This is a genomic window from Rathayibacter sp. AY1A7 (assembly GCF_002930845.1).
Classification (GTDB): Bacteria; Actinomycetota; Actinomycetes; order Actinomycetales; family Microbacteriaceae; genus Rathayibacter.
In genome coordinates, this window is the sequence record NZ_PSTL01000003.1 from 1 (window position 1) to 55,787 (window position 55,787).

The following is a 55,787-nucleotide window of genomic DNA, read 5'->3' on the forward strand; positions in this document are numbered from 1 at the left end:
CCCCCGCCACCGCCCGCCCGCGGATCCGCGTCGGCGCCGTCCTCTACGGACTCGTCCTCGCCGCCGCCTCGATCGGCCTGCTCGTCGTCTCGGCCGACCCGGTGCTGCGCGCGCAGGTCGTCGAGCGCGGGATCACGCTCGAGCCCGGCGCCGCGCTCGCCCTGGCCGTCGCGGCGCTCGGCGCCATGGCGCTCCTCCTCGGACTCGCCCGCCTGCTCGACCGGCGCGCCGCTCGCGACGACGGCTGACCCCGGCGCGGGACGCCGGGTGCTCGCAACCCCCTGCCCCGCATCCGCCGAGAGGCGCAGACTCGTCCCGGGCGATCGCCCGCCACCCCCTGGAGACGAGACCATGCCCTTCTGCGCCCTCGAGAGCCTCCGCTGATGGAGCTGGGCATCGCCGCGATCGTCGGCGTCTCGGTCCTCGTCGCGGTCGCCGTCTTCTCACGGCGCCTCGGCGTCGCCGCCCCGATCGTCCTCGTGCTCGCCGGCGTCGGCCTCTCGTACATCCCCGGGGTGCCGGAGGTGGTCGTCCCGCACGAGTGGGTGCTCGACGGCGTGCTGCCGCCACTGCTGTACGCGGCGGCGCTCAGCGTCCCGTTCATCGACTTCCGCCGGAATCTGACCACCATCACCGGCCTGTCGGTCGTGCTGGTGCTGATCTCGGCGGCCGGCGTCGGCGCGCTCCTCTTCCTCCTCCTCCCCGAGCTCGGGCTGGGCCTGGCGATCGCCGTGGGCGCGATCATCAGCCCGCCCGACGCCGTCGCCGCGACCTCGGTCGGCCGGCGGCTCGGCCTCCCGCCGCGGCTGCTCACCCTGCTCGAGGGCGAGGGGCTGATCAACGACGCGACCGCGCTGGTCCTCCTCCGCTCGGCCCTCGCCGCCGCCGCGGGGACGCTCGCGACGCCGTGGGCCGCGATCGGCGACTTCCTCTACGCGGTCGTCGTGGCCGTCGTGGTCGGGTTCGTGGCCAGCGTCGTCACCGTCTTCGTCCGCTCGCGGCTCGAGGACCCGGTGCTCAACACCGTCCTCTCCTTCATCGTCCCCTTCGTCGCGTTCATCCCCGCCGAGGGCCTGGGCGCCTCGGGCGTGCTCGCCGTGGTCGTCGCCGGCCTGCACACCGGGCACGCCTCCTCCCGCGCCTTCACCGCCCAGTCGCGGGTGAACGACCGGGTCAACTGGCGCACCGTGCAGTTCCTGCTCGAGAACGGCGTGTTCCTGCTGATCGGTCTCGAGATCCGCTCGCTGATCCACGACGCCGACAGCGCGCGCCTCTCGGTGCCCGGAGCGGTCGGGATCGGGCTGATCGCGGTGGTCGGGCTGATCGTCGTGCGCTTCCTCTGGGTCGGGCCGGTCCTCCTCGGCGAGCGCTGGCAGACCCGCCGGGCCGAGCGCCGGGCCCGCGAGCAGAAGGAGCTGCTCGAGTCGCCCGAGGCGCAGGCGCTGCCGAAGGAGGAGCGCGGCCGGGCGAAGCGGCGCTACCTTTTGCGGCGCAGCGACTACCGGCACTTCAGCCGCAACGGCATCGGCTGGCGCGGCGGTCTGGTGCTCGGCTGGTCCGGGATGCGCGGAGTGGTGACCCTCGCGGCCGCGCAGTCGCTGCCCGAGGACATCCCCTACCGCCCGCAGCTCGTGCTGATCGCCTTCACCGTGGCCGTCGCGACCCTGCTGATCCAGGGCAGCACGCTGCCGCTGCTGATCCGGACGCTGGGCATCCGCGGGATCGACGTGCCCGAGGACCAGCGCGCGCTCGCGGGTCTGCTCGACGAGATCACCGAGAAGGGCCTCTCGGTGCTGGAGCACCCGGGCGACGCCGTCGAGGGCGCCGACGGCGTCGCTCCGGACGTCCTGGAGCGGGTGCGCCAGACGTCGTTCCTCCGCTCCGAGGCCGCCTGGGAGCGCTCGCGCGGCACGGAGCGGTCGGTCGCGGACACTCCGCACCGCCTCTACCGGGCGCTGCGCCTCGCCGTGGTCGCGGCCGAGCGGGAGGCGCTGCTGGACGCGCGCTCGCGCCGCGCCTACCCGCAGCGCATCCTCCGCGACGCCCAGTCGCTGCTCGACCTCGAGGAGACGCGGCTGCGGGTCCGGCGGGGCTCCGAGTCCTGAGGGCTCGGGATCGTGACGATCGCTCCCGGGGATGCCCGCGCTGATCCGCGCCCTGTGGAGGAGCGCCGAGCTCCTCGAGTGCGCCATCCGGATCGACCCCTCGGACCACGGCCGTCCGGCCTCCCCGGCATAGCCCGCCGATGCGTCACCCCCCGTTAAGCCCGCGCTCCCCGCTTCCTCTGGCACTGCCGTCACCCCGCCCGTAACCTGCGGATCGCCTGAGAATCGGAAGCTCGATTCGCCCGCACTCGAAGAGGGGTGGCGGGCCGGGGCGGATCCCCTCGGGCGATATCACGAGGGCCGATCCGCGCGCCAGCCCTCGCAGAGAGGGCAGACGGGGCGCTGAGAGGAACGCTATCCCGTGCGGCGCCGGAGCGCACGCCTCACTTCGTTCGAGTGCTCTCAGGTCCAGTCGAGAGCGGAGCGCTCGGCCCAGTAGCGGGCCGGATCCACGGCGAGCGCCGGGAGCTCCGCGAGCTCCCGGGGCTGCGCGCGCAGGTTGGCCCGCAGCTGCTCCGGAGTCGCCGCGCCGCTCAGCACGACGTCGGCCCAGGGCTGCGCGAGGACGGCCCCCAGGGCGACGGCGTCCGGCGCGGCGCCGGCGTGCTCGATCGGGTGCGCCACGAGCCTCCCGTTGGCGAGGGCCTCCTTGACCACCACCAGCCAGCCGTCGTCGTGCGCGGCGGCGAGCGCCCGGCCCGCGGACTGCTCGAGCGGGTTCCAGGTGCTCTGGACCGCGCTGAACGGCGACTCCGGGATCGCGCGGGCGAGCTCGATCACGCGCGCCTGCTCGGGTCCGCTGGTGGAGAGGCCGACGCGCACTCCGGAGCCGGCGAGGCCGCGCAGTCGGTCCAGCAGCGGGCGGTCGGTGAGGGCCGGGCTCTCGGGAGTGATCGAGTGGACGAGGTAGGAGTCGGGCGCCGAGCCGAGCGCGTCGAGCGTGAGCGGCCACTGGCGGTCGAGCATCGCGACCGAGTGCTCCTTGCGCTCGTGCACCGGCGCATCCATCGCCCACCCGCCGACGTACTCGTAGCCCCACTTCGACTCGATCGTGAGCGCCGCCCGCCGCTCGGGGTGCCGGGCGAGCCAGCCGCCGAGGAACTCCTCCGCCCGCCCGTAGGAGCGCGCGGCGTCGAGGAAGCGGACGCCGGCGTCCCACGCCGCGTCGAGCAGCAGGTGCGTGCGCTCGCGCAGCGCGTCGACGCTCCGCTCGGCCGCGGGGCCGAGGTCGTCGTCGCGCCCTGCCGTGATGTACGCCGGCCGGCCCACGGCCGCCAGCCCGATCCCGAAGCGCTGCATCCCGCCCACGGTACGCCCGTCCCGGAGCTCCGGCAGCCGCTAGCGTCGAGCGGTGACCTCAGCCCTCGACCGCAGCATCCTCCGGCTCGCCGTCCCGGCGCTGGGCTCGCTGGTCGCCGAGCCGCTGTTCCTGCTCACCGACTCCGCCCTGGTCGGCCACCTCGGCGCCGTCCCGCTCGCCGGGCTCGCGCTGGGCGGCACGGTGCTGCAGACGATCGTCGGCCTGATGGTCTTCCTCGCGTACAGCACGACTCCGCGGGTCGGCCGGGCCCTCGGCGAGGGCGACGAGCGGAGGGCCGTGGCGGCCGGGATCGACGGCGGCTGGCTGGCCCTGCTCCTCGGCGCCGGCATCGCCGTGGTGGGCGCGCTGACCGCTCCGGCCGTCGTGGCGCTCTTCGGCGCGGAGCCGGCTGTGGCCGAGGCGGGCGTGCGGTACCTGGCGGTGAGCATGGCCGGGATCCCCGCCATGCTCGGCGTCTTCGCGCTCACCGGGCTCCTCCGCGGCTTCCAGGACACCCGCACTCCGCTGGTGATCGCCGCCGGCGGATTCGCCCTCAACGCCGCTCTCAACGCCGTGCTGATCTACCCGGCCGGCCTGGGGATAACCGGCTCCGCACTGGGGACGGTGATCGCGCAGTGGGCCATGCTCGCGGCCTACGCGGGAGTCGCGCTGCGGCTCGCCCGGAGGGTCGGCGCGCCGCTGCGGCCGCACCTCGCGGGCCTGGCCTCCTCCGCGGGATCCGGCGGCTGGATGCTGCTGCGCACAGCGAGCCTCCGCGCGGCGATCCTGCTCGCGGTCGCGACCGCCACCTCGCTCGGGGCGGAGGAGCTGGGCGCCTTCCAGGTGGCGATGACGCTGTTCTCGACGGTCGCCTTCGCCCTCGACGCGGTGGCGATCGCCGCGCAGGCGCTGCTGGGCCGCCTCCTCGGCGCGGGCGACGCCGAGCAGGCCCGAGCCGTCACGAAACGCTGTGTGACCTGGGGAATCGGTGCAGGAGTAGTGCTCGGAGCGCTGGTCACCGGTCTGAGCGGTGTCCTGCCGTACGTCTTCTCGAGCGACCCGGAGGTGCTGCGGCTGCTGCCCGCGGCGATCGCCGTCGTGGGCCTCACCGCTCCGCTCGGCGGCTACGTCTTCGTGCTCGACGGCGTGCTGATCGGCGCCGGTGACGGCCGCTACCTGGCGCTCAGCGGCCTCGCGAACCTCGCCGTCTTCGTCCCGCTCGCCCTGCTCGCCCCCGCCGCGCCCGCCGAATGGCGCCTCCTCGCGCTCTGGCTCGCCTTCGCCGTCGGCTTCCTCGGCGCCCGCGCGGTCACCCTCGGGCTCCGGGTCCGCAGCGACGTCTGGCTCCGCTGACCGCACTCCTCCCCTGTGGAGAAGCCTGTGGACAACTCCGGTCAGCGCGGCGGTGCGCTGGTGTTCCCGCGGTGGAAGACGGCGTGGAAGCAGACCGCCTCCGCCTCCTCGTCGGCCAGGAGCGCGACCGCGGCCCGTCCCGCCGCACGGCCCTTCTCGACCGCGGGCTGGGCCATCGTCGTGAGGTCGTACTCGGCCGCGAGACCGGGCACCTGCACGCCGTCGAAGCCGACCACCGAGAGGTCCTCGGGCACGCGCAGCCCGCGCTCCTCCGCCGCGAGGATCACGCCCGCGGCCAGCAGATCGCTCTGCGCGACGACCGCGGTCGGCGGCTCCGCCCCCTCGAGCAGCGTGCGGCCCGCGGCGACGCCCTCGTCGACGGAGCTCGCCGCGGCGGCGACGACCGACGCCTCCGGGAAGACGTCCTGCACGCCGAGGAGGCGGTCGACCGGAGTGATGCTGGGGCTCGAGCGCCAGCCGGCCGGGATCGCGCCGCGGCGGCGGTCCTTCGCGAACGGGAGCGCGACCACCGCGACCCGCTCGTGGCCGAGCTCGCGCAGGTGCTCCGCGAGGGTGCGGCTGGCCTCGCGGTTGTCGAGCGAGATCACGGCGCCGCCCAGCTCCGAGAGGCCCTCGACCACGACGACCGGCACCCCCCGGCGGCGCAGCACGGCGACGGAGTCGTCGACCGACGGGCTGCAGCCGACCAGGATCATCGCGTCGACCGGGGCCGTCGCCAGCAGGCCCGCGCCGTCGCCGGTCTCGGTGAGCAGCAGGATCCCGGCGTCGACCCCGCCGAGCACGTCGGCGATCCCGTCGAGCATGGCGATCTTGATCGGGTCGCGGAACGCGTGCAGCATCCGCTCGTCCACGACGACCCCCACGATCCCCGAGCGGCCGCGGCGGAGCGAGCGCGCCCGCGGGTCGGGGCCGGCGTAGTCGAGCTCGGACGCCGCGCGCAGCACCCGCTCCTTCGTGGCCTCCGAGACGGGGCCGGAGCCGCTGAAGACCAGCGAGGCGGTGGAGGGGGACACTCCGGCCCGGCTCGCGACGCGGGCGAGCGTCGGCCGGGGGCTCTTGCGGGGTTCCACGTTCCTCCTCGTGGGGGCGGCGCACTCGTCGTCGGTTGACCGGCCCCGGGGTTCCGGATAGCTTAGACCGGCTCGCTTCGAATCGATTCGACCGTGCCTCTCGATCCGGTGTCCGGATCCCGCCCGCACCAGGAGAACCGCCATGACCTCGACGTCCGCGCTCACGCGCCCGCAGCTGGTCGCCTGGCGCAACGCCGTCTTCACGATCTTCGTCCTCAGCGGGATCTCGATCGCCACCTGGGTCTCGCGCACCCCCGCCATCCGCGACGAGCTCCAGCTCTCGACCGCCGGAGTGGGCCTGCTGATCCTCTCGATGTCGATCGGCGCGATCGTCGGACTCGCGTTCTCGACGCCGGTCATGGGCGCGATCGGCGCCCGGCGCGGCATGGCGCTCGGCCTCACCGTCTCGGCGGCGGGCCTCGCGGTGCTGGGCGTCTCGGCCGACGTCATCGGCGTCCTCCCCGCGGCCTTCGCCGGCATGGCGATGCTCGGCTTCGGCAACGGAGCGGTCGACGTGATGATGAACGTCGAGGGAGCGGCCAACGAGAAGGCCTTCGGCAAGACGCTCCTGCCGCTGTTCCACGCCTTCTTCAGCCTCGGCACCGTGGCCGGCGCGCTGATCGGCGCGGGCGCCTCCGCCCTGGCCGTGCCCGTCGCCGTCCACCTCGGCGCGATCGCCGTGGTGATCGCCGTGACCGCGGTGATCGCGATCCGCTTCGTCCCGGTCCGCGAGGAGCTCGACACCTCCGGCGCGGCGACCACGGTGAAGCCGCCGGTCCGCGAGCGCGTCGCCGCCTCCCTCGGCGTCTGGCGCGACGGCCGCCTCGTCCTCATCGGCCTGATCATGCTGGGCATGGCCTTCGCCGAGGGCTCCGCGAACGACTGGCTGACCCTGGCGATGGTCGACGGCCACGGCACCGACAAGACGACCGCCGCCGTCGTATTCGGCGTGTTCGTCGCCGCCATGACCGTCGGACGCGTGATCGGCGGGCCCGTGCTCGACCGCTTCGGCCGCGTCCCGGTGCTGCGCGCCTCCGCCGGGCTCGCGATCGTCGGCATCCTGCTGTTCATCCTCGCCCCGGTCGACGCGCTCGTCGTCGTCGGCGCGGTCGCCTGGGGTCTGGGCTGCTCGCTCGGCTTCCCGGTGGGCATGTCGGCCGCGGCGGAGGGGCCGCACTCGGCCGCCCGCGTCAGCGCGGTGGCGATGCTCGGCTACGTCGCGTTCCTGGTCGGACCGCCGGCGATCGGCTTCCTCGGCGAGCACTACGGCCTGCTGAACGCCCTCTTCCTGGTGCTGGCCCTGGTGGTCGTGGCCGGGCTCGCCTCCCCCGCCGCCCGCAGCCGGCGGAGCTGACCGCCCCGCCCTCGACGCCGCCGCAAGCCCCCGTGCGGCCCGGGCGCCCCGACGCGCCTCCCCCTAGGCTTCCCAGGACGGCGGCGGAGGGGGAGCGGATGCGGTACCGAGCGCGCGACGGCGCCCTGCTCCACGTCGACGAGCACGGAGCCGGTCAGGGGCGGCCCCTGGTGGTCGTCCCCGGCGAGCCGGAGCGCCATCCCTCCTACCTTGGCTCGTTCGCCTCGATCGCCTGCACGCGCCGCGTCCTCGTGCTGCACCCGCGCGGAGTGGGCGGCTCCGCGGAGCTGCCTCCCGCTCCCCCGGCCACGACGGCCGCCGACGTGGAGGACCTGCGCCGCCACCTCGGCGTCGACGAGCTCGATCTCGCCGCGCACGACTCCGGCTGCCGCGCCGTCCTGCTCGCCGCCGTGGACGCGCCCGAGCGCGTCGCCCACCTGCTCCTGATCGCCCCCGGCACCGCCTGGCTCGGGATCGACGACCGGGCTGCCGGTCACACGACTCCCGCCGGCTCCGACGACACCGCGGCGATCCGCGACGCTCTGCAGCGCCTCGACTGCCCCGCGGTCGTCCTCGGCGGCGAGGACGATCCGGTGACGGGCGTCGCCGCTCTGGAGGCGCTCACCGCGCTCCTGCCGCAGGCGAGCCTGGCCGTCATCGAGTCGAGCGGCCACCACCCGTGGGCGGAGGCGCCGGCCGAGTTCGCGGTCGCGCTGCGCGCCTCGCTCTCGGTGCCGCCGCCCGCTCCTCCGCTCGGCCGCCGGCCTCCCGTCGCCGCGCGCTGAGCCGGGAGCCCGCCGGAGCCGCGCCGTCTATCCTCGACGGGTGCGTCTCGTCATCGCGCGCTGCTCCGTCGACTACACCGGCCGTCTCAGCGCCCACCTCCCGCTCGCCACCCGCCTCCTGCTCGTCAAGGCCGACGGGAGCGTCCTCATCCACTCCGACGGCGGCTCCTACAAGCCGCTGAACTGGATGAGCCCTCCCTGCACGCTGATCACGGGCGAGCCCGACGAGGAGGCGCGCGCCGCGGGAGTGACGCAGCAGTGGACCGTCGCGCACCGCAAGACCGGCGACGCTCTCGTCGTCTCGATCCACGAGGTGCTGCACGATTCGGCGCACGAGCTCGGCGTCGATCCGGGACTCGTGAAGGACGGAGTGGAGTCGCATCTCCAGCGCCTTCTCGCCGAGCAGATCGGCCTCCTCGGAGAGGGGCACACTCTCGTCCGGCGCGAGTACATGACCGCGATCGGCCCGGTCGACATCCTCGCCCGCGATTCCTCGGGAGCCGCCGTCGCCGTCGAGATCAAGCGCCGCGGCGAGATCGACGGAGTGGAGCAGCTCACCCGCTATCTCGAGCTGATGAATCGCGATCCGCACCTCTTCCCGGTGACGGGAGTCTTCGCCGCTCAGGAGATCAAGCCGCAGGCGCGGACTCTCGCCGAGGACCGCGGAATCCGTTGCGTGGTGCTCGACTACGAGGCCATGCGCGGCACCGACGACTCCCACACCCGCCTGTTCTGACAGGCACGGCGAAGGCGCGGCGACAGGCACGGCGAAGGCCCCCGCGATCGGATCACGGGGGCCTTCCGCTCACCGGGCGCGAGGCCCGGGAATGCGGCGTCTCACCGGGCCGAGAGCCCGGCGGCCGCTACTTGTGGGCGGCCTGGTAGGCGGCCTGGACCTCGGAGGGGATGCGTCCGCGGTCGGAGACGGGGTGGCCGTTGGCGTTCGCCCACTCGCGGATGGCCTTGAGCTGCTTGGGGTCGCTCTTGGAGGCGGTCGCGACGCTCGTGGCGGCCGCGGGGCGCGAGCCGACACGGCGGGCGCTCGAGACGAACTTCTCGAGCGCCGAGTGGAGCTCGGCGATGTTGTCGGGGCCGAGATCGATCTCGTAGTTGGCGCCCTCGATGCTGAAGCGGACGGTACCGCCGTCACCGGAATCGATAAGGGTTCCGTCGATATCGTCGACAAGCGTGATCTTCTGGGCCACTTTTCCTCCTGGAGTTCGCGGGACCGGACTGTCTCGACCCGGACCGGTAGAGACATTACCCCCTTTCACAATCGAGTGCGCCATGAATGGCGCCATTCGTCCCTTTCTCGCGCCATGTCGAGGGGAATGTTCAGGATAAGCGGAGGCAATCACGGCTGAATCGAGCTGTTCGCCACCAGCCGTCGAATGGAGGACACGGTGTCCGCAGACAGCCGTAACGATTCCGGACACCGATCGCGCGCATTCCCGGGAACCGGTCCCGGCGATTCCGATCACGCCCCGGTCTTCGTTAGCGTGGAGCCATGGCACGACGAGGCGGACCCCCTGCACGCCCGGCGCGACCCGGTCCGTACCGCAATGCGGAGGCTCGGGAAGCCCTGGAGGCGCTCGTCGCCGCTCCCACCGCCGAGGCCGTCGACCGGCTGCTCGAGGCCTGCCTCGACGGCTCCCTCGTGGTCGACGTCACGGGCTCCCAGCCCGGAGGCGTGCCGCACGTCCGCACCGTCGCGACGACCACCGGGGAGCAGGTCCTGCCGCTGTTCACCTCCACGGACGAGGTGCGCACCGCGGTCCCCCGGCAGCAGCATCCGCGGGTGCAGATGCTGGTCCTCCCCGGACGCGAGGCCTTCGCGCTGATCCGCACCGCCGACTTCGTCGCCGTGCAGCTCGACCCCGGCTCGATCGCCCAGGTCGTCACCCGTTCGTTCGTCGAACGGGCTCTGGACGCCGAACGGCCGTAGAGTGTGGCCCCCGGCGGGGCAGCGCCGACGTCACCCCGTCCTCCGAGGTCAGGAGCCCGCCATGTCCGACACGACCCTCGCCGCCACCGGCCTCGACGCGCGAGCCGGCACCTGGTCCTGCATCCTGTTCGACCTCGACGGCACGATCACCGACTCGGCCCCCGGCATCACCGGCACCCTCGTCGAGACCTTCGTCGAGCTGGGCCGCCCCGTGCCCGCTCCGGCCGAGCTGCTGGCCTACGTCGGCCCTCCGCTGCTCGAGGCGTTCCGCGAGCTCGGCGGGATGACCGTCGAGGAGGCGCAGGCCGCGCTCGTGGTCTACCGCCGCCGCTACAACGCGGGCGGGCTGTTCGACTCCTCGGTCTACCCGGGGCTGCCCGAGGTGCTCGCGCGCATCGCCGAGGCCGGCGTGCCGCTCTCGCTCGCGACCTCCAAGCCGGAGTCGGCGGCCACGCGCATCCTCGAGCACTACGGACTGGCGCAGTACTTCACGGTGATCTGCGGCGCCTCCGAGGACGAGGTCCGCAGCGCCAAGGCCGACGTCGTGGAGGAGGCGCTGCGCCGGCTCCGCGAGCTCGGCGTCGACCTCTCGGCGCCGGTGATGGTGGGCGACCGCGAGCACGACGTGCAGGGCGCCGCCGCCCACGGCGTGCCGACGATCATGGTCGAGTGGGGCTACGGATCGCCGCTCGAGGCGGTCGGGACGATCGCGCTGGTGTCCGGCGCCGAGGAGCTCGCGGACCTCCTGCTCCCGTGACCTGCGTACGATGAGGGCATGACTGGTCTGGGCGTCGTCCTCTCGTTCGTGCTGTTCCTCGGCGGGATCCTCGTTCTCGGCAACTCGTTCCTGCTGCCCGACATCGCCGGATTCCTCTTCGTCGGCGGCATCCTGATGATCTCGGGATCGCTCGCCGTCGCGTTCCACGTCCTGCCGAAGTCGCAGTAGCCGGGTCGCTCCGGGCGGCCGCCTCCGCGGCTCGCCGCTCCGCTCAGCCCAGCGTGCTCGCGTCGAGGTTGATGACTGCATTGATGTAGACCGCCTCGCCGGCTCCGGCGATCGTCGGGTTCATCCGGAGCAGCTGCTGCACCGGGATCCCGAAGCGCTGCGCGATGTCGAAGAACGTGTCGCCCTGCACCACGGTGTAGCTCACGATGTCCCCCTCCCCGTCGCGGGTCGGCTCGCCGTTCGCCCCGGGAACCGCGCCGTTGTCGACCGCGAAGGCGGTCTCGGGGATGTCCGGTGTCGCGTTCGGCGTGAAGGTGACCGTCGCCTCGGGGACCGGCGCGAAGACCGTGGCCGTCGCTTGCGGGAGCGCCGCCGTGACGGTCGGGTCCGGTACCGGAGTCGGCGTCGCCGTGGCGAACACGGTGACCGTGACCGTGGGAGCCGGAGCGGGCGCCGAGCACCCCGCGAGCGCGAGCACACCGGCCAGTGCCGTCGCTCCGATGACCGTCCTGCGCATGTCCCCCGCCCTCCGCGCGCCCCGCGGCGCCCGCTCCACCCTAGGAGACGGGGCGGCCGGGGGCACGTGCGCTGTCGCAGGAGGCCGGTTCTGCGGATCCACCGTCGTGCAGGGAGCTCCGCGGTCGCCGGGGCCGGGTCGGCCTCACCGGGACCGGGTCAGGACGGGGGCTCGGTGAGCAGGCGCAGCCCGCCGCCGCTGTTCGCCGCGTCCATCAGGAGCTCGACCCAGGTCGGGTTGATCGTCGGCTGCCGGCTCCCCGCGAAGTGGAACTGCAGGGCGATGTTCGGGTTCATCCAGAAGGAGTGGCGGCCCCGCGCGCCCTCGGGCATCGAGTCGAGGGTGAGGCTGAAGCGCTCGTCGCGGCGGAACTTCGCGTAGATCACGATCTGGAGGTGGGCCAGGGTCCGGTCCTCGATCTCGATGACGGCGGGAGGAGTGCCGTAGAGGAATTGACCCATGCCGCCAGACTATAGGCCCCTCGGCTTATTACTAGTCAGTCTAGCTATTTCGCCGCGGAGGGTTCCGCCGGGTCGGCTTCGTCCGTATCGTGCCCGTCGCCGTGCTCCGCGTCGATCTCGTCGACGGCCGCACTCATCCGGCGGAGGAAGTTGACGACGACCTCGGCCTCGGGGGCGTCCAGGTCCTCGGCGATCTCGAGCATCCGGCGGTGCATCTCCTGGAGCGTGGCGCGCACCTCGTCGTCGCTGTCGACGGTCGCCTCCACGACGATCCCGCGCCGGTCGGTCGGGTTGGGCTTGCGCACGAGGTGGCCGCTGCGGACCAGGCGGTCGATGAGGACCGTGGTCGACGCGGACGAGATGGAGAGGTGCGAGGCCAGGTCCTTGCCGGTCACCAGCTCGCCCTTGCGCTGCTGGCGGAGCAGGTACTGGATGGCGATCAGGTCCGTCTCGCCCATCGCCATCCGCTCACGCGTGCGGCGGCGCATCGAGACCTCGGAGACGCGGTACGTGCGCATCGCGCTCAGCACCTCGACAGCGCGGCGGGTGGACGACTCGTCCGGGTACCAGTACCCGGCGCCGCTCCGCAGGCTCGTGTCGCTCATCCGCACATCCTAGACCGGCTGATCACCAGGCCGTCTAGCGAGTCGCCCGCGCCTACGCTGGACCGGTGACCGCCACCCTCGTCGCCAAGGGCCTCTCCGGAGGCTATGCGCACCGCACCCTGTTCGACGGACTCGACCTGACGGTCGCCCCCGGGGACGTGGTGGGCGTCGTCGGGGCGAACGGAGCCGGCAAGTCGACGCTCCTGCGCATCCTCGCGGGCGAGACGGCTCCGCTCGAGGGCTCCGTCGTGCTCTCGCCGGGCGACGCCTTCGTCGGCTGGCTGCCGCAGGAGCACGAGCGCCGCGAGGGCGAGACCGTCGCCGGCTACATCGCGCGCCGCACCGGCTGCGCCGAGGCCTCCGCCGAGCTCGACGCCGCCGCCGCCGCCCTGGCCGACCCCGATCCCGACGGCTCGATCGCGGACCGGTACGCCCTCGCTCTCGACCGCTGGCTCGCGAGCGGCGCGGCCGACCTCGACGAGCGCACCCCGGTCGTCCTGGCCGACCTGGGCCTGTCGCTCGGCGCCGCGGCCGCCTCCTCGACGATGACCTCCCTCTCCGGCGGGCAGGCGGCGCGGGTCGGCCTCGCGGCACTGCTGCTCTCGCGCTTCGACGTGGTGCTGCTCGACGAGCCGACCAACGACCTCGACCTCGACGGCCTGGAGCGCCTGGAGGCCTTCGTCCGCGGGCTCCGCGGCGGCGCGGTCCTCGTGAGCCACGATCGCGAGTTCCTCGCCCGCAGCGTCACCCGCGTGCTCGAGCTCGATCTCGCGCAGGGCACCAACCGGGTCTACGGAGGCGGCTACGACGCGTTCCTGGAGGAGCGCGAGACCGCGCGCCGCCAGCGCCGCGAGAAGTACGAGGACTTCGCCGAGCAGAAGGCCGACCTGGTCTCCCGCGCCCGCACCCAGCGGGAGTGGTCGAGCCAGGGCGTGCGCAACGCGATGAAGAAGGCCCCCGACAACGACAAGATCCGCCGCAAGGCCTCGGCGGAGTCGAGCGAGAAGCAGGCGCAGAAGGTGCGCCAGATGGAGAGCCGGATCGCGCGGCTCGAGGAGGTCGAGGAGCCGCGCAAGGAGTGGCAGCTCGCCTTCACGATCGGCAGCGCCCCGCGCTCGAGCTCGGTCGTCTCGACGCTGAACGGCGCGGTCGCCCGCCGCGGCGCCTTCACGCTCGGGCCGGTGTCGCTCCAGGTCGACGCGGGCGACCGGATCGGCATCACCGGGCCCAACGGCGCCGGCAAGTCGACGCTGCTGTCGCTCCTCCTCGGCCGCGCCGAGCCGGAGGAGGGCGGCGCCTCCCTCGGAGCGAGCGTGGCGATCGGCGAGATCGATCAGGCCCGCGGGATGCTCGCCGCCGAGGTGCCGCTCGCGGACGCGTTCGAGGCGCTGGTGCCCGAGTGGCCGACCGCCGAGGTCCGCACCCTGCTGGCGAAATTCGGGCTGAAGGCCGACCACGTCGGCCGCCGCGTCGGCGAGCTCTCGCCGGGCGAGCGGACGCGGGCCGCCCTGGCGCTCCTCCAGGCCCGCGGCACGAACCTCCTGGTGCTCGACGAGCCGACCAACCACCTCGACCTCGTCGCCATCGAGCAGCTGGAGGAGGCGCTCGAGGCGTACGAGGGCACGCTGCTGCTGGTCACCCACGACCGGCGGATGCTCGAGACGGTGCAGCTGACGCGGCACTGGCACGTCGAGGCGGGCGTCGTCACGGAGGCGTGACGCCCGCCGCCGCGTCAGTCCCCGGAGGCCCGCGCCGCCTCGTCCTCGCGCCAGCCGGCCTCCTTCTGCACGTACTCGTTGTCGGCGAACTCCGCGAAGTCGCTCTCGTCGGTGATCCGGCGCACCTCGAGGCGGTTGCCGGGCACCAGCGGGCAGCGCAGCGCCCACTCGCGGGCCTGCTCCTTCGAGTCGACCCCGATGATCCAGAAGCCGTTGAAGAGCGACTCGGTCGGGCCGTAGGCGCCGTCGACGACGGTCGGCGGCTCGGAGGAGAAGTCGACCACGAAGCCGGAGGAGGCGACGTCGTCGGCCAGGCCGTCGCCCGAGAGCAGCACGCCCGCCTCGATCATCGCCTCGTTGTACTGCCCCATCCGGGTGATGATCTCGTCGAACGGGATGGAGGCGTAGGCCTCCTTCGCCGCATCGGTCGCGCGCATGATCAGCATGTACTTCATCGGGTCTCCCTGGAGTCGGTGCGCGGGGGCGCAGGGCCTACTCTGGCCCATCCGGGGTGCCGGCGGAACGGTGGGTCCCGAGCGTCTGCGCCACGGGGGCGAGCGCGGAGCGACGGACCTTGCCCGCGTCGCTCCGAACGGGCTCGTGCACGATCCGGAGGGCTCGGAGGCGCCGCTCAGCGCCCAGCTCGGCGTTCGCCCGAGCGAGCAGACCGGCCGGGTCCACGCCCGCGTCGCCCACGTCGACGACCGCCTCAACCGCCTGCCCCAGCTCCGTGTCCGGCACGCCGAAGGCGACCGCCCCGCGGACTCCGGGCAGGGCCTCCAGCACCCGCTCGACCTCGGCCGGCCAGACGCTCACTCCGCCCCGGAGGATCAGATCGTCGGCGCGGTCGACCACCCAGAGCCACCCGTCCCCGTCGACGCGGCCGACGTCGCCGAGGGTGTCCCAGCCCTCCTCCGTCCGCCGCGAGCCCGCGCCGAGGTAGCGGTAGGCGGGGGCCTCGCCGCGGTGCAGCCAGATGCGGCCGAGCTCGCCGGTCGGAGCCTCCGTGCCGTCCTCCCGCTGGATGCGCAGGGTCGTCCCGCTGATCGGCCGTCCGACACTGCCCGGGTGCTCCAGCCACTCCCGGCCCGTGATCATCGTCAGTCCGTTCGACTCGCTGCCCGCATAGACCTCGACCACCCGCTCCGGGCCGAGCCAGCCGATCAGCGCCCGCTTGTCGGCGGGCGCGCAGGGCGCTCCGAGGTGCAGCACCGTCGCGAGCGAGGACACGTCCGCCCCCGACCGCTCGGGCGCAGCCAGCAGGCGGCGGATCGTGGTCGGGACGAGCAGGGTCCAGGTGACGCGGTGCTCCTCGATCGCCGCGAGGACCCGGGCGGCGTCGAACCGCGGCAGCAGCACCAGGCGCTGCCCGGTCATCAGCCCGCGGAAGGCGTAGGTGAAGGTCGCCGAGTGCATCAGCGGGCCGCTCACCAGCTGCACGCCCTCGCGCGGCAGGAACGGCGCGACCGGCGCGTCCGGATCCAGCAGCGCCGGGCCCGCGGCCAGCACCACCTTCGGCCGCCCCGTGCTGCCGGAGGAGGTGGGCGCCTTCCAGGACGAGGCCCACCGGTCCTCGAGCGAGCCGGCCGGCACCTCCGGCCCGGGCCGCCAGTCGCCCGCGCGCCACGGGACAGCGGAGGAGGAGGGCGCGCCGATGACGAGCGCCGGCCGCGCGATCCGCTCCACCTCGGCGCGCTCCGCCGCCGACAGCCCGGTCGAGACCGGCTGCGGCACGGCGCCCGCCTTCCAGACCGCCGCGCAGACGACGAGCGCGTCCAGCGAGTTCGAGAGCGAGACGGTGACGAGGTCGTCGGTCCGGACGCCGAGATCGCGGTAGGCGCGGGCGAGGCGGGTGCTCTCGCGGTCGAGCTCCCCCGCCGTCAGCGCGCCCTCGTCGGCCACGGCGACGATCCGGTCGGGATCGGCGTCGGCGAGACCGGTGACGATGCGCGAGATCGACCGGCGGGTCACCGGCGGCGCCCGATCGTGTCCAGGCGGCAGGACGGAGTCATCCGGGCACGCCTGCTCGCGCGGATCCCGGCCCGTCCGGAGGAGTTCCTCCTGAGCTCTGAACCGAGCCGTCGAGCACCCGCTCGTAGAACCGCAGATGCGCGGCCGCGACGTCGTCCCAGGAGTGCGAGGCGGCCAGGGCCCGGCCGTCCGGCGAGGGCAGCGTCAGGGCCTCCTCCAGCGCGTCGGCGAAGGAGGCGGGGTCCCGCCCGTAGCGGACCGCGTCCCCGAACACCTCGTGGATCACCGGCAGCTCCCGCGCCACGACCGGCACCCCCGCGGCGAGCGCCTCCATCGCCGCCAGCCCGAACCCCTCCTTCACCGAGACGAAGCCCAGCGCGGAGGCGCCGGCGACGAGCGGAGCGAGCCTCTCCTCCGGAACGGTGCCGAGGATCACCGGAGCGATCCCGAGCTCGGCCGCCCTCCGGTCGAAGGCGGCCCGGTACTCGCGGTAGTCGAACAGGGTCTCGCCGCCGCCGAACACCAGCGCGACGTCGTGGCCGCGCTCGCGCAGCAGAGCCCACGCCTCGAGCAGCTCGATGCTGCCCTTCCGCGGCTCGATGCCGCCGAGGGCGAGGAGGTACGGGCCGAGCTCGGCCCGCCACCCCCCGGTCAGCGGATCGTCGACGGCGGCCGCGAACCGCGCCGCGTCGACACCGTTCGGGATCACGTCGGGCAGCAGCCCCCAGCCGGCGCGCACCTCCTCGGCGACCGCAGCGGACACGCACAGCCGGGTCAGGGGGAGCCGGACGGCGCGGTCGTGGCAGGCGCGCAGCTCCGGGGTGGTGAAGTCGTCCAGGTGGTGGATCGTGCGGATCGGCGCGAGTCCGGCGGCGAGCGCCGCGTTGGCCGAGATGCAGTCCTGCGCGTGGACGACCGGGGCGTCCTCGCCCCGCAGGGCCTCGGCCATCGCGGCGATGGACCGAACGATGCGGGCGCCGACCGGCTCGCCCTCGCGGTGCGGAAAGGGCACCACCCGCACGGTCACGCACGGATCGACGGGGCGGAAGAAGGAGTCGTCGCCGCCCCGGGCGAGCGTGCGCACCGTGACGTCGTGTCCGGCGCGCGCGAGCGCCTCGGCGAGGGCGAGGGTGTGCACCACCCCGCCGCGCGGCCGGGTGGAGTAGGTCAGCAGGCAGATCCGCATCTCAGCTCCGGTAGGCGTGCTCCGCGCGGTCGCGGAGGTGGTGCATCGTGCGGCGGGCGCGGGCGACGGAGCCGGCGACGTCAGCGGAGGCGAGCGCGAGCCCGCCCTTCGCCCAGGTCTTCGCGATGATCTCTCCCGCCGGATCCACGACCTTCGCCTGCCCGAGGAACCGCAGGCCGCCGAGCACGCCGGTCTGGTTCGAGGAGACGAGGTAGACCTGGTTCTCGGCGGCGCGGGCGCAGTCGTAGAGATCGAACAGGTGGGCCTGGCGGTCGTTGCGGATCCGATCGGAGCGGTCGGTCACGCTCGCGGGCCACGCGCTGAGGCAGGCCAGCACCTCCGCGCCGTCGAGGGCCAGCGAGCGCGAGGACTCAGGGAAGGTCTTGTCGAAGTCGATCAGCATCCCCATCCTCCCGATCGGCGAGTCGAAGGCGGCGAAGCCGCGACCCGGCAGGTACGCCTCGGACTCGCCCAGCGGCAGGTGGACCTTGCGGTGCGTGCCGATCAAGCGCCCGCCGTGCACGCAGACCGCGGTGTCGTAGCGGACCTCGCGACCGCCCTCGAGCGCGCGCTCCGCGATCCCGAAGCACACGGTGAGATCGCCCGCCAGCTCGGCCACGCGGGCGACCTCCGGCCCATCGAGCTCGAGGCTCGGCGGCAGGTCCGGCCCGGGGTGCTGGAGGTCGAGCAGGTAGCCGCCGAGGGTCGCGTCCGGGAGCACGAGCAGGTCGACCGAGCGCTCGCGGGCGTGAGCGATGATGCCGGCGAGCTTGGCGAGGGTGCGGTCGATGTCGCGACCGAAGTGCGCTGCGACCGCACCCATCACCGTCTCCGTCATGCGAGGAGGCTATCCGGCAAGATCCGGCTCGCGCTCCCGAGCGAAGCGCCCCGCCTCGCGCACTCGCCGGACCTCCTCCGCCAGGTGCCCCGCATCGCGGGCGATCGCCTCGAAGCGGCCGGACCCCCAGGTGTGCAGCCACGGCAGCCCGAGGAACGACAGGCCCGGCACGCTCGTCACTCCGCGCTGGTGGGTGGGATGGCCGGCGCCGTCGAACACGCCGATCTCGACCCAGTGGTAGTCGGAGCGGAACCCGACCGCCCAGACGACGCTGCCGATGCGCGCGAGGTCGAGCTCTGTCGCCTCGGACTCCGGCCGCCAGACCGGACGGCAGCGGGCCTCCTCGGGAGCGTCGATGCCGTGCGCCGCGATGTAGCGGTCGATGTCGTCCTTGATCGACTCCGCGACCGAGTCCGCGTAGTCGAGCGAGGCCTCCGCCGTGGGGGCGAAGCGCAGCCGCGACCCCTCCACCTCGGCCAGCCGGCCGTAGAGGTGCATCCCGTCGCGGGCGAAGGCGCGCAGGTCGATGTCCCGCCCGCCCCCGCGCCCCGTCACGTAGTGGTTGGTCGACTCCCGCTTGGTGAGCCCGCCGACCTGCGCGTGGACGGGCACGTCGTACACGCCCATGTCCTGGAGCCAGGCGACGCAGTCGCGGCCCCGGTAGAAGCGCGCCACCCGCGGTGCGCTGCCGAGGGCGAGGTGGACGTCGCGCCCGGCGAGGAAGAGGTCCTCGGCGATCTGCGCGCCCGACTGCCCGGATCCGACGACGAGCACGCCGCCGGGCGGGAGCGCCTCCGGCGAGCGGTAGTCCGCGGAGTGGAGCTGCAGCACGTCCACCGGCAGCCGCGCGGCGACGGCGGGGAGGACCGGGCGGTGGTAGCCGCCGGTCGCCACGACGACCTGGTCGGCCGTGATCGAGCCCGCGCTCGTGACCAGCTCGAATCCTCCCCCGGCGCGCTCGCGCAGCCGGCTCACCTCCACGCCCTCGACCACCGGGGCGTCGAAGCTCTGCGCGTAGCGGCGCACCCACGCGTGCACCTCGTCGCGCGTCATGAATCCGTCCGGGTCCGGCCCGTCGTAGGGGTACCCGGGGAGGCGGCACTGCCAGTTCGGCGTGACGAGGGTGAAGGCGTCCCAGCGGCGGTCGACCCAGTCGTGGCCGATGCTCGCGCGCTCGAGCACGACGTGCTCGATGCCGTCGTCGACCAGGTGCCGGCTGATCGAGAGCCCGGCCTGCCCGCCTCCGACCACCGCGACCTCGACGTGGCGCCCGGGCTCGATCGCGGCACTCACGGCCGCACCCGCTGCCCGGCCGGGGCGGGCGGCTCCATCGCGAGCACCCTGACCGTGCCGCCCTCGAAGCGCTTCGCCGTGCGGAGGATGTCGGACTCCTGCTGCATCGCGGAGGTGCAGGCGAACCCGAACCGCTCCCGCACCCGGTCCGACGCGATGCGCAGCGCCTCGCTCGAACGGGCGACGAAGTCCTCGAGCGAGTAGGCGGTCCCGGTCCCGAGGAACTCGTGCACGACCAGGCTCGGCGAGTAGCAGCGCTCCTCCGAGCCGTCCGGCCAGCGGACGTGGAAGGTCATCTCAGGCATGGACGAGTCCTCCGTTCCAGACGCGGCCGATGTCGTAGGCGTCGGGCCGCCGGTCGCGCAGGTGGAACATCCCGCCGCGCATCGCCTCGAACGTGCCGCGCACGTCGATGTCGGCGACGGCCACGCCTGCTCCGAGCAGCGTCGTCGCGAGCACGTTGCCGCCGGGATCGACGACCTTCGCGTTCCCGACGTAGCGGAGCGAGCCGAAGGTCCCCGACTGGTTCGAGGCGAGCCAGAACACCTGGTTGTCGAGGGCGCGGGCGATGTCGAACTGGTTGAACCGGTAGGTCCAGCGGTCCTCCTGCAGGTTCTCGGCGGTCGCCGTCCGAGCGGCCGGCCACGCCGAGAGCGAGGCGATGATCTCGGCCCCGTCCAGCGCCATCGACCGCGCCGCCTCGGGGAACGCCTTGTCGTAGCAGATCTGCAGTCCCACCCGGCCGACCGGCGTCTCGAAGGTGCCGTAGCCCGGGCCCGGCGAGTACGAGAGGTGCTCGCCCAGCGGCTGGTGCACCTTCCGGTAGCTGCCGTACACCTGCCCGCCGTCCAGCAGCGCGGCCGCGTTGTAGCGGGTCTCGCCGTCGTCGTCGAGCTCGCAGAAGCCGATCGCCACCACCAGGTCGCCGACGATCTCCTGCACCCGCCGCAGCTCCGGCCCGTCCAGGCGCACCGCCGGCGGGAGGGAGCGGCGGGTGGTGGCGACCGTGTCGCCGTGGTTGCCGAGCGAGGAGAGGTAGCCGCCGATCGCGGCCTCGGGGAGCACGAGGAAGCGCACCCCCCTCTCGCGGGCCTCCTCGGCCAGGGAGGCGATGAGCGCGTAGTTCTGCTCCAGGTCGCGGGTGAAGTTCGCAGCGACCGATCCGACGAGGGTCATCGCGATCGCCTACAGGTTGTAGGTGGAGTTGATGATCGCGCCCTTGCGGGCGTAGTGGATGAGCGCGTCCTGCACGTCGAGCGGGTGGCAGGGGATGCAGCCCTCGATCAGGTCCTCCTCGCGGAGGCCGTGCAGCGCCATGCCGAACCGGCAGACGAAGACGCGGTTCCCCTCCTGGACGAAGGTCTCGATGGCGTTGTTGAGGTTCTGCTCGCCGGGGAATCCGGAGTCGCCGACCGTCGGGAAGCCGCGGGTGGCCATCGCGTTGATGGTGCCGGGCCCGTAGAAGTAGAGCGCGGACTCGTAGCCCTTGCGCGCCGCGCGGGTGGCCTGGAGCACCGCGACGAAGCTGACCGAGGACTCGTGGGCGATGCCGTGCACGAGGGTCAGGTACGACTCCCCGGGCTCGGCCTGGTAGTCGGGGAAGACCTTGGTGGAGCCGTAGAGGTTGCTGCCCTTCGGGAGCGCCGGGTGGGCGATCTCGGAGCGCGACTTCTCGATGTTGGCGCTGACCTGGTCTTCGATCTCCTGGGAGACGGACATGGTTCCTCCTGGTGTCGGTCCGCCGAAGCGGCGTGCGAGTGCATGGCTCCGGCGGGATGCGCTGAGACGACGCGGGACGACGTCCGCCGGGGTGGAGCAGTGGTGCGGAGTGGAACGCGTCCAGTCAACGGCCGGGATGTTTCGGAGTGGTTTCCACCGGAAGAAGCTCCCGTGACGGCGTATCCGTAACGAGACCGCGTTCCTCCCGTCACGAGGGCGAAACACGAGGCGCCTTGACTGGGGGGTGAGACGACCGCACCGACATCCCGGCCGCCGCTGTGCGCGGCCCGTCCGGCCCGCTCCGCGGTGCCACGAAGGAGTCCTCGTGACCGATCTCCGCAGTCCCTCCCCCGCGTCCTCGCCGCCGGCAACCGGTGCGGCGCACCCGGCCGCCGGCCCGCACCCGGTCGGCGGGGCGCACTCCCCGGGCGGGGCGCACTCGACCGGGATCCGCCGCACCGGCCCCTCCGCCCTCCGCACCCGCGTCGACATCGCCCTGCAGGGCATCCGCGTCGAGGCACCGGTGCACCGCGAGGCCGGCGCCGGCCCGAGCGACGACGGGCACGTGATGCTCGGCGGCCTGGGCGCCGCGATCCCGGTGAACCCCGACAGCCCCTACGTGGTGAGCGGGAACCGCCTCCTGCTCGAGGGCGCCGACATCGGCCTGGACGTGACTCCCGTCCGCCGCCCGCGCTTCTACGATCTCGACACCGCCGACGGCGTCTCCTACGAGAAGATCGCCCGGCTGCACGGCCGTGACATCCTCGCGACCACCGTCGTCCAGACCTGCATGCGCTACGACGAGGCGGAGCGCTGCCGCTTCTGCGCGATCGAGGCCTCGCTCGAAGCCGGTGCGACCATCGCGGTCAAGACCCCGGCCCAGCTCGCCGAGGTCGCGGAGGCGGCGGTCCGCCTCGACGGCGTGCGCCAGATGGTGATGACCACCGGCACCTCCAAGGGCCGCGACCGCGGAGCGGCCCACCTCGCGCGCTGCGTCCGCGCGGTGCTCGCGGCGGTCCCCGGGCTGCCGATCCAGGTGCAGTGCGAGCCGCCCTCCGACGTCTCGGCGCTGCAGGCGCTGAAGGACGCGGGCGCCGTCTCGATCGGCATCCACGTGGAGTCGATGGACGACGCGGTGCGGCAGCGCTGGACCCCGGGCAAGGCGCGGGTCAGCCTGGACGAGTACCGCTGGGCGTGGCGCGAGGCGGTGCGGATCTTCGGCCGCAACCAGGTCTCGACCTACCTCCTGGTGGGCCTCGGCGAGGACCCGGACGAGCTGGTCACGAGCGCCCGCGAGCTGATCGGGATGGGGGTCTACCCCTTCGTGGTGCCCTTCCGTCCGCTGCGCGGGACCCTGGCGACCGAGGTCGACCACGTGCTCCCGCCGGCCGGGTCACTGCTGGAGCGGGTCAGCGCCGAGGTCGCCGCGCTCCTGATCGAGGCCGGGATGCTGAGCAGCGGCCAGAGTGCGGGCTGCGCGGCGTGCGGGGCCTGCGGCGTCCTGAAGACGGCCGGCGCCTGATGGTGGAGCTCTCGATCCTCGAGGGTGTTCGGGTCGCGCCTGCGTTCACGGTGGTGCGGGCGGAGGAGCGCGAGCTCGCCGCGCACCGGGCCCTGCGGCGCGAGGTCTTCGTCGCCGAGCAGGGGCTGTTCGCGGGCGACGACCACGACGACGACGACGACGATCCGCGCTCGGTGGTGCTCGTCGCGGTGGCGCCGGACGGCGCGGTGCTCGGCGGGGTCCGGCTCGCGCCTGTGGGCGGCGGACGCGATCTGGGCTGGTGGACCGGCAGCCGCCTGGTGGTGGCGCGCGAGGCGCGGGGCGGCTCCGGGATCGGCGCCGCCCTCGTGCGCGCGGCCTGCGCCGAGGCGGAGGCGCGCGGGGTGCTCCGCTTCGAGGCCTCGGTGCAGCTGCGCAACGAGGTGCTGTTCCGGCGGCTCGGCTGGCGGAGGATCGGCACGAGCACCGTCGCCGGAGTCGAGCACGCCCGGATGCGCTGGCCGATCGACCGGCTCGACCGGGCGGCGACCGCGGCCAAGGCGGCCCTCGGCGCCCTTCTGGCTCCGCTGGCGGCCGAGGGGGGCCTCGGTGGGGCGGGCTTCGTCGGCGACGACGGAGCACCGGTCCCGGGCAGCGACCTGATCGCCGTCTGCGACGCGATCGTCCCGTCCATGGTGGAGCGCCACCCGGAGTGGGCGGGGTGGTGCTCGGTGCTGGTCAACGTCAACGACCTCACCGCGATGGGCGCGACCGGCATCGGGCTGATGGACGCGATCGGCGCTCGCGACGCGGCCGCCGCCGCGCGCATCGTGAGCGGTCTGCGGGCCGCCTCCGCCGCCTGGGGCGTCCCCGTGCTCGGCGGGCACACCCAGCTCGGAGTGCCGGCGGCCCTGAGCGTCACCGGTCTCGGCCGTACCGCGGCGCCGGTGCCGGGCGCGGCCGCTCCGGGCGACGAGCTCTCGCTGACGGCCGACCTCGGGGGCGGCTGGCGGCCCGGCTTCGCGGGCGCCCAGTGGGACTCGACGTCGTCCCGGCGCGCGGAGGAGCTCCGGGCGATGGCCGCCTCCGTCGGACTCGCGCGGCCGAGGGCGGCGAAGGACGTGAGCATGGCCGGGCTGGTGGGGACGGTCGGCATGCTCGCCGAGGCCAGCGGAGGAGGAGCGGTGATCGACCTCGCGGCGGTCCCCGTCCCCGAGGCGGCCGGCACCGCCGACTGGCTCGGCTGCTTCCCCGGCTTCGCGATGATCACCGCCGACCGGCGGGGGGAGTCGAGGATGGGCACACCCTGGACCGCGACGGCCGCGGTGGGGAGCGTCGTCACGGAGCCGGGCGTGCGGCTGCGCTGGCCGGACGGCGAGGAGACGACGGCGATCGCCGGTGCGGTGACGGGGCTCGGCGCAGCGGGCTGACGGGCCGGGCCGGAGGCGCATCGTCCTCGGCGCGGCCGTGAGACGCAACCCCGCGCAGATCCTCGCCGAGCGGCGGAGACTGGCGGCGACCCGTTGCTCGACGGGCGCTCATCGACGGAAGGAACGACCCCATGGTGGATCTCGGAGGACTCGCGGACAAGGCGAAGAACGCCGTGAACAGCGACAAGGGCGAGGAGCTGACCGACAAGGGACTCGACAAGGCGGGCGACGCCGCCGACTCCGCGACCGGCGGGAAGTTCGCCGGCCAGGTCGACAAGGCCCAGGAGGCCGGCGACCAGCACGTCGGCAACGACTGACCGCCGGGCGGCCCTTCCGCGCTGTCGCGGAGGGCCGCCCGTCCGTCAGTCCCGGTCGCCGAGCCCGCGCAGCAGCGCCCGCACCACGGCGACGGAGCGATCGGCCGCGTCGTCGACGTGCGCCTCGAACTCGCCGGGGGCGCAGAGGTCCGAGATCCCGCGGACCGAGACGAACGGCAGCCCGTGCACGTGCGCCGTCTGCGCGAGGGCGACGGACTCCATGTCGGTGGCGAGCGCGCCGGGGAAGTCGTTCCGCACGCGGTCCACGTGGGCGCTCGAGACGAAGACGTCGCTCGAGACGATCAGGCCGCGGCGCACCGGCGGCCCCTCCAGCAGCTCGAGCTCCGCGGCGAGCGCCGCGTCGTACCCGGAGTAGCGGGCGGGCATCCCCGGAACCTGCCCGAGCGCGTAGCCGAACGCCCGCGCATCGGCGTCGGTCTGCACGTACTCGGCGCCGATCACGACCTCGCCCACGCGGACGTCGGCGCCCAGGCCGCCGGCGGTCCCCGCGCTCACCACGAGCGGCCGGGAGCCGCCCTCCCGCAGGATCGCTGCGGTGAGACCGCCGGCCGCGTTGACGAGGCCGATGCCGGTGCGGACGAGCAGCACCGCGCGGGAGTCGAGCTCGAGCTCCCACTGCAGCGCGTTGCCGACGGCGCGCGGCTCGGAGGCGCTGGACGCGGCGGCGAGGAACGGCGTGGCCTCCTCGTCCATCGCGACCAGGACGATCGCCGTGCTCACGCGGTGACCGTCTCCCACTCCGAGCGGTGCGCGAGGAACGTGCGCGCTGCCTCCTGCGCCCCCTCGAGGGAGTGGTTGGCGCCCCAGCCGCACTGGGTCTCGTTGGCGGCCGGGACCTCGTCGGCCTCGGTGATGTCCTGGAGCGTCGCCTCGACCAGGCCGAGCACCTCGGAGAGCTCGGGCTCGCCCGAGAGGAGCAGGTAGAAGCCGGTCTGGCAGCCCATCGGCGAGAAGTCGATCACGCGGTCGGAGTGGTTGCGGGACTTCTCGGCGAAAAGGTGCTCGAGCGAGTGCACGGTGGGCATCTCGAGGTGCCCGCGGTTCGGCTGGGTGAAGCGCACGTCGTACTTGACGAGGTGGTCGCCTCCGGGCAGCGTCTTCGCGTCGGCGAGGCGCACGTACGGCGCTGCGACGGTGCGGTGGTCGAGGTTGAACGACTCGACGTTCATGCGCGGCTGATCCACGGTGGTCTCCTTCGCTGGGGGTCCCTCCATTGTCCTCCGCTCCGCGGAGCGGAGGCGGACCCCGGCGGATCCGGCTGCTTCTTCTCCGGGGCTGCGCCCGGATGCGAGGACGGAACGGAGATCCCCGATCGACCGGGCGGAGGGTGGCCGGAGCGGGGCGGCCGTACGCGGGCGGGTAGCCGAGGGCCGTCGAGCCGTCGTTCGCAGTCGTCTTCCCGGTCGTCGTTCCTCCTCCTCGGCGTGCGGGGCGGCGTCCTCGGTCCACTCGACCACGGACTGGTCGGGCACGGAGAGCAAGCGTGCCGTCGCGCCCGACGCGGCGGGGACCCGGGCCCCTGAGCGGTGGAGAACGGGCCGCTCCGATCCCTGGCGAGGAGCCTCGGCCGCTCCTCAGAACAGGTCCGAGAAGCCCATCGCGACGAGGTTCGCGTGCGAGGTCCGCAGGCAGTCGAGCGCGCTCCGCCCGTAGCGCTCGTCCTGCTCGACGAGGAGATGGTCGACGCCGAGCGCGAGGCTCGTCCCGATGATCCCCGGGAAGTCGAGGTTTCCCTCCCCCACCTCGGCGAACTGCACGTTCGAGGTGAAGGCGTGCACGGACCACCCGCCGGACATGTCGGCGGGCGGCCCGACCCGGTAGTCCTTCAGGTGCACCAGGGCGACGCGCTCCCCGTACCGGCGCAGCGTCGTCACGGGATCGAGCCCGCCCCGCTGCACCCAGTGCACGTCGAGCTCGAGCCCCAGCAGCGGAGCCCGGTCGGCGACGACGTCGAGCAGGAGGCGGCCGCCGTGCCGCGCGAACTCGTGGTGGTGGTTGTGGAGCAGCAGCCGCAGCCCGTCGTCGCGGAGCCTCGCCGCGGCGGCCTGGCAGCGGTCGGCGAAGTCGAGCAGAGCGGCCGGCGAGGCCGCCGCGGAGGCGGGCAGCATGCCGATCCGGACCGTGCGCGTGCCGAGCGCGCGGGCGTCGGCGACGATCCCGGCGAGCCCGCCCTCGAGCGCGGCGCCCGGGGAGTCCCCCGGTGCCAGGCCCGCCGAGATCGCCGCGATCTCGACGCCGAGCTCGTCCCGCGCCCGCTGCAGCTCGGCCATGGTGGCCGCCGTCAGCGGGATCTGCGAGATCTCCACCGACCGGTAGCCGATCGCTCGGACCTCCCGGAGCGTCGCGAAGGCGCCCGCCGAGGCGAACGCGTCCTTCAGCATCATCGCCTGCACGCCGATCCTGGTCACGGCAGTCCTCCCGGTCGCGGTGGGGGCCGGCGTCTCCGCGGCCCGGAACGCCCTCGACGGTAGAGGCGCGCCTCCGATCTTGTCAATCGGTTGCCAATACGCGTATGGTCGTGGCACGGCGGCGCTCCTGCCCGCCGGTTCCCGACGACGAGAACGAGGCACGCACCGTGACCACCGCACCCGCGACCCCCGCACCCGCGAACCCCGCACCCTGGACCCTCTCCGGCTTCGGCGACGAGATCGACCCCGACCCGGTCGTCCAGGTCGCCGTCCTCCGAGCGCTCGGCGCGCACAGCATCGAGGTGCGCAGCGCCTGGGGCCGGAACGTCGTCGACCTCGACGACGAGCGCCTCGCCCGCCTGGCCGCCGTGCTCGAGCGCGGCGGCCAGTCCGTCTCGGCCGTCGCCTCGCCCATCGGCAAGGTCGACGTCGCCCTCGACCCCGAGCTCGAGGTGGCGCGCCTCGACCGCGTCATCCGCGCCGCGCACGCCCTCGGCACGCCGAGCATCCGCGTCTTCTCGTTCTACCGGGGCGAGGGAGTGCCGGTCGAGAGCATCCGCGACGACGTCCTGCTGCGCATGCGCAGACTCGCCGATCGAGCCGAGCGCGAGGGCGTGGTGCTGCTGCACGAGAACGAGAAGGACATCTACGGCGACGTCCCCGAGCGGATCCTCGACCTGGTCGAGTCCGTCGGCTCGCCCGCCCTGCGCCTCGCCTGGGACAACGCGAACTTCGTGCAGTGCGGGGTGCGGCCCTTCGACGACGGCTGGACGGCGCTGCGGCCCTACGTCGACTACCTGCAGGTGAAGGACGCGGTGGCCGCGACCGGCACCGTGGTGCCCGCCGGCGAGGGCGACGGCCAGCTGCGCGAGACGCTCACCGCCCTGCGCGACGACGGCTGGACGGGCGTCGCCTCGCTGGAGCCGCACCTCGCGATCACGGACGCCCTCGGCGGATTCTCCGGCCCCGAGTCGTTCGGAGTGGCCGCTCGGGCCTTCCGGGGGCTCGCCTCCTCGCTCGGGATCGACCTGCGATGACCGTCCGCGCGGCGGTGATCGGCTGCGGCGACATATCCTCCGTCCACCTCGCGGCGATCGGCACCGCACCCGGCGCGGAGCTGGTGGCGGTCTGCGACACCGACCCGGGCCGGCTCGCCGCGGCCGCCGAGAGGCACGCGGTGCCGGGCTTCCCCGAGGCGGTCCGGATGCTCGACTCCGTCCGCCCCGACGTCGTGCACGTCTGCACTCCGCACAGCACGCACGCCGCGCTGGCGGTCGCGGCCCTGGACCGCGGCGTCGCGGTGCTCCTCGAGAAGCCGCTCGCCTCCTCCGTCGCCGAGGGCGAGCAGGTGATCGCCGCGGCCGAGCGGGGCGGGGCGCGCATCGGCGTCTGCTTCCAGAACCGCTACAACCCGCCCGTGCAGCGCCTCCGCGAGCTGCTGGCGTCCGGCTCCCTGGGTGCCGTGACGGGTGCGGCCGCGACCGTGCTCTGGCACCGCACTCCCGGCTACTACCTCGACCGCCCCTGGCGCGGGATGCGGGCCGAGGGCGGCGGCGGGATGCTGATGAACCAGGCGATCCACACCGTCGACCTCCTGCAGTGGCTCCTCGGCGAGGTGGTCGCGGTGAGCGGCTCCGCCTCCACGCGCCTGCTGCCGATCGAGGTCGAGGACACCGCCGACCTGGTGCTCACCCACGCCTCCCGCGCGCGCAGCGTCCTCTACGCGACCGTGGCGAACGCGTGGGACGAGCCGGTCGAGCTCCGCCTGCGCACCGAGCGCGCCATCGTCTCGCTGCGCGGTGCCCTCACCGTGCGGCGCGACGACGGATCCGTCGAGGTCGTCCCGGACACGGAGCGCCGATCCGGCGGGCGCTCGTACTGGGGCGCCTCGCACGAGCTGCTCGTGCACGACTTCTACGCCCGCCTCGGCGAGGACGAGCCCTTCTGGATCTCGCCCCGCGAGGCGGCGAGGTCGCTCGCTATCGTCCAGGCCGCCTACGCCCCGAGCGCGCCCGCGCGGATCCCCCATTCCACCCCGAACGAAGGACTCCTCCCATGACCACCGTCCGCCTCGGCATCATCGGATTCGGCGCCCAGGGCTCCTCCTACGCCCGCTTCCTCGCCGACGGCAGGGTGCGCGACCTCGTCGTCACCGCCGTCGCCGACGTCGACCCCGCCCGGGAGGCGGCGGCCGCCGCGCTCGCGCCCGGAGCGTCCTTCCACGCCGACCACCGCTCCCTCCTCGCGAGCGGAGAGGTCGACGCCGTCGTCGTCTGCACTCCGCACTACCTCCACCCCGGGATCGGCATCGACGCTCTCGAGCACGGGCTGCACGTGCTGGTCGACAAGCCGGCGGGCGTCTACGCCGCGCAGGTGGCGGAGCTGAACGAGGCCGCCGCCGCCCGTCCCGGTCAGCGCTTCGCGATCATGTTCAACCAGCGGGCGAACCCGCTCTACCGCCGGCTCAAGGAGGTCGTCGACGAGGGCGGGATCGGCCGGATCCTGCGCTCGAACTGGATCATCACGACCTGGTGGCGGCCGCAGGCCTACTTCGACCAGAGCGCGTGGCGCGCGACCTGGGGAGGCGAGGGCGGAGGCGTCCTGGTCAACCAGGCGCCCCACCAGCTCGACCTGTGGCAGTGGCTGTGCGGAGTGCCGGAGTCGGTGGTCGCGAAGGCCGGCTACGGGCGGTGCCGCGACATCGCAGTGGAGGACGAGGTGACGGTGCTCGCCGACTTCGGCGGGGGCACGACCGGCGTGCTGGTCACCACGACGCACGACCCGATCGGCACCGACCGCCTCGAGATCATCGGCGACCGCGGCCGGATCGTCGTCGACGACTCCCGGGTCGCGACGATCACCCGGCTGAACGCCCCCGAGCGCGAGGTCAGCGCCGCCCTCAGCGCCGAGGACGTGGGCCTCCTGCTCGGCGGTCGCTACGACACCGCGGGCCTCTCCACGACGGAGCGGATCGAGTCGGCGTCGGTCTGGGGCGAGCAGCACACGGCCGTCCTGCAGGACTTCGCGGACAGCATCCTGCACGGCACGCCGCTGCTCGCACCCGGGGCGGAGGGGATCCTCGGGGTCCGGCTCGCCAACGCCATCCACTACTCGAGCTGGACGGGACGCGAGGTACCGCTCGACCTCGACGAGGGCGTGTTCCTGGCGGCGCTCAACGAGCGCATCCGCGAGGAGGGGGCGTTCCCGGAGCGGAGCTGACGGGGCGGAGCCGTGCGGACCCGCGCTGGACGGGGCCGGAGCGGTGGGCGGCAGGCCGGCGACGGCGGCCTGCCGGAGCGCGGGCTCCCCGATCCGGCCCGACCCGGACGCGAGCGACGGGCCGGGCGGGCTTCTCGGCCCTGTGGCAGCATGGGCGGCGGACGGCGCCCCGTCCGCCGCCGTGCCCCTCGAGAGAAGACCGCGATCGTGCCCAGCGAAGACGCGCCCACCGGCCCCTCCGCCGCGAGACGCCGCGGCCGCTCCGCGACGACGATCTACGACGTCGCCCGACTCGCCGGCGTCGCCCCCTCCACCGTCTCGCGCGGGCTGAGCACGCCCGGACGGCTGAACGCCGCGACCGAGCAGCGGATCCGCGCCGCCGCCAAGGAGCTGGGCTACCGGCTCAACCCGATGGCGCGCGCACTGCCGACGGGCCGCACCTCGACCCTCGGGCTGCTGGTGGCCGACATCACCAACCCGGCCTTCTTCCCCGCCGTGCGCGGAGCGGAGCGGGCGGCGTCGCACCGCGGCTTCACGATGATCCTCGCCGAGTCGCAGGAGTCCGGGGAGCGCGAGGCCGAGGCGGCCGACCGCATCGCCGCCTCCACCGACGGGCTCGTCCTCGTCAGCACCCGCCTCAGCGACGAGGAGATCATCGCGCTGGCCGGGCGCATCCCCGTCGTCGTCCTCAACCGCGTGGTCCCCGGCGTCGCGGGGATCGTGCCCGATCTCGCCCCCGGGATCGACGCCGCGCTCGACCACCTCGCGGCCCTCGGCCACCGCTCCCTCGCCTTCATCGCCGGTCCGCCCGACTCGTGGATGAGCGCCGCGCGATGGGAGCTCCTCCTCGACCGCGCTCCGCAGCGGGGCATGACGGTCGTCGAGATCGGGCCGGGCGTCTCGACCCTCGAGGGCGGGAGGAGCGCGCTCGCGAGGGTGACCGCCTCCGGCGTCGGCGCGGTGATCGCCTACAACGACCTGGTCGCCATCGGACTGATGCGCGCGGCTCAGGAGTCGGGCGTCGCGATCCCGGAGCAGCTCAGCATCATCGGCTTCGACGACATCTTCGGGAGCGACTTCACCTCGCCGCCGCTGTCGACCATCAGCGCACCGCTGGGCCGGATGGGCGAGCGGGCGGTCCGCCGGGTGCTCGGCGACGAGGAGCCTCCGGAGCGGGCCGACGACCTGCCGACGGAGTTCGTCCCGCGCGCCTCGACGGGACCCCGCCGCGACTCCTGACCCCGGTCCGCGCCCCGGCGCGCCAACCGGTGCGACAGCCTTGGCAATCGGTTGACACTCCTTCGCACCCATACTTGGATGGCCCCGTGCCGACGAAGCTGCTGAACGATCCCGACCGACTCCTGCCGATCGACCCGACGACCCGGGCGATCGCCCGCGACCTCCACGCGAGCGTCGCCGACCTGCCGATCCTCTCCCCGCACGGGCACGTGGATCCGCGCCTCCTGCTCGAGGACCGCCCGTTCGCCGACGCGGCCGAGCTCTTCCTCCGGCACGACCACTACGTCACCCGTCTGCTCCACTCCGCCGGGATCGACCTCGGCGATCTCGGCATCCCCGGAGGCGAGCGCCTCGCCGGCCCGGAGGAGGTGTGGCGCACGTTCTGCGCGCACTGGCGGATCTTCGCGGGAACCGCCTCGGGCTACTGGCTCCAGTCGATCCTCGCCGAGCAGTTCGGCATCACCGAGCAGCCCGACGCCTCCACCGCCGACGCCCTCTTCGCGGCGATCGGGGCCCGGCTGGCGTCCGACGCCTTCCGCCCGCGGGCGCTCTTCGAGCGGTTCGGGATCGAGGTGCTGGCGACGACCGACGATCCGCTGGACGACCTGGCCGTCCATCGGGCTCTGGCGGAGGATCCGGCGTTCCCGGGCCGCGTGCTGCCGACCTTCCGCCCCGACGCCTACCTCGATCCCTCCACCCCCGGCTGGCCCGAGCGCGTCGCCGCCCTGGCCGCCGCCACCGGAACGAAGGAGTCCAGCTTCCCCGGATTCCTCGAGGCCCTCCGCGCCCGGCGCCGGTACTTCCTCGACCACGGTGCCGTCTCCGCCGACCACGGAGTGCTGGAGCCGCTGACCGTCGACCTCGACCCCGCCGAGGCGCAGTCCCTCTTCGCCCGCGCCCGCGCCGGCACGATCGACGCCGAGGGCAGCCCCGTCCTCGCCGCCCACCTGCTGCTGCAGTCCGCCCGCATGAGCGTCGACGACGGCCTGGTGATGACCGTCCACGCCGGCGTGCTGCGCAACCACGATCGGCCGACCTTCGAGCGCTTCGGCCCCGACACCGGCCACGACATCCCCGTCGCGACCCGGTTCGCCGAGCCCCTCCGCCCGCTGCTGCAGGAGCTCGGCAACGCACCGGGCTTCCACCTCGTCCTCTTCGGGATCGACGAGAGCACCCACTCGCGCGAGCTCGCTCCCCTCGCCGGCTACTACCCGTCGGTGTTCCTCGGAGCGCCGTGGTGGTTCCTCGACGCGCCCGACGCGGTGCTGCGCTTCCGCGCCGCCGTGACGGAGACCGCCGGCTTCTCTCGGAGCTCCGGCTTCATCGACGACACCCGCGCGTTCCTCTCCATCCCGGCCCGTCACGACATGGCGCGGAGGGTGGACGCGGCGTTCCTCGCGCGCCTGGTCGCCGAGGGGCGCATCGACTCCGAGACGGCGAGCGCCGTCATCCTGGACCTCGTCGACTCCCAGCCGCGGAAGGTCTTCAAGCTGTGAGCGGGCACGGCGGAGGAGGCGCGCTCGATCGCGCGTCCGCGGGCCTGCCGGCGGCTCCCGTCCGCATCGTCCACCTCGGCCTCGGCGCCTTCCACCGAGCGCACCAGGCCTGGTACACGCACGCCGTCGACGACGACCACGAGTGGGGCATCGCCGCATTCACCGGCCGGAGCCCCCGCGCGGCCGAGGAGCTCGCCGCGCAGGACGGCCTGTTCACGCTGATCGAGCGCGGACCGGAGGGCGACTCGGCGACGGTCGTGGGCAGCATCGTCGAGGCGGTCGACGGCGCGGACGTCGCGCGTCTCGTCGAGCTCGTCGCGGCTCCGGCGACGGCGATCGTCACGCTGACGATCACGGAGGCCGGGTACCGTCTCGCCGCGGACGGCGGCCCCGACCTGGACGACCCCGCCGTCCGGAGCGACCTCGCCGCCCTCCGATCGGGAGGAGCGCCGACGACCGCGCTCGGCCGCCTCCTCCTCGGCCTCACCGCCCGGCGCGACGCCGGCTCCGGCCCGCTCGCCGTCGTCCCCTGCGACAACCTCTCCGGCAACGGCCCTCTCGTGCGCCGTGGGCTGCTCCTGCTCGCCGAGCGGCTCGACCCGTCGCTCGCCGACTGGATCGACCGCACCGTCTCGTTCGTGTCGACCTCCGTCGACCGGATCACCCCGGCGACCACGGCGGCGGACCGGGAGGCGGAGGCCGAGCTCACCGGCATCAGCGACGCCGCGTCCGTCGTGACCGAGCCTTTCCGCGACTGGGTCCTCTGCGGCGGCTTCCCCGCCGGCCGGCCCGCCTGGGAGCGCGCCGGAGCCCGCTTCGTGGACGACATCGAGCCCTTCGAGCGGCGCAAGCTGCGACTCCTCAACGGCGCGCACACGCTCCTCGCCGCCACCGGCCGCCGGCGGGGCCGCGCCACCGTCGCGGAGGCGATCGCCGACCCCGCCTGCCGGAGCGCCGTCGAGGCGTTCTGGGCGGAGGCGGCGGCCGGCCTCCCCGCCGGTCTCGACGCGGACGCCTACTGCGCCGCCCTCCTCGGGCGCTTCGGCAACCCCCGGATCGAGCACCGCCTCGAGCAGATCGGCGCCGACGCGACCGCCAAGCTCCGCATCCGGATCGCGCCCGTGCTCCTCGCCGAGCGCGCGGGCGGACACGACGGAGCCGCCTCCCTCCGTGCCGCCGCCGACTGGATCGCGCTGCTGCTCCAGGGCGACCGCCTGCCCGACGCGCAGCGCCCCGCCCTCGACCGCGCCCTCGGCTCCGCCCGGCCCGTCGAGGCACTGCTGCGGCTCGTCGACCCGCGCCTCGCCGACGACCCGGCCCTCGTCGCCGCGGTCGCCGCTCAGGCGGCCTAGACCTCCACCCCGCCCCTCCGCGCGGCGCCTTCCGGCGCCGTCGGCAACCGATTGCCACCCTCGCACCGTCTCGATGCGGCGCGGATCCCCGACGGGTCCGCGCCCGGGTAAAGGAGCCCGCATGATCCCCCGCACCACCGCGCCCGGAGCGCCCGCCGCTGAGAAGCTCTCGAAGCTGAGCATCGTGGGCTACGGCGCCGGCGACACGGCGAACAACCTCGCCTTCACCACCGCCACGATGTTCCTGCTCGTCTACTACACCGACGTCGCCGGGATCTCCGCGGCCGCGGCGGGCACGCTGCTGCTCGTCGTGCGGATCTTCGACGCGTTCGCCGACGTCTTCGCCGGCCGGGTCGTGGACCGCACCTACAGCAGGCGCTTCGGCAAGTTCCGGCCCTTCCTGATGTTCGGGTCGGTCCCGCTCCTGCTGCTCTCGGCCGCGACCTTCTCCGTCCCGCAGATCGGCGAGAGCGGAACCCTGCTCTACGCCTACCTGAGCTATGCCGCGCTCGGCCTCGCCTACAGCCTCGTCAACATCCCCTACGGCTCGCTCGCCGGAGCGATGACGCAGGTCGGCACCGAGCGCGCGAAGCTCGCCAGCGCCCGCGCCATCGGCGGCGCGATCGTGGGGGCCGGGCTCGGCACCTTCATGGCCCCGCTGGTCGTCCCCGGCGCCGATCTGCAGTCGCTCTTCTCGATCGTCACGCTGAGCTTCGTCGTCGTCGGCTCCGCGCTCTACCTCTTCACGATCCTGACCGCGAAGGAGCGCGTCCAGCGCGACGTCGCGCACGTCACGTTCCGTCAGAGCATGACGACCCTCCGCTCCAACCGGCCGCTGCTCTTCCTCTGCCTCAGCTCGTTCCTGTTCCTCACCGGGACGCTCGCGCTCCAGACCGTGCAGCTCTACTACCTGCGCGACGTGCTCGGATCGGTCCAGCTCTACGCCGCGATGTCGCTGATCCAGCTCGCCCTGACCTTCGGACTGGCCGCCCTCGTCCCGACGATCGTGCGGCGGTTCGGCAAGCGCAACGCCTACATGGCCGGAGTCGGGGTCCTGATCAGCGGCGGAACGGTCGTCTTCCTCGCCCCGGGCGACGCGGTGGCGGTCGGCTTCGGCGGACTGGTCCTCGCCTACGTCGGCATCCAGCTCGTCAACATGCTCGTCTGGGCGATCGAGGCCGACACCGTCGAGTACGGGGAGTGGAAGACCGGCATCCGCTCCGAGGGCACGATCTACGCCCTGTTCTCCTTCACCCGCAAGACCGGCCAGGCGGTCGGAGGCGCCCTCGCCGCGTACGCGCTGGCCTGGGGCGGCTACGTGGCCGGCGCCGCGGAGCAGAGCGAGCACGCCGAGTGGGGCATCCGCGCCGCCGCCGGCCTCATCCCGGCCGTCGCGGCCCTGCTCGCGGTGCTGATCATGGCGTTCTACCCGCTGACCGACCGCCGGCACGCGCAGATCGTCGCCGAGATCGCCGAGCGCCGCGAGAGCACGGGTCAGGCCGCGCCCGTGGCGCCCGGCCTCTCGACCGCCGCGTTCTCGATGGACCGCGCTCCCGGCCGGAACCCCTGACCCGATCCCCCACCACGAAAGGCATCCCATGAAGATCGACAAGGCCGAGGTCGTCGTCACCAGTCCCGACCGCAACTTCGTCACCCTCAAGCTCACGACCGACGACGGGCTGACCGGCCTCGGCGACGCGACCCTCAACGGCCGCGAGCTCGCCGTGGTCTCCTATCTCGCCGACCACGTCGTGCCGCTGCTCCTCGGCCGCGACGCCTCGCGCATCGAGGACACCTGGCAGTTCCTCTACCGGTCGTCCTACTGGCGCCGCGGGCCGGTCACGATGGCGGCGATCGCGGCGGTCGACACCGCCCTCTGGGACATCAAGGGCAAGGCCGCGGGCATGCCGCTCTACCAGCTGCTCGGAGGCGCATCCCGCACCGGCCTGCTCGCCTACGGCCACGCGTCCGGGCGGACGGACGCGGAGCTGTTCGACAGCATCCGCGAGCACCAGGAGCAGGGGTACCGCGCGATCCGCGTGCAGACCGCGGTGCCGGGACTGACCTCGATCTACGGCATAGCCTCCAACGCCGTCCTCGAGGGCAACGCCGGCGTGCGCTACGACCACGAGCCGGCGCAGCGCGGCGGCCTGCCGACCGAGGAGGACTGGGACACCCGCGCCTACCTGCGCCACGTCCCCCGCGTCTTCGAGGCCGTCCGCAACGAGTTCGGGCCGGGGCTCCCCCTCCTCCACGACGGCCACCACCGGATGACGCCGATCCAGGCCGCGGCCCTCGGCAAGTCCCTCGAGCCGTACGACCTCTTCTGGCTCGAGGACTGCACGCCCGCCGAGAACCAGGAGGCCCTCCGCCTCGTCCGGCAGCACACCACCACGCCCCTGGCGATCGGCGAGGTCTTCAACACCGTCTGGGACTACCAGCTCCTCATCCGCGAGCAGCTGATCGACTACATCCGGAGCGCGGTCACGCACACCGGAGGCGTCTCCCACCTCCGGAGGATCCTCGACCACGCCGCGCAGTACCAGATCAAGTCCGGGATGCACGGACCCACCGACGTCTCCCCGGTGGGAATGGCGGCCGCGATGCACCTGGGCCTGGCGATCCACAACTTCGGGATCCAGGAGTACATGAAGCACGGCGAGCGGACCGACAGCGTCTTCCAGCAGTCGTTCACCTGGAGCGAGGGACGGCTGCACCCGGGCGACGCCCCCGGTCTGGGCGTGGAGCTCGACGTCGACGCCGCCGGGAAGTACCCCTACGTGCGCGCGTACCTGCCCTTCAACCGCCTCGCCGACGGCACCGTCCACGACTGGTGACCTGCCCGGCGATCCCGGCCCGTCGAGGGAGCCACGGCCAGCGGGCCCCCTCGACGGTCCGGGGTTCCCCCGCTGAGCAGAGGCCGGTCAGGGCACGAAGCGGTAGCCCATGCCGGCCTCGGTCAGCAGGTGCCGCGGATGCGCGGGGTCGGGCTCGAGCTTCTTGCGCAGCTGCGCGAGGTAGAGGCGCAGGTAGCCGGTGTCGGTGACGTGCGCGGGGCCCCAGATCTCGGCCAGCAGCGAGCGACGGGTGACCAGCTTGCCGGCGTTGCGGATGAGGATCTCGAGCACCTGCCACTCCGTCGGAGTCAGCCGCACGGAGACGCCGTCCCGCGTCGCGCTCTTGGCCACCAGGTCCACGGTGACCTCGCCGATCACGACCAGCGGCTCGCCGTCGGCCGGCTGCACCCGCCGAGAGAGGGCTCGGATGCGCGCGAGCACCTCGTCCATCGAGAACGGCTTGGTGACGTAGTCGTCCGCGCCGGCGTCGAGCGCGCCCACCTTGTCGGCCGCGCCCGTCCGCCCCGACACCACCAGGATCGGCGCGCTCGTCCAGCCGCGCAGTCCGTGGATGACCTCGACCCCGTCGAGCCGGGGCATGCCGAGGTCGATCATGTAGAGGTCCGGATGCTCGTCCACCGCGCGGTTGATCGCCTCGGTGCCGTCGCCGGCCGTCACCACGTCGTATCCGCGGGCGGTGAGCGTGATGCGCAGGGCGCGCAGGATCTGCGGGTCGTCGTCGGCGATCAGGATCTTCATGCGGCTCCTCCGGAGTCCTCGTGCGGGGCGGCGCCCGACCCGCCGTCGTGCGGAGCGGCAGGAGCGACGTGAGCCGCAGGAGCAGCGGCAGCAGTCTCCTTCGCCAGCGGCAGCGTCACCACCATCGTCAGCCCGCCCCCCGGAGTGTCCTCCGTCTCGAGCGTGCCGCCCATCCCCTCCGTGAACCCCTTCGAGAGCGCGAGGCCGAGGCCCAGGCCCGTCAGGTTGTCGTCGTCGCCGAGTCGCTGGAACGGCACGAAGATCTCGGCGCGGCGCTCCTCGGGCACCCCGGGGCCGTGGTCGACGATCCGCAGCTGCGCGCTCCCGCCGAAGGCGCTGGCGGCCACGCGCACCCGGGTGCCGGACGGCGCGTAGCGGACGGCGTTCGCGAGCAGGTTGACCACGACGCGCTGCAGCAGCACCGCGTCGGCGAGCAGCGCCGGGCCCTCGGGATCGAGGTCGAGGTCGACCTCGCCGGGACCGAGACCGAGCTCGTCGAGCGCGGGGAGCACCACGTCGGCGGCGTCGAGCGGAGCGAGCGCCACCGCGAGCGCCCCCGCCTCCAGCCGCGTCACGTCGAGCAGGTCGGTGACCAGCGCGGCGAGCACGGTGAGGCTCTCGTCGGCGGTGGCGAGCAGCTCCTCCCGGTCGCGCTCGCTCCAGACCACCTCGGGCGAGCGCAGTCCGCTGACGGCCGCGGTGGCCGCGGCGAGGGGCCGGCGCAGGTCGTGGCTGACGGCCGAGAGCAGGGCGCTGCGCACCCGGTCGGTCTCGGCCAGCGGAGCGAGGGAGCTGGCCGTCTCGCTGAGAGCCGCGTTCTCGAGCACCGAGTCCAGCTGGGCGGCGACGACCTGGAGCAGTCGCCGCTCACTCCCCTCCAGCTCGCGGCCGTGCAGCTCGAGCACCGCGCCCTCGCCCACCGCGATGCGTGCGGGATCGCCCTCCGGCTGCGGCTCGCCGTCGGCCGCGACGAGCTCGCCGCCGCGCAGCAGCCGCACGCCGGTCAGCCCGAACGCCTCGCGCGAGCGCTCGAGGATCGCCTGCAGCGCCCCCTGCCCGCGGATCACGCCACCGGCGATCGTCGCCAGCAGCTCCGACTCCGCCCCCGACCGCTTGGCGGCCCGCGCCCGCCGGGCCGCGCGGTCGACCACGGCGCTGACGAGCGCCGCGTTGAGCACGTAGAGCACCAGCGCCAGCGCGTGCAGAGGCTCGTCGACGGTGATCGTGTAGAGCGGATCGACGAAGAAGAAGTCGAGGGTCAGCCCCGAGAGCACGGCCGCGAAGAGGGCCGGCCAGAGCCCGCCGACCAGCGCGACCACCACCACCAGCAGCTGGTACGAGAGCACGTCGCTCGTGATCGACTCGTCGCTGCGGAGGCTCGAGAGCAGCCAGGTCACCAGCGGGCCGCCCACGAGGGCGAGTGCCAGTCCCAGGAGGCGGCGCCGCAGCGTCAGGGCGCCGTCGAGCCTCGGCAGCACCGCGGTGCGCCCGGCGGCGGAGTGGCTGACGATGTGCACGTCGATGTTGCCGGACTCGCGGATCACCGTCGACGCCGTGCCGGGCGTCAGCGCCGAGGCGAGACGGCCCCGCCTGCTCACGCCGATCACCAGCTGCGTCGCGTTCACCGAGCGGGCGAACTCGACCAGCGTGCGCGGCACGTCCTCGCCGACCACCTGGTGGTAGCTGCCGCCGAGCTTCTCGACCAGCACCCGCTGCGCCTCGAGCACGTGCGGCCGGGGAGTGCGGAGGCCGTCGGGGGTCACCACGTGCACGGCGAGCAGGTCGCCCCCGGAGGCGCGGGCCGCGATCCGCGCGCCGCGCCGCAGCAGGGTCTCCCCCTCCGGCCCGCCGGTGAGGGTCACGACCACGCGCTCGCGCGCCTCCCAGGTGCTGTCGATGCCGTGCTCGACGCGGTAGTCGCGCAGCGCGCTGTCGACCTCGTCGGCGAGCCAGAGCAGCGCGAGCTCGCGCAGGGCGGTCAGGTTGCCGAGCCGGAAGTAGTTGGACAGCGCCGCGTCGATGCGCTCGGGCGGGTAGACCCGGCCGTCGGCGAGGCGGTCGCGCAGCGCCTGGGGCGCCAGGTCGACGACCTCGATCTGGTCGGCGGCGCGGAGGACCGCGTCCGGGATCGTCTCGCGCTGCGGCGCTCCGGTGATCGCGTGCACGACGTCGTTGAGCGACTCGATGTGCTGGATGTTCACGGTCGAGAAGACGGTGATGCCGGCGTCGAGGAGCGTCCTGACGTCCTCCCAGCGCTTCTCGTGCCGGGAGCCGGGGGCGTTGGTGTGCGCGAGCTCGTCGACCAGCGCGACGTCGGGCCGGCGGGCGAGCACCGCGTCGAGGTCCATCTCGTCGAGCAGCACACCGCGGTGCTCGACGGCCCTCCTCGGCACGACCTCCAGCCCCTCGACCATCGCGGCGGTGGCGGAGCGGCCGTGCGTCTCGACCACGGCCACCACGACGTCGCGGCCCTCGGCGGCGAGCCGGCGGCCCTCCTCGAGCATCGTGTAGGTCTTGCCCACTCCGGGCGCGGCTCCGAGGAGCACGCGCAGGCGGCCCTTCGTCATGCTCCCGGCCTCCCCTCGTGCTCGCGGCTCCGGGGCGTCCCGGGCTCGCGGGACCGGCGTCGATCCGCTCGATCGGACGGTCCCGACGAGCCGATCGCGATTCTACGAGCCGGAGGCGCCACCGGAGCGGTCACAGCCGCGCGAGAGCGGCGTTGAGCTCGAGCACGTCCACCGTCGGCTCGCCGAGGTACCCGAGCTCGCGGCCCGCGGTGTGCTCGTCGACCAGCGCGCGCACGGCGCTCACGTCGAGCCCGCGGGCGGCGGCGACGCGGGGCGCCTGCAGCTGCGCGTAGGCGGGGCTGATCGCGGGGTCGAGCCCCGAGGCGGAGGCGGTCAGCGCATCGGCCGGAACCGCGGCCGGGTCGACGCCCTCGAAGGCCGCGATCGCGGCCCGGCGCTCCTCGACGGACGCGACCAGGTCGGCGTTCTCGGGGCCGAGGTTGCTGCCGGTCGAGGCCGCAGCGTCGTAGCCCGCGGCGGAGGGACGCGACTGGAACCACTCCGGCAGGGGCGCTCCGTCGGCGTCCGTGAACGACTGGCCGATCAGCGACGAGCCGATCACCGCGCCGTCCTGGCGCAGCAGCGAGCCGTTCGCCTGGGCGGGCAGGGCGAGCTGCCCGATCCCGAGCACGGCGAGCGGGTACGCCGCTCCCAGCAGCACGGTGAGCACGATCATCGCGCGCAGCGCGACACCGTAGGGACGGAACATGGTCTCTTCTCTCTGTCTTCGGTGGTCGGGACGGGCGGGTCAGAAGCCGGGGATCGCGGCGACGATCAGGTCGACGAGCTTGATCCCGAGGAACGGAGCGATCACTCCGCCCAGCCCGTAGACCAGGAGGTTGCGGCTGAGGATGCGCGAGGCGGCGACCGGGCGGTACGCCACTCCCCGCAGCGCGAGCGGGATCAGCACGACGATCACCAGCGCGTTGAACACGATCGCCGAGAGGATCGCCGAGGCCGGCGAGTGCAGCTGCATCACGTTCAGCACCGCGAGCCCGGGGAAGACCCCCGCGAACATCGCCGGGATGATCGCAAAGTACTTCGCCACGTCGTTCGCGGTCGAGAACGTGGTGAGCGCGCCGCGGGTGATCAGCAGCTGCTTGCCGATCCGCACGATGTCGATGAGCTTGGTGGGGTCGGAGTCGAGGTCGACCATGTTGCCCGCCTCCTTCGCCGCCGAGGTGCCGGTGTTCATCGCCACGCCCACGTCGGCCTGCGCGAGGGCCGGGGCGTCGTTGGTGCCGTCGCCGGTCATCGCGACCAGCGCGCCGCCCTCCTGCTCGCGCCGGATCAGGGCGAGCTTGTCCTCGGGGGTCGCCTCGGCGAGGTAGTCGTCGACTCCCGCCTCCGCCGCGATCGCCTTCGCGGTCAGCGGGTTGTCGCCCGTGATCATCACGGTGCGGATGCCCATCGCGCGCAGCTCCGAGAAGCGCTCGGCGAGCCCGTCCTTCACCACGTCCTTCAGGTGCACGACGCCGAGCAGCCGGGCGCCGTGGGCGTCCTTCACCGCGACGACCAGGGGCGTGCCGCCGCTCTCCGAGACGCCGTCGACGAGCACCGTGAGGCGCGCCGCGACCGCGGACGGCAGCGGCCCCTCCTCCTCCACCCAGGCGCGCACGGCCGAGCCGGCGCCCTTGCGGATGGAGGAGCCGTCGGGGAGGTCGAGCCCGCTCATCCGGGTCTGCGCGGTGAACGGCACCACGGCGGCCTGAGCGGGCTCGACGGCGGGGCGGCCCGAGTCGCCCGCGAGGTCGACGATCGACTTCCCCTCGGGCGTCGGGTCGCTGAGCGAGGAGGAGGCGGCTGCGTCGACGAGGGCGGCCTGCGCCACTCCGTCGAGGGGGAGGAACGCCACCGCGCGGCGGTTGCCGTAGGTGATCGTCCCCGTCTTGTCGAGCAGGAGCGTCGTGACGTCGCCCGCCGCCTCCACGGCCCGGCCGGACATCGCGAGCACGTTGCGCTGCACGAGCCGGTCCATGCCGGCGATGCCGATGGCCGAGAGGAGGGCGCCGATGGTGGTCGGGATGAGGCAGACGAGCAGCGCGACCAGCACCGGGACGCTCACGGAGGCTCCCGCGAACGAGGCGATCGGGTTCAGGGTCAGCACGACCACGACGAACACGATCGAGAGGCTCGCCAGGAGGATGTCGAGCGCGATCTCGTTCGGCGTCTTCTGCCGCGACGCGCCCTCGACCAGGCCGATCATCCGGTCGACGAAGGTCTCGCCCGGCCGCGAGGTGATGCGCACCACGATCCGGTCCGAGAGCACTCGCGTGCCGCCCGTCACCGCGCTGCGGTCGCCCCCGCTCTCGCGGACGACCGGTGCCGACTCGCCCGTGATCGCCGACTCGTCGATGGAGGCGATGCCCCAGACGATGTCGCCGTCGCCGGGGACGAGGTCGCCCGCCTCCGCCACGACCACGTCGCCCAGCTGCAGCTCGGCCGAGGAGACCTCGACCAGGCGGGCCGACAGGGCGGAGGGTTCCCCTGGGTCGTAGTCCGTCACGCGCCGGGCCGGAGTGCTGGTGCGGGTGGCGCGCAGGCTCTCGGCCTGGGCCTTGCCGCGGCCCTCGGCCACCGACTCCGCGAGGTTCGCGAACACCACGGTGAGCCAGAGCCAGATCGCGATGCCGCCCGTGAAGGTGACGGGCACCGTCGATCCGCCCGACTCCTCCGGCCCCCCGAGGAACGGCTCGGCGATCGCCAGCACCGTGGTCAGCACGGCGCCGACCTCGACGATGAACATCACGGGGTTGCGCCACATCAGGCGCGGATCGAGCTTGCGCAGCGCTCCGGGGAGGGCGGCGGCGAGCTGGCGCGGCCCGAGGGAGGCGCGGGTGGGGCGCGCGGGTTCCGCGGGGGCCTCGGTCAGTGCAGTGGTCATCGGAGTCGCAGTCCTTCCGCCAGGGGGCCCAGCGCGAGTACGGGGAAGTAGGTGAGCGCGGTCACGACGACCGTGACGCCCACGAGGAGGCCGACGAACTGCGGCCGGTGGGTGGGCAGCGTGCCGGCGCTGGAGGGCACCGGCGACTGCGCCGCGAGCGAGCCGGCCAGGGCGAGCACCAGCAGGATCGGGAGGAAGCGGCCGAGGAGCATCGCGACGCCGAGCGCCGTGTTGAGCCAGGGCGTGTTCGCCGTCAGCCCCGCGAACGCCGAGCCGTTGTTGTTGGACGCGGAGGTGAAGGCGTAGAGCACCTCCGAGAGCCCGTGCAGCCCGGGGTTCAGGATCGACGTGCTCTCCACGTCCACCCGCACCGCCGGGATCGCGAAGCTCAGGGCCGTGCCGGCCAGCACGAGCGTCGGCGTCACGAGGATGTAGAGGCTCGCGAGCTTGATCTCGCGCGGGCCGAGCTTCTTGCCCAGGTACTCGGGCGTCCGGCCGACCAGCAGCCCGCCGACGAACACGGCCAGCACCGCGAGCACGAGCATCCCGTAGAGGCCCGAGCCGACGCCGCCGGGGGCGACCTCGCCGAGCATCATGTTGAGCATCGGCAGCATGCCGCCGAGCGCGGTGAAGGAGTCGTGCATCGCGTTGACGGCGCCGGTCGAGGTGAGCGTCGAGGCGGTCGCGTAGAGGGCGGAGCCGGCGATGCCGAAGCGCGTCTCCTTGCCCTCCATCGCGGCTCCGGCGGCCTGCGCCGCGGATCCTCCGCCCGCCGCCTCCAGCGCGGTGAGGGCCGCGAGCGACACGACGAAGATCGTCGCCATCGCCGCGAGGATCGCGCGGCCCTGCCGCACGTCGCCGACCATCCGGCCGAAGGTGCGCGGCAGCGAGAACGGGATCGCGAGGATCAGCACGATCTGCAGCAGCGACACCCACGCCGAGGGGTTCTCGAACGGATGCGCGGAGTTGGCGTTGAAGTAGCCGCCGCCGTTGGTGCCGAGCAGCTTGATCGCCTCCTGCGAGGCCACCGCGCCGCCCGGGATGCTCTGCTCGCCGCCGGTGAGCGTGGTCACCGTCAGCGGGCCGTTCAGGTTCTGGATCACGCCGCCCGCGATCATCACGACCGCCGCCACCACCGCGAGGGGCAGCAGGAGGCGCAGCGTGCCGCGCACGAGGTCGACCCAGAAGTTGCCGAGCGTTCCGGAGGAGCGGCGCGCGAATCCGCGGATCAGCGCCACCGCCACGGCCAGGCCCACGGCCGCCGAGACGAAGTTCTGCACGGCGAGGCCGCCGAGCTGCACCGCGAAGCCGAGGGTCGCCTCCGGGGAGTAGGACTGCCAGTTGGTGTTGGTGACGAACGAGACGGCGGTGTTGAACGCCAGCCCCTCCGGCACCGCGGGCAGCCCGAGGGAGCCGGGCAGGACCGCCTGGAGGCGCTGCATCCCGTAGAGCAGGAGCACGCCGACGAGCGAGAAGGCCAGCACGGCCCGGAGGTAGGCGCGCCAGCTCTGCTCGCCCGCGGAGTCGACGCCGATGAGGCGGTAGACGCCGCGCTCGAGGGCGAGGTCGCGCGTCGAGGTGTAGACGCGGAACATGTGGTCGCCGAGGGGGCGGTGGAGGAGGGCGACGGCCAGGCCGACGGTCGCGACCTGGAGGACGGCGAGGAGCGGATCCATCAGAAGCGCTCCGGTCGGATCAGGGCCGCGACGAGGTAGACGACGGCGGCGAGCGCCAGCACGGCCGCGAGGGCGTCGAAGACGATCACCGGCCCGCCTCCTTCTCGCGGGTCCCGCGGGTCGCCGAGGGGGGCGGTCCGCCCAGCCGCTCGACCCCCTTCGCGGCGAGAGCGATGAGCGAGAAGAGGGCGAGCACGCCGAGGAGGTAGGCGAGGTCGAGCACGGAGGACTCCATCCGGGGAGCGGACGACGCCCGGGACCGGACGCCTGCCGGGAAGCGGCACAGGAAGCGATGCAACACCTCGCGGGGGCCCCTCGGAGCGGTCCTCACGGTTCCCCTACGGCCCGGCCCGGAGTCCTCGCGTTTCCCTCACGCGGACGGCGGCGGGCGCCCGGCGGAGGGGCGCGAGCCGGGCGGGAGCCGGGCGGGAGCCGAGCGGTGAGAGCGTTCTCTCCCAGCAACGGCGGGGGTCGACGTCCCGAAGATCACATTTCGGCATCGCCTGGACAAATTCGCCGCCCGCGCTTTACTCCCCCCGATCGAAGGAATATGTTCTCTCCGTGGACAAAGCCCCTCGGGGCTCTCCCGCCCTCCCGGGCGACGACACGACGACGTGCGCCACACGTGCACGCCTCTTGTCGTCCTCTCCCTCGGACACTGCTTTCAGAGAGGAATGCACTCCATGAAGTTCTCCCGCGGCATCACCACGCTGGCCGCCGCCGGCATCATCTCCCTCGGCCTCGCGGCCTGTTCCGCGAGCCCCGCCAACTCCGGAGGCGCCGCTGCCGGCGCCGGCGCGGAAGGCGACTGCACCGTCGGCATCTCGATGCCCACGCGCAGCCTCGAGCGCTGGATCAACGACGGCGAAGGCCTCCAGTCGCAGCTCGAGGGCGACGGCTGCACCGTCGACCTCCAGTACGCCGACAACAAGACCGATCAGCAGATCTCGCAGATCCAGAACCAGATCGCCGGCGGCTCCAAGATCCTGGTCATCGCCGCGATCGACGGCGAGGCGCTCGCGCCCGTCCTCGCCGAGGCGAAGAAGCAGAACGCCACCGTCATCGCCTACGACCGTCTCATCAACGGCACCGCGGACGTCGACTACTACGCGACCTTCGACAACTACAAGGTCGGCCAGCTCCAGGGCCAGTACATCGAGTCGACCCTCGACCTGAAGAACGCCGCGGGCCCCTTCACCCTCGAGCCCTTCGCCGGCAGCCCCGACGACAACAACGCGAAGTTCTTCTTCTCCGGCGCGTGGGACGTCCTGCAGCCCTACATCGAGAGCGGCAAGCTCACCGTCCCCTCGGGCAAGTCGCCCGCGTCGGACGACGACTGGGCCTCGATCGGCATCCAGGGCTGGGCCTCCGACAAGGCGCAGTCCGAGATGGACAACCGCCTCTCGTCGTTCTACACCGGAGGCCAGAAGGTCGACGTCGTGCTCTCCCCCAACGACAGCCTGGCCATCGGCATCGAGGCCTCGCTGAAGTCGGCCGGCTACACCCCCGGCGCCGACTACCCGGTCATCACCGGCCAGGACGCCGACAAGGCCAACGTCAAGGCGATCCTCGCCGACGAGCAGTCCATGACGGTCTGGAAGGACACCCGCACCCTCGGCGACCGCGTCTTCCAGATGGTGCAGTCGATCGTCGCGGGCGAGGAGCCCGAGGTCAACGACACCGAGACCTACGACAACGGCGAGAAGGTCGTCCCGTCCTACCTGCTGGAGCCGCAGGTCGTCACGAAGGACGACGTCCAGTCGGTCCTCGTCGACTCCGGCTTCCTCAAGGCCGGCGACGTCGGACTCTGATCCGTCGGGCGGGGGCGGGGAGGAGCGATCCTCCCCGCCCCCGCCTCCCCGTCCGCACACCACTCCCCCCCAACGAAGTGAGGCCCTGTTGGCCAGTCCCATCCTCATCATGCGCGACATCGTCAAGGAGTTCGGCGGCGGCGTCCGCGCCCTCGACGGCGTCTCGCTCTCGGTCCAGCCCGGCGAGGTCCACGCCATCTGCGGCGAGAACGGCGCCGGCAAGTCGACCCTGATGAAAGTCCTCTCCGGCGTGTACCCGTACGGCAGCTTCGAGGGCACCATCGAGTTCGAGGGCGAGGAGGCGCAGTACCGGTCGATCAACGACAGCGAGGCCGACGGCATCGTGATCATCCACCAGGAGCTCGCCCTCAGCCCCTACCTCTCCATCGCCGAGAACATCTTCCTCGGCAACGAGAAGTCGACCCGCGGCGTCATCAACTGGAACGCGACCAACGCGGAGGCGGCCAAGCTGCTCGCCCGCGTCGGCCTCGCCGAGAGCCCCGCGACCAAGATCCTCGAGCTCGGCGTCGGCAAGCAGCAGCTCGTCGAGATCGCCAAGGCCCTCGCCAAGGAGGTGAAGCTCCTCATCCTCGACGAGCCCACCGCCGCCCTCAACGACGAGGACAGCGACCACCTGCTCGGCCTGATCGACCAGCTCCGCAAGCAGGGCATCACCTGCATCATCATCAGCCACAAGCTGAAGGAGATCCGCGCCATCGCGGACACCGTCACGATCATCCGCGACGGCCGCACCATCGAGAGCTTCCCGATGGCCGGCGAGGAGGCGTCCGAGAGCCGGATCATCCGCGCGATGGTCGGACGCGACCTCAACAGCATGTTCCCGCCGCGCGACCCGCAGATCGGCGAGGAGAAGCTGCGCGTCGAGAACTGGACGGTCCACCACCCGGTCGACATCAACCGCGTGGTCGTCGACGACGCCTCCTTCACCGTCCGCGCCGGCGAGATCGTCGGCTTCGCGGGCCTGATGGGTGCCGGACGCACCGAGCTCGCGATGAGCATCTTCGGGAGGAGCTACGGCACCGGCATCTCCGGCCGCGTCTACAAGGACGGCAAGGAGATCCAGACCCGCACCGTCGACGAGGCGATCCGCAACGGCCTCGCCTACGCGACCGAGGACCGCAAGCGCTACGGGCTCAACCTCATCGGCGACATCACCGTCAACGTCTCGGCCGCCGCGCTCTCGCGCCTGGCCCGGCTCGGCGTGATCGACAAGCACCGCGAGTACAAGGTCGCCGACTCGTACCGATCGAAGATGAACATCAAGGCGCCGACCGTCTCGGCCGTCACGGGGAAGCTCTCCGGCGGCAACCAGCAGAAGGTCGTCCTCTCGAAGTGGATCTTCTCCGGTCCCGACGTGCTGATCCTCGACGAGCCCACCCGCGGCATCGACGTGGGAGCCAAGTACGAGATCTACGGGATCATCAACGAGCTCGCGGCCCAGGGCAAGGCGGTCGTCGTCATCTCGTCCGAGCTGCCCGAGCTGATCGGCCTCGCCGACCGCATCTACACCATCTCCGAGGGACGGATCACGGGCGAGATCGATCGCGCCGACGCCACCCAGGAGCACCTCATGCACTACATGACCGCCGGAAAGGAACAGGCCCGATGAGCGCCACGACCACCACAGCGCCGGCGGACACGCCCGCCAACACGCCCTCCACCCCGCCCAAGCGCTCGCGCCGGCTGAACATCAACCTCCGGCAGTACGGCATCCTCGCCGCGCTGGCCATCATCATCCTGCTCTTCCAGGTGCTGACCGGCGGGCGCCTGCTCCTGCCCGGCAACGTCAACAACCTGATCCAGCAGAACGCCTACGTGCTGATCCTCGCGATCGGCATGGTGATGGTCATCATCGCCGGCCACATCGACCTCTCGGTCGGCTCGGTCGTGGCGATGGTCGGCGCCATCTCGGCGATCGCGATGAACAACTGGGGCCTGCCCTGGTGGGCGGCCGTCGTCGTCGCCCTGGTCACCGGCGCCGCCGTCGGAGCATGGCAGGGCTTCTGGGTCGCCTTCGTCGGCATACCGGCGTTCATCGTGACCCTCGCTGGCATGCTGATCTTCCGCGGCTTCACCCTCGTCCTCCTCACCGGCGGAACGATCAACGGCCTCCCCACCGAGTTCACCGCGATCGGCGCCGGCTGGCTGCCGGGCGTCCTCGGCGGCATCGCCGGGCGCGACGCGCTCACCCTGGTCCTCGGCCTGATCGTCTGCGTCGTCCTCGTGGCCCAGCAGCTCCGCAGCCGCGCGACCCTCCGCCGCCTCGAGCTGCCCCGCGAGCCCATCGGCTCGCTGGTCGCGAAGTCGGCCATCGCCGTCATCGCGATCATGGCCCTCTCCTGGCTGCTCGCCGGCTACAGCGGAACCCCGATCATCCTGATCGTGCTCGCCGTGCTGATCCTCGCCTACAGCTTCGTGCTCGGCCGGACGGTCTTCGGCCGCCACATCTACGCGATGGGCGGCAACCTGTTCGCCGCGATGATGTCCGGCGTCAAGACGAAGTGGGTCAACTTCTTCATCTTCGTCAACATGGGCGCACTGGCCGGAGTCGCGGGCATCGTCAGCACCGCCCGCGCCGGCGGTGCGGTCGCCTCGGCCGGACAGAACTACGAGCTGGACGCGATCGCCGCGGTCTTCATCGGCGGCGCCGCCGTCCAGGGAGGCGTGGGCACCGTCGTCGGAGCCGTCATCGGCGGACTCGTGATGGGAGTGCTCAACATGGGCCTGTCCATCCTCTCGGTCGACGCGGCCTGGCAGATGGCGATCAAGGGCTTCGTGCTCCTGCTCGCGGTGGCGTTCGACATCTTCAACAAGCGCCGCGCCGGCGGCCGCTAGGCGAACGCCGGGCGCCGCCCAGCGGCGCTCCTCGTCCTTCTCTTCTACAGTTCTCGGGCGCGGCTTCTCCTCGGGGGAGCCGCGCCCGAGTGCATCCGAGACCCGTCGGGGTCCAGCGACAGGCAGGCGATCATGGCAGGAGCAGTCGGAGCCTCCAGCAACGCGCTGCTGCGCCGCACGAACCTCGCGAGCCTCGCGACCCTGGTGCACCGCTCCGGTCCCACCAGCCGCGCCGAGCTCGGCCGCCTCACCGGGCTGAACCGCTCCGCCGTCGCGAACCTCGTCGGCGAGCTGAGCGAGCTCGGCTGGGTGGCGGAGGAGACCACCGCGCCCGACGGCCGCATCGGCCGCCCCAGCGCCACCGTCGTCCCCGGCGACCGGTTCGCGGCCGTGGGCGTCCACCTCGACACCGACGCGATCATCGTCGGCCTCGTCGGGCTGCACGGCGAGCTGCTCCGCCGCGTCCGCTTCGACACCCCCAAGCCCGCGAGCCCGGCCACGGTGGTCCGCGTCGTCACCGGCATCGTCGAGGGCTTCCGCTCCGAGCGGGAGTCGCTGCGCACGCTGGTCGGCGCGGGCGTCGCCGTCCCCGGCCTCGTCCAGGCCGACTCCGGCTTCGTCCACCGCGCCCCGCACCTGGGCTGGCGCGACGTCGACCTCGCCACCCAGTTGAGCCGCGCCCTCGACCTCCCGGTCGCCGTCGGCAACGACGCGACCCTCGGCGCCATCGGCGAGTCCCTCTTCGGAGCCGCGCACGGCGTGGCCGACGTGGTCTACGTCACCGGCGGCGCGGGCGGCATCGGCGGAGGGGTCATCATCGGCGGCGTCCCGCTCCAGGGCTCCTCGGGGTTCGCGGCCGAGCTGGGCCACACCCTCGTCGCCACGAACGGCCGCCTCTGCGGCTGCGGCCGGCGCGGCTGCCTCGAGGCCGAGGTCCGGATGCGCTCCCTCCTCGACGTGCTCGGCGCCCGCGTCCTCGACCAGGACGAGCTCGACATCGCCCTGGGCACCTCCCGCGACCCCGCCGTCCTCGGCGAGGTCGCCCGCCAGGTCGACCTGCTCTCGGAGGGCCTGTCCACCTACATCAACCTCTTCAACCCCACCGCGGTCGTGCTGGGCGGCTTCCTCGGCTCGCTGCTCACCGTCGACCGCGAGCGCCTCGCCGCCCGAGTCTCGGCCCGGGCCCTGAGCGACCTCGCGCGCGGCGTGCGGATCGAGCGCGCGGCCCTGCGCTCGAGGCTGGAACTCGTCGGCGCCGCGGAGCTACCCTGGCGGCGGGCGCTGGCGGATCCCGCCGCCGTCACCGGGGGCGCACAGCCGCCGGGTGGGAGCAGCAGCCGCGAGGACGCTCTGGGCGCCCGGGCCTGACCCCGGCACTCGAGTGCCGGCACCGCGTCGAGGAGGACGAGCATGGCCGACTGGAACGACACGATCATCGAGGAGTTCCGCGCGAACGGCGGGACCGTGACCACGGGCGGCTTCGGGAGGAGCCTCGTGCTGGTGCACCATCGCGGCGCCCGCTCCGGTGAGGAGCGCGTGACTCCGCTGATGGCGCTGCACCCCTCCGACGACGTCTGGCTGCTCGCCGCGTCCGCCGCCGGTGCGCCGAAGCACCCCGCCTGGTTCCACAACACGATCGCCCACCCGGACCTGGCGATCGAGACCCCCGACGACGGCACCGTCGACGTCCGGGCGCGCGTCCTCGCCGGGGAGGAGCGCGACGCCGGCTGGGCCCGCTTCACGACCACCTCCGCCGGCTTCCTCGACTACGAGAAGCGCACCACCCGCACCATCCCCGTCGTGGAGCTCACCCGCCGCTGACCGCCGCTCGTCAGCGCAGCGGCACGGGCACCGTGTCCGGCGTGCTCCAGCTCAGCGCGATCCGCTCGCGGAAGCCGCCGCTGCGCAGCTCCGCCTCGAGCGCGTCGATCACCACGGGGAGCAGCGCGCGCCGCTCGATCAGCAGGTCGAGCACGAGCCGGTCGCCCGACGTCAGCAGCACCGGGCCCGATCCGGGCAGCACCGCGATCCACTGGCACTCCCCCACCTGCACGCTCCGGTGCCGGCGGAGGCGTCGGAGCAGCTCGGGCAGCGCCCGCGGATCGAGGGCGGACACGTCGGCACGGAGGGCGATCACTACGCGAGCGTGCCCGCGCCGGACGACCTTCCGCCGACCTCCCGGTGAACACCGCGCCTCCGCGGGACGCCGTCCGCGAGAACGACACGACAGGAGCCCGCCCCGCGGCGCACCGCACCCGGGAACGGGAGAAGCCCCCGACCGGACATCCGATCGGGGGCTTCTCCTCTGGTTCTCTCGAACCCGGTTCTCACGAACTTCGGTTCTCATGAACTCTGGTGCGCGAGGGGGGAGTTGAACCCCCACGCCCTTTCGGGCACACGGACCTGAACCGTGCGCGTCTGCCTATTCCGCCACTCGCGCTCACCAGCGGCACCGAAGCACCGACGAGAAATTGTAGCATCCCCCGGCCTCCGAGCCGAACCGGCACCCGCCGCCCGGGCGGTCGCTCCCCCGGGAGCCGCCACCGGGCCGCCCCGGTGAGAGCGCGCACACGGCACTCCGGCCGCGAAACCACCGCGGAGGATCGCGCATCCAGACCATCCCAGTAACATGCCCGTAGCCGTGCGCGGCGCAGACCAAGAAGAGGAAGCGGCGACGGGCGCGCAGACATCTCGATCCGTGCGCGACCGCCGAGAAGGCGAAGAACCGGAAGATCGGAAGACTGTGGGCATACTGGACAACTTCGAGAAGGGACTCGAGCGCGTCGTCAACGGCGCGTTCGCGCGGACCTTCAAGTCGGGTCTGCAGCCGGTCGAGCTCGCCTCCGCCCTCCGCCGGGAGCTCGACACCACCGCCGCCGTGGTCAGCCGCGACCGCATCCTCGTCCCCAACAGCCTCGTCCTGCGGATGTCCGCGACCGACCTCGACCGGATGCAGCGCCTCGGCGCCACCCTGATCGACGAGCTCACCACCGTGGCCACCGAGCACGCCACCAAGCAGGGCTTCCGCTTCCCCGGCCCGATCGACATCTCCCTCGCCGTCGATCCGGCGCTCAGCGACGGCATGGTCGAGGTCGACTCCCGCAGCGTGAAGGGCACCGTCGCCTACACGCCCGTCCTCGACATCGACGGCCGGCGCCACCCGATCACGAAGGCGCGCACCGTCATCGGCCGCGGCAGCGACGCCGACATCACCGTCGACGACTCGGGCACGTCCCGCAAGCACGTCGAGATCCTCTGGGACGGCTCCCGCGCCCAGGTGCACGACCTCGGGTCCACGAACGGCTCCAAGCTCGACGGCCGGCCCGTCACGCAGGCGCCCCTGGCCCCCGAGCAGACCATCACGATCGGGCGCACCTCGATCGTCTACCGCGTCGTGCAGGGCTCCGCGCCCGCACGCACCGACCGCCCGTCGTCCGGCAGGGCAGCCGGACGCGGCTCCGAGGGATTCTGGGACGACCGGCTATGAGCGAGCTCACTCTCTTCCTCCTGCGCATCGCGTTCCTCGCGCTGCTGTGGTTCTTCGTGTTCGGCATCGTCTACGCGCTGCGCTCCGACCTGTTCGGGCAGCGCGTGCGCAAGCTGCCGCCCGGCGCGCAGGCCGCGTCCCCCGAGGCCCCGTTCGTGACGGCGGCCCAGCCCGTGGTCGCCGCGGCCGCCCCGGCTCCCGCGCCCGCGCAGCCCGCCTCCCCGTCGGCCCCCTCGGCCCGGAGGAGCCGCGAGGCCGCCGCCGAGCGCGCCGAGCAGGGAGGTACCGCCACGGTCCACACGGCGCAGCGCCTCGTGATCACCTCGGGCCCCAAGCGGGGCACCGAGCTCGAGCTGACCGGCGACCCGCTGACGATCGGCCGCTCCGCGGAGTCGACGCTGGTCATCCGCGACGACTACACCTCGACCCACCACGCGCGCCTTCTCCTCTGGAACGACGAGTGGATGATCCAGGACCTCGACTCCACCAACGGCACCTTCCTCGACGGCCGCCGTGTCGGCGCGCCCACCAAGGTGCCGCTGGACACGCCCGTGAAGGTCGGCACCACCACCTTCGAACTGCGGCGGTCGTAGCGCGTGGCCCCCACTCCGGAGAGCGGCTCCGGCCACGGCGCGGTGCGCGAGAGCGCCGCCGTCTCGCACGTCGGCAGGATCCGCTCGAACAACCAGGACTCCGGCTACGCGGGCCGGCAGCTCTTCGTCGTCGCCGACGGCATGGGCGGTCACGCGGGCGGCGACGTCGCCTCCTCCATCGCGATCAAGCGCATCGCGGAGGCGGACCGCGTCTACGCCTCCACCTACGAGGCCGAGGACGAGCTCAAGCGCACCCTGCTGGCGGCCAACACCCTGCTGGCCGACGCCGTGGTCGACCACCCCGAGCTCACCGGCATGGGCACCACCGTCAGCGCGATCGCCCGCGTCGGCGAGTCGGTGGCGATCGCGCACATCGGCGACTCCCGCATCTACGTCCTCCGCGACGGCCGGCTCGAGCAGGTCACGACCGACCACACCTTCGTGCAGCGCCTCGTCGACTCCGGCCGCATCACGGAGGAGGAGGCGATGACGCATCCGCGCCGCTCCGTCCTGATGCGGGTGCTCGGCGATGTGCACACCAACCCCGAGATCGACACGCTCACGCTCGAGACCGAGCCGCACGACCGCTGGCTGATCTGCTCCGACGGCCTCTCCGGCGTCGTCCCGCACGACGAGATCCTCAAGGAGCTCAGCCGCGACGAGACCGCGCAGCAGGTGGCCGACCGCCTGATCCGCGACAGCCTCTCGCACGGCGCCCCGGACAACGTCACCGTCGTCGTCCTCGACATCCCCGGGGCGGGCGACACCGCGCGCATCCTCGCCCCCGTGGAGGAGCCGGTGGTCGTCGGATCAGCCGCCGCGCCCACGCCCTTCAGCACCGACGACTCGCAGAACCGCGTCCGGATCCCCGGCCTCCGCCTGCACACCCGGGCTCCCGCCGCGCAGGGCCCCACCCACTTCGAGCCCGCGTCCGAGGACTACCTCGACGAGCTGATCGAGGAGGACCGCCGCCGGCACCTGCGCCGCCGCATCACCTGGCTCGTCGGCCTGTCCCTCGTGCTCATCATCGGATTCCTCGGGATCCTCTTCGCCTACGACTGGACGCAGTCGCGCTTCTACGTCGGCACCGACGGGGACACCGTGATCATCTACCAGGGCATCCAGCAGTCGGTCGGCCCGCTCTCGCTCTCGGAGGTGAAGGAGGACACGGGCATCCCGCTCGACTCCCTCCGCGCCTACGACGTCGAGCAGCTGGAGCAGACGATCAGCGCCGACTCCTACGCCGGCGCGGTCGACATCGTCGAGCGCCTCACGGACGCGAACGGAGCACCATGACGGACGCCGCCACGGCCACCGCCCGCCCCGCCCCCGAGCGGCAGGGCTTCTTCCGCCAGAAGCTGCGCAATCTCGAGCTCCTGCTCCTGATCGGCGCATGCCTCATCGACGCCGGCGCGATCGTGCTCGTGCAGCTCGGCGCCCTCGGCTCGATCGACACCACGCTGGTCTCGCTGGGCGCCGGCCTCTCGGCGCTCGTGCTCGCCGTGCACGTCGTGCTGCGCTTCGCGGCCCCGGCGGCCGACCCCTTCCTCCTCCCGATCGCCACCGTGCTGAACGGACTGGGGGTCGCCGAGATCTACCGGATCGACATCGCCGACGGCGCGACCGGCTGGGAGTCGGTGGCGGTGCGGCAGATCTTCTGGAGCGCCCTGGCCGTCGTGGCGGCGATCGTGGTGCTGCTGGTCATCCGCAACCACCGCGTGCTGTTCCGCTACACCTACGTCGCCGGGTTCGCGGCGATCGTGCTGCTCCTGCTGCCGCTCCTGCCCTTCATCGGCCGCGAGGTCAGCGGCGCGCGCGTGTGGATCGGGATCGGCGACGTGGCGAGCTTCCAGCCCGGCGAGATCGCCAAGATCGCCCTCGCGGTCTTCTTCGCCGGCTACCTCGTGCGCAACCGCGACTCCCTCTCGATGGTGGGCCGCACCGTCCTCGGGATGCGCTTCCCGCGCCTGCGCGACCTCGGCCCGATCCTGGTGGTCTGGGCGGTCACGATGGGCGTCATCGTCTTCCAGCGCGACCTGGGGACGGCGCTGCTCTACTTCGGCCTGTTCCTGGTCATGCTCTACGTCGCGACCGGCCGCACCAGCTGGGTCCTCATCGGCGTCGGCCTGTTCCTCGGCGGCGCGCTGCTGGCGAGCCAGACGCTCGAC

55 protein-coding genes and 1 tRNA gene (1 of these 56 running past the window's edge) are annotated in these 55,787 nt (G+C 73.2%); 30 read left to right on the plus strand and 26 right to left on the minus strand.

The features are described 5' to 3' along the window. A partial coding sequence (locus C5B95_RS17365; protein WP_181027191.1) for a hypothetical protein occupies positions 1-248 on the plus strand: 248 nt, incomplete at its 5' end. Positions 249-383: 135 nt separating this feature from the next. After that, positions 384-2,105, plus strand: a complete 1,722-nt coding sequence (locus C5B95_RS03670; RefSeq protein WP_104348515.1) for a sodium:proton antiporter — start codon at positions 384-386, stop codon at positions 2,103-2,105. Between the two features lie 402 nt (positions 2,106-2,507). On the opposite strand, the gene C5B95_RS03675 is transcribed toward C5B95_RS03670, so the two are convergent. Further along, entirely contained in the window at positions 2,508-3,404 is an 897-nt protein-coding gene (locus C5B95_RS03675) for an aldo/keto reductase (RefSeq protein ID WP_104348516.1), read from the minus strand. A 52-nt stretch (positions 3,405-3,456) separates the two neighbouring features. Between C5B95_RS03675 and C5B95_RS03680 the strand changes: the two genes are divergently transcribed. After that, a complete protein-coding gene (locus C5B95_RS03680) occupies positions 3,457-4,758 on the plus strand; it encodes an MATE family efflux transporter (protein ID WP_104222620.1) in 1,302 nt (433 codons plus the stop codon). A gap of 41 nt (positions 4,759-4,799) precedes the next feature. Here C5B95_RS03680 and C5B95_RS03685 read toward each other — a convergent pair whose 3' ends face one another. Continuing rightward, complete coding sequence (locus tag C5B95_RS03685; protein WP_104335426.1) at positions 4,800-5,849, minus strand: LacI family DNA-binding transcriptional regulator; 1,050 nt, start codon at positions 5,847-5,849, stop codon at positions 4,800-4,802. Between the two features lie 142 nt (positions 5,850-5,991). Between C5B95_RS03685 and C5B95_RS03690 the strand changes: the two genes are divergently transcribed. The 3 genes from C5B95_RS03690 to nucS all read left to right on the plus strand — a co-directional run bounded on the left by C5B95_RS03690 (position 5,992) and on the right by nucS (position 8,724). Continuing rightward, positions 5,992-7,203: an MFS transporter gene (locus C5B95_RS03690; protein WP_104225755.1), complete on the plus strand. Its 1,212-nt coding sequence runs from the start codon at positions 5,992-5,994 to the stop codon at positions 7,201-7,203. Positions 7,204-7,301: 98 nt separating this feature from the next. Next, positions 7,302-7,988, plus strand: a complete 687-nt coding sequence (locus C5B95_RS03695; RefSeq protein ID WP_104308166.1) for an alpha/beta fold hydrolase — start codon at positions 7,302-7,304, stop codon at positions 7,986-7,988. Between the two features lie 40 nt (positions 7,989-8,028). Further along, positions 8,029-8,724 (plus strand): endonuclease NucS, encoded by a 696-nt coding sequence (gene nucS, locus C5B95_RS03700; protein WP_104222623.1) that lies wholly within the window; start codon positions 8,029-8,031, stop codon positions 8,722-8,724. A 127-nt stretch (positions 8,725-8,851) separates the two neighbouring features. On the opposite strand, the gene C5B95_RS03705 is transcribed toward nucS, so the two are convergent. After that, entirely contained in the window at positions 8,852-9,193 is a 342-nt protein-coding gene (locus C5B95_RS03705) for an Lsr2 family protein (RefSeq protein WP_104222624.1), read from the minus strand. A gap of 302 nt (positions 9,194-9,495) precedes the next feature. Here C5B95_RS03705 and C5B95_RS03710 point away from each other — a divergent pair, with 302 nt between their 5' ends. The 3 genes from C5B95_RS03710 to C5B95_RS17370 all read left to right on the plus strand — a co-directional run bounded on the left by C5B95_RS03710 (position 9,496) and on the right by C5B95_RS17370 (position 10,879). Further along, positions 9,496-9,933 (plus strand): SseB family protein, encoded by a 438-nt coding sequence (locus C5B95_RS03710; RefSeq protein WP_104222625.1) that lies wholly within the window; start codon positions 9,496-9,498, stop codon positions 9,931-9,933. A gap of 61 nt (positions 9,934-9,994) precedes the next feature. Continuing rightward, positions 9,995-10,690, plus strand: coding sequence for an HAD hydrolase-like protein (locus tag C5B95_RS03715; RefSeq protein ID WP_104222626.1), 696 nt, complete (start codon positions 9,995-9,997; stop codon positions 10,688-10,690). An 18-nt stretch (positions 10,691-10,708) separates the two neighbouring features. Then, a complete protein-coding gene (locus C5B95_RS17370) occupies positions 10,709-10,879 on the plus strand; it encodes a hypothetical protein (protein WP_159911733.1) in 171 nt (56 codons plus the stop codon). Between the two features lie 43 nt (positions 10,880-10,922). On the opposite strand, the gene C5B95_RS03720 is transcribed toward C5B95_RS17370, so the two are convergent. From C5B95_RS03720 to C5B95_RS03730, 3 genes are all read right to left on the minus strand, one after another. Further along, the gene (locus C5B95_RS03720) at positions 10,923-11,396 is read right to left on the minus strand and encodes a LysM domain-containing protein (RefSeq protein WP_104222627.1); all 474 of its coding nucleotides are present in this window, start codon (positions 11,394-11,396) and stop codon (positions 10,923-10,925) included. A gap of 158 nt (positions 11,397-11,554) precedes the next feature. Then, a complete protein-coding gene (locus tag C5B95_RS03725; RefSeq protein WP_068250131.1) occupies positions 11,555-11,857 on the minus strand; it encodes a hypothetical protein in 303 nt (100 codons plus the stop codon). A 44-nt stretch (positions 11,858-11,901) separates the two neighbouring features. Beyond that, positions 11,902-12,462, minus strand: a complete 561-nt coding sequence (locus C5B95_RS03730) for a MarR family winged helix-turn-helix transcriptional regulator (protein ID WP_104256423.1) — start codon at positions 12,460-12,462, stop codon at positions 11,902-11,904. Positions 12,463-12,527: 65 nt separating this feature from the next. On the opposite strand from C5B95_RS03730, the gene C5B95_RS03735 reads away from it, so the two are divergent. Continuing rightward, positions 12,528-14,180, plus strand: coding sequence for an ABC-F family ATP-binding cassette domain-containing protein (locus tag C5B95_RS03735; protein WP_104308167.1), 1,653 nt, complete (start codon positions 12,528-12,530; stop codon positions 14,178-14,180). Positions 14,181-14,194: 14 nt separating this feature from the next. Here the strand turns inward: C5B95_RS03735 and C5B95_RS03740 are convergent, their stop codons facing one another. Genes C5B95_RS03740 through C5B95_RS03775 form a run of 8 tightly spaced genes read right to left on the minus strand, consistent with a single transcriptional unit; the run spans position 14,195 to position 21,187 of the window. Next, entirely contained in the window at positions 14,195-14,635 is a 441-nt protein-coding gene (locus C5B95_RS03740; protein ID WP_104222630.1) for a YciI family protein, read from the minus strand. A 37-nt stretch (positions 14,636-14,672) separates the two neighbouring features. After that, on the minus strand, positions 14,673-16,151 hold the full coding sequence (locus C5B95_RS03745; RefSeq protein ID WP_104348517.1) for an AMP-binding protein: 1,479 nt from the start codon (positions 16,149-16,151) through the stop codon (positions 14,673-14,675). A 37-nt stretch (positions 16,152-16,188) separates the two neighbouring features. Next, on the minus strand, positions 16,189-17,337 hold the full coding sequence (locus C5B95_RS03750) for an MSMEG_0565 family glycosyltransferase (protein WP_104222632.1): 1,149 nt from the start codon (positions 17,335-17,337) through the stop codon (positions 16,189-16,191). A 1-nt stretch (position 17,338) separates the two neighbouring features. Beyond that, positions 17,339-18,175: a carbon-nitrogen hydrolase family protein gene (locus tag C5B95_RS03755; RefSeq protein ID WP_104250272.1), complete on the minus strand. Its 837-nt coding sequence runs from the start codon at positions 18,173-18,175 to the stop codon at positions 17,339-17,341. 9 nt (positions 18,176-18,184) lie between these two features. Beyond that, entirely contained in the window at positions 18,185-19,468 is a 1,284-nt protein-coding gene (locus C5B95_RS03760; RefSeq protein ID WP_219813813.1) for an MSMEG_0569 family flavin-dependent oxidoreductase, read from the minus strand. After that, positions 19,465-19,773 carry an MSMEG_0570 family nitrogen starvation response protein gene (locus C5B95_RS03765; protein ID WP_104348518.1) on the minus strand — a complete coding sequence of 103 codons (309 nt, stop codon included), beginning with the start codon at positions 19,771-19,773 and terminating at the stop codon, positions 19,465-19,467. The genes C5B95_RS03760 and C5B95_RS03765 overlap by 4 nt, the downstream gene beginning before the upstream one ends. Next, entirely contained in the window at positions 19,766-20,644 is an 879-nt protein-coding gene (locus tag C5B95_RS03770; RefSeq protein WP_104348519.1) for a carbon-nitrogen hydrolase family protein, read from the minus strand. The genes C5B95_RS03765 and C5B95_RS03770 overlap by 8 nt, the downstream gene beginning before the upstream one ends. Before the next feature lie 9 nt (positions 20,645-20,653). Beyond that, positions 20,654-21,187: an MSMEG_0572/Sll0783 family nitrogen starvation response protein gene (locus tag C5B95_RS03775; protein WP_104237998.1), complete on the minus strand. Its 534-nt coding sequence runs from the start codon at positions 21,185-21,187 to the stop codon at positions 20,654-20,656. 325 nt (positions 21,188-21,512) lie between these two features. Between C5B95_RS03775 and C5B95_RS03780 the strand changes: the two genes are divergently transcribed. The 3 genes from C5B95_RS03780 (at position 21,513) to C5B95_RS03790 (ending at position 24,414) form a co-directional block, all read left to right on the plus strand. After that, the gene (locus C5B95_RS03780; protein ID WP_258059779.1) at positions 21,513-22,709 is read left to right on the plus strand and encodes an MSMEG_0568 family radical SAM protein; all 1,197 of its coding nucleotides are present in this window, start codon (positions 21,513-21,515) and stop codon (positions 22,707-22,709) included. Continuing rightward, positions 22,709-24,097: an MSMEG_0567/sll0787 family protein gene (locus C5B95_RS03785; RefSeq protein WP_104348520.1), complete on the plus strand. Its 1,389-nt coding sequence runs from the start codon at positions 22,709-22,711 to the stop codon at positions 24,095-24,097. Before C5B95_RS03780 ends, C5B95_RS03785 begins: the two co-directional genes overlap by 1 nt. Positions 24,098-24,228: 131 nt before the next feature. Beyond that, positions 24,229-24,414 (plus strand): antitoxin, encoded by a 186-nt coding sequence (locus tag C5B95_RS03790; protein WP_104222638.1) that lies wholly within the window; start codon positions 24,229-24,231, stop codon positions 24,412-24,414. Between the two features lie 45 nt (positions 24,415-24,459). On the opposite strand, the gene mtnN is transcribed toward C5B95_RS03790, so the two are convergent. From mtnN to C5B95_RS03805, 3 genes are all read right to left on the minus strand, one after another. Further along, positions 24,460-25,155 (minus strand): 5'-methylthioadenosine/S-adenosylhomocysteine nucleosidase, encoded by a 696-nt coding sequence (mtnN, locus tag C5B95_RS03795; protein WP_258059780.1) that lies wholly within the window; start codon positions 25,153-25,155, stop codon positions 24,460-24,462. Then, positions 25,152-25,604 carry an S-ribosylhomocysteine lyase gene (locus C5B95_RS03800; RefSeq protein ID WP_104222722.1) on the minus strand — a complete coding sequence of 151 codons (453 nt, stop codon included), beginning with the start codon at positions 25,602-25,604 and terminating at the stop codon, positions 25,152-25,154. The genes mtnN and C5B95_RS03800 overlap by 4 nt, the downstream gene beginning before the upstream one ends. Positions 25,605-26,009: 405 nt before the next feature. After that, positions 26,010-26,843: a sugar phosphate isomerase/epimerase gene (locus C5B95_RS03805; protein WP_258059781.1), complete on the minus strand. Its 834-nt coding sequence runs from the start codon at positions 26,841-26,843 to the stop codon at positions 26,010-26,012. A gap of 167 nt (positions 26,844-27,010) precedes the next feature. On the opposite strand from C5B95_RS03805, the gene C5B95_RS03810 reads away from it, so the two are divergent. The 8 genes from C5B95_RS03810 to manD all read left to right on the plus strand — a co-directional run bounded on the left by C5B95_RS03810 (position 27,011) and on the right by manD (position 36,986). Further along, positions 27,011-27,880, plus strand: a complete 870-nt coding sequence (locus tag C5B95_RS03810; RefSeq protein WP_258059782.1) for a sugar phosphate isomerase/epimerase — start codon at positions 27,011-27,013, stop codon at positions 27,878-27,880. Then, complete coding sequence (locus C5B95_RS03815) at positions 27,877-28,902, plus strand: Gfo/Idh/MocA family protein (RefSeq protein WP_104348522.1); 1,026 nt, start codon at positions 27,877-27,879, stop codon at positions 28,900-28,902. Before C5B95_RS03810 ends, C5B95_RS03815 begins: the two co-directional genes overlap by 4 nt. Next, entirely contained in the window at positions 28,899-30,062 is a 1,164-nt protein-coding gene (locus tag C5B95_RS03820) for a Gfo/Idh/MocA family protein (protein ID WP_104266579.1), read from the plus strand. Before C5B95_RS03815 ends, C5B95_RS03820 begins: the two co-directional genes overlap by 4 nt. 207 nt (positions 30,063-30,269) lie before the next feature. Beyond that, entirely contained in the window at positions 30,270-31,301 is a 1,032-nt protein-coding gene (locus C5B95_RS03825) for a LacI family DNA-binding transcriptional regulator (RefSeq protein ID WP_181067990.1), read from the plus strand. Between the two features lie 86 nt (positions 31,302-31,387). Then, positions 31,388-32,797, plus strand: a complete 1,410-nt coding sequence (gene uxaC, locus C5B95_RS03830; protein ID WP_104348524.1) for a glucuronate isomerase — start codon at positions 31,388-31,390, stop codon at positions 32,795-32,797. Beyond that, positions 32,794-34,149, plus strand: coding sequence for a mannitol dehydrogenase family protein (locus tag C5B95_RS03835; protein ID WP_258059783.1), 1,356 nt, complete (start codon positions 32,794-32,796; stop codon positions 34,147-34,149). The genes uxaC and C5B95_RS03835 overlap by 4 nt, the downstream gene beginning before the upstream one ends. A 121-nt stretch (positions 34,150-34,270) precedes the next feature. Further along, positions 34,271-35,719, plus strand: a complete 1,449-nt coding sequence (uidB, locus tag C5B95_RS03840) for a glucuronide transporter (RefSeq protein WP_104348525.1) — start codon at positions 34,271-34,273, stop codon at positions 35,717-35,719. A 28-nt stretch (positions 35,720-35,747) separates the two neighbouring features. Beyond that, positions 35,748-36,986 carry a D-mannonate dehydratase ManD gene (gene manD, locus C5B95_RS03845; protein WP_104222646.1) on the plus strand — a complete coding sequence of 413 codons (1,239 nt, stop codon included), beginning with the start codon at positions 35,748-35,750 and terminating at the stop codon, positions 36,984-36,986. A gap of 87 nt (positions 36,987-37,073) precedes the next feature. On the opposite strand, the gene C5B95_RS03850 is transcribed toward manD, so the two are convergent. The 7 genes from C5B95_RS03850 to C5B95_RS17375 form a co-directional block, all read right to left on the minus strand. Continuing rightward, a complete protein-coding gene (locus C5B95_RS03850) occupies positions 37,074-37,745 on the minus strand; it encodes a response regulator (RefSeq protein ID WP_104222647.1) in 672 nt (223 codons plus the stop codon). After that, on the minus strand, positions 37,742-40,312 hold the full coding sequence (locus C5B95_RS03855) for an ATP-binding protein (protein WP_104348526.1): 2,571 nt from the start codon (positions 40,310-40,312) through the stop codon (positions 37,742-37,744). Before C5B95_RS03855 ends, C5B95_RS03850 begins: the two co-directional genes overlap by 4 nt. Before the next feature lie 130 nt (positions 40,313-40,442). Then, on the minus strand, positions 40,443-41,021 hold the full coding sequence (gene kdpC, locus C5B95_RS03860) for a K(+)-transporting ATPase subunit C (RefSeq protein WP_104222649.1): 579 nt from the start codon (positions 41,019-41,021) through the stop codon (positions 40,443-40,445). A 39-nt stretch (positions 41,022-41,060) separates the two neighbouring features. Beyond that, positions 41,061-43,196, minus strand: coding sequence for a potassium-transporting ATPase subunit KdpB (gene kdpB / locus C5B95_RS03865; protein WP_104348527.1), 2,136 nt, complete (start codon positions 43,194-43,196; stop codon positions 41,061-41,063). Next, positions 43,193-44,872, minus strand: a complete 1,680-nt coding sequence (kdpA, locus tag C5B95_RS03870; RefSeq protein WP_104348528.1) for a potassium-transporting ATPase subunit KdpA — start codon at positions 44,870-44,872, stop codon at positions 43,193-43,195. Before kdpA ends, kdpB begins: the two co-directional genes overlap by 4 nt. After that, a complete protein-coding gene (gene kdpF / locus C5B95_RS03875; RefSeq protein ID WP_068209492.1) occupies positions 44,872-44,961 on the minus strand; it encodes a K(+)-transporting ATPase subunit F in 90 nt (29 codons plus the stop codon). Before kdpF ends, kdpA begins: the two co-directional genes overlap by 1 nt. Then, a complete protein-coding gene (locus C5B95_RS17375) occupies positions 44,958-45,107 on the minus strand; it encodes a hypothetical protein (RefSeq protein ID WP_167299012.1) in 150 nt (49 codons plus the stop codon). Before C5B95_RS17375 ends, kdpF begins: the two co-directional genes overlap by 4 nt. 448 nt (positions 45,108-45,555) lie before the next feature. On the opposite strand from C5B95_RS17375, the gene chvE reads away from it, so the two are divergent. From chvE to C5B95_RS03900, 5 genes are all read left to right on the plus strand, one after another. Next, the gene (gene chvE / locus C5B95_RS03880; protein WP_374952918.1) at positions 45,556-46,683 is read left to right on the plus strand and encodes a multiple monosaccharide ABC transporter substrate-binding protein; all 1,128 of its coding nucleotides are present in this window, start codon (positions 45,556-45,558) and stop codon (positions 46,681-46,683) included. A 109-nt stretch (positions 46,684-46,792) separates the two neighbouring features. Continuing rightward, positions 46,793-48,313, plus strand: coding sequence for a multiple monosaccharide ABC transporter ATP-binding protein (mmsA, locus tag C5B95_RS03885; protein WP_104255654.1), 1,521 nt, complete (start codon positions 46,793-46,795; stop codon positions 48,311-48,313). Next, positions 48,310-49,539, plus strand: coding sequence for a multiple monosaccharide ABC transporter permease (gene mmsB / locus C5B95_RS03890; RefSeq protein WP_104222654.1), 1,230 nt, complete (start codon positions 48,310-48,312; stop codon positions 49,537-49,539). Before mmsA ends, mmsB begins: the two co-directional genes overlap by 4 nt. 132 nt (positions 49,540-49,671) lie before the next feature. Then, positions 49,672-50,907: an ROK family transcriptional regulator gene (locus C5B95_RS03895; protein ID WP_104222655.1), complete on the plus strand. Its 1,236-nt coding sequence runs from the start codon at positions 49,672-49,674 to the stop codon at positions 50,905-50,907. Positions 50,908-50,949: 42 nt separating this feature from the next. Beyond that, positions 50,950-51,360, plus strand: coding sequence for a nitroreductase/quinone reductase family protein (locus tag C5B95_RS03900; protein WP_104348529.1), 411 nt, complete (start codon positions 50,950-50,952; stop codon positions 51,358-51,360). A gap of 10 nt (positions 51,361-51,370) precedes the next feature. Here C5B95_RS03900 and C5B95_RS03905 read toward each other — a convergent pair whose 3' ends face one another. Together C5B95_RS03905 and C5B95_RS03910 are read right to left on the minus strand one after the other, a co-directional pair. After that, positions 51,371-51,676 carry a hypothetical protein gene (locus C5B95_RS03905; protein WP_104348530.1) on the minus strand — a complete coding sequence of 102 codons (306 nt, stop codon included), beginning with the start codon at positions 51,674-51,676 and terminating at the stop codon, positions 51,371-51,373. A gap of 216 nt (positions 51,677-51,892) precedes the next feature. After that, positions 51,893-51,979 (minus strand) — tRNA-Leu (locus tag C5B95_RS03910). 303 nt (positions 51,980-52,282) lie between these two features. On the opposite strand from C5B95_RS03910, the gene C5B95_RS03915 reads away from it, so the two are divergent. The 4 genes in view from C5B95_RS03915 to C5B95_RS03930 are tightly spaced (at most 3 nt apart) and all read left to right on the plus strand, a layout consistent with a single transcriptional unit that may run on beyond the window. After that, entirely contained in the window at positions 52,283-53,026 is a 744-nt protein-coding gene (locus C5B95_RS03915) for a DUF3662 and FHA domain-containing protein (RefSeq protein WP_104222658.1), read from the plus strand. Then, positions 53,023-53,619, plus strand: a complete 597-nt coding sequence (locus C5B95_RS03920) for an FHA domain-containing protein (RefSeq protein ID WP_104233000.1) — start codon at positions 53,023-53,025, stop codon at positions 53,617-53,619. Before C5B95_RS03915 ends, C5B95_RS03920 begins: the two co-directional genes overlap by 4 nt. 3 nt (positions 53,620-53,622) lie before the next feature. Continuing rightward, on the plus strand, positions 53,623-54,915 hold the full coding sequence (locus C5B95_RS03925; RefSeq protein ID WP_244229533.1) for a Stp1/IreP family PP2C-type Ser/Thr phosphatase: 1,293 nt from the start codon (positions 53,623-53,625) through the stop codon (positions 54,913-54,915). Next, a protein-coding gene (locus tag C5B95_RS03930; protein WP_104225777.1) for an FtsW/RodA/SpoVE family cell cycle protein crosses the window boundary here: on the plus strand, positions 54,912-55,787 show its 5' portion. 507 nt of this gene lie beyond the right edge of the window; the window shows 876 of its 1,383 coding nt (coding positions 1-876); its start codon is at positions 54,912-54,914; its stop codon lies off the right edge, out of view. The genes C5B95_RS03925 and C5B95_RS03930 overlap by 4 nt, the downstream gene beginning before the upstream one ends.

Bases quoted from the DNA above. Each gene is read 5' to 3' on its own strand.
- C5B95_RS03670 (WP_104348515.1), top strand. From the start codon at position 384: ATGGAGCTGGGCATCGCCGCGATCGTCGGCGTCTCGGTCCTCGTCGCG.
- C5B95_RS03675 (WP_104348516.1), bottom strand. From the start codon at position 3,404: ATGCAGCGCTTCGGGATCGGGCTGGCGGCCGTGGGCCGGCCGGCGTAC.
- C5B95_RS03690 (WP_104225755.1), top strand. From the start codon at position 5,992: ATGACCTCGACGTCCGCGCTCACGCGCCCGCAGCTGGTCGCCTGGCGC.
- C5B95_RS03695 (WP_104308166.1), top strand. From the start codon at position 7,302: ATGCGGTACCGAGCGCGCGACGGCGCCCTGCTCCACGTCGACGAGCAC.
- C5B95_RS03710 (WP_104222625.1), top strand. From the start codon at position 9,496: ATGGCACGACGAGGCGGACCCCCTGCACGCCCGGCGCGACCCGGTCCG.
- C5B95_RS03715 (WP_104222626.1), top strand. From the start codon at position 9,995: ATGTCCGACACGACCCTCGCCGCCACCGGCCTCGACGCGCGAGCCGGC.
- C5B95_RS17370 (WP_159911733.1), top strand. From the start codon at position 10,709: ATGACTGGTCTGGGCGTCGTCCTCTCGTTCGTGCTGTTCCTCGGCGGG.
- C5B95_RS03720 (WP_104222627.1), bottom strand. From the start codon at position 11,396: ATGCGCAGGACGGTCATCGGAGCGACGGCACTGGCCGGTGTGCTCGCG.
- C5B95_RS03725 (WP_068250131.1), bottom strand. From the start codon at position 11,857: ATGGGTCAATTCCTCTACGGCACTCCTCCCGCCGTCATCGAGATCGAG.
- C5B95_RS03730 (WP_104256423.1), bottom strand. From the start codon at position 12,462: ATGAGCGACACGAGCCTGCGGAGCGGCGCCGGGTACTGGTACCCGGAC.
- C5B95_RS03740 (WP_104222630.1), bottom strand. From the start codon at position 14,635: ATGAAGTACATGCTGATCATGCGCGCGACCGATGCGGCGAAGGAGGCC.
- C5B95_RS03750 (WP_104222632.1), bottom strand. From the start codon at position 17,337: ATGCGGATCTGCCTGCTGACCTACTCCACCCGGCCGCGCGGCGGGGTG.
- C5B95_RS03755 (WP_104250272.1), bottom strand. From the start codon at position 18,175: ATGACGGAGACGGTGATGGGTGCGGTCGCAGCGCACTTCGGTCGCGAC.
- C5B95_RS03765 (WP_104348518.1), bottom strand. From the start codon at position 19,773: ATGCCTGAGATGACCTTCCACGTCCGCTGGCCGGACGGCTCGGAGGAG.
- C5B95_RS03770 (WP_104348519.1), bottom strand. From the start codon at position 20,644: ATGACCCTCGTCGGATCGGTCGCTGCGAACTTCACCCGCGACCTGGAG.
- C5B95_RS03775 (WP_104237998.1), bottom strand. From the start codon at position 21,187: ATGTCCGTCTCCCAGGAGATCGAAGACCAGGTCAGCGCCAACATCGAG.
- C5B95_RS03785 (WP_104348520.1), top strand. From the start codon at position 22,709: ATGGTGGAGCTCTCGATCCTCGAGGGTGTTCGGGTCGCGCCTGCGTTC.
- C5B95_RS03790 (WP_104222638.1), top strand. From the start codon at position 24,229: ATGGTGGATCTCGGAGGACTCGCGGACAAGGCGAAGAACGCCGTGAAC.
- C5B95_RS03800 (WP_104222722.1), bottom strand. From the start codon at position 25,604: ATGAACGTCGAGTCGTTCAACCTCGACCACCGCACCGTCGCAGCGCCG.
- C5B95_RS03815 (WP_104348522.1), top strand. From the start codon at position 27,877: ATGACCGTCCGCGCGGCGGTGATCGGCTGCGGCGACATATCCTCCGTC.
- C5B95_RS03820 (WP_104266579.1), top strand. From the start codon at position 28,899: ATGACCACCGTCCGCCTCGGCATCATCGGATTCGGCGCCCAGGGCTCC.
- uidB (WP_104348525.1), top strand. From the start codon at position 34,271: ATGATCCCCCGCACCACCGCGCCCGGAGCGCCCGCCGCTGAGAAGCTC.
- manD (WP_104222646.1), top strand. From the start codon at position 35,748: ATGAAGATCGACAAGGCCGAGGTCGTCGTCACCAGTCCCGACCGCAAC.
- C5B95_RS03850 (WP_104222647.1), bottom strand. From the start codon at position 37,745: ATGAAGATCCTGATCGCCGACGACGACCCGCAGATCCTGCGCGCCCTG.
- C5B95_RS03855 (WP_104348526.1), bottom strand. From the start codon at position 40,312: ATGACGAAGGGCCGCCTGCGCGTGCTCCTCGGAGCCGCGCCCGGAGTG.
- kdpC (WP_104222649.1), bottom strand. From the start codon at position 41,021: ATGTTCCGTCCCTACGGTGTCGCGCTGCGCGCGATGATCGTGCTCACC.
- kdpB (WP_104348527.1), bottom strand. From the start codon at position 43,196: ATGACCACTGCACTGACCGAGGCCCCCGCGGAACCCGCGCGCCCCACC.
- kdpA (WP_104348528.1), bottom strand. From the start codon at position 44,872: ATGGATCCGCTCCTCGCCGTCCTCCAGGTCGCGACCGTCGGCCTGGCC.
- C5B95_RS17375 (WP_167299012.1), bottom strand. From the start codon at position 45,107: ATGGAGTCCTCCGTGCTCGACCTCGCCTACCTCCTCGGCGTGCTCGCC.
- chvE (WP_374952918.1), top strand. From the start codon at position 45,556: ATGAAGTTCTCCCGCGGCATCACCACGCTGGCCGCCGCCGGCATCATC.
- mmsA (WP_104255654.1), top strand. From the start codon at position 46,793: ATGCGCGACATCGTCAAGGAGTTCGGCGGCGGCGTCCGCGCCCTCGAC.
- mmsB (WP_104222654.1), top strand. From the start codon at position 48,310: ATGAGCGCCACGACCACCACAGCGCCGGCGGACACGCCCGCCAACACG.
- C5B95_RS03895 (WP_104222655.1), top strand. From the start codon at position 49,672: ATGGCAGGAGCAGTCGGAGCCTCCAGCAACGCGCTGCTGCGCCGCACG.
- C5B95_RS03900 (WP_104348529.1), top strand. From the start codon at position 50,950: ATGGCCGACTGGAACGACACGATCATCGAGGAGTTCCGCGCGAACGGC.
- C5B95_RS03920 (WP_104233000.1), top strand. From the start codon at position 53,023: ATGAGCGAGCTCACTCTCTTCCTCCTGCGCATCGCGTTCCTCGCGCTG.